49 protein-coding genes and 3 tRNA genes (2 of these 52 cut by a window edge) are annotated in these 57,671 nt (G+C 42.2%); 28 read left to right on the top strand and 24 right to left on the bottom strand.

Annotated elements, in window-relative coordinates:
- Together mtgA and EJL04_RS03195 are read left to right on the top strand one after the other, a co-directional pair.
- Positions 1 to 493, top strand: partial view of a monofunctional biosynthetic peptidoglycan transglycosylase gene (gene mtgA, locus EJL04_RS03190; RefSeq protein WP_021854135.1) — the 3' portion only. The gene continues 251 nt to the left of window position 1, outside the view; 493 of the gene's 744 nt are visible here — the last part of the coding sequence; its start codon lies off the left edge, out of view; its stop codon occupies positions 491 to 493.
- Positions 494 to 625: 132 nt separating this feature from the next.
- Positions 626 to 3,001 carry an ATP-dependent helicase gene (locus EJL04_RS03195; protein WP_125104037.1) on the top strand — a complete coding sequence of 792 codons (2,376 nt, stop codon included), beginning with the start codon at positions 626 to 628 and terminating at the stop codon, positions 2,999 to 3,001.
- 698 nt (positions 3,002 to 3,699) lie between these two features.
- Here EJL04_RS03195 and EJL04_RS16555 read toward each other — a convergent pair.
- Genes EJL04_RS16555 through EJL04_RS03210 form a run of 3 tightly spaced genes read right to left on the bottom strand, consistent with a single transcriptional unit; the run spans position 3,700 to position 6,126 of the window.
- Positions 3,700 to 3,819: a hypothetical protein gene (locus EJL04_RS16555; RefSeq protein ID WP_021854133.1), complete on the bottom strand. Its 120-nt coding sequence runs from the start codon at positions 3,817 to 3,819 to the stop codon at positions 3,700 to 3,702.
- A complete protein-coding gene (locus EJL04_RS03205; RefSeq protein ID WP_125104038.1) occupies positions 3,819 to 5,270 on the bottom strand; it encodes a DUF4270 domain-containing protein in 1,452 nt (483 codons plus the stop codon). The genes EJL04_RS16555 and EJL04_RS03205 overlap by 1 nt, the downstream gene beginning before the upstream one ends.
- A gap of 31 nt (positions 5,271 to 5,301) precedes the next feature.
- On the bottom strand, positions 5,302 to 6,126 hold the full coding sequence (locus EJL04_RS03210) for a glycogen/starch synthase (RefSeq protein ID WP_125104039.1): 825 nt from the start codon (positions 6,124 to 6,126) through the stop codon (positions 5,302 to 5,304).
- Between the two features lie 175 nt (positions 6,127 to 6,301).
- Here EJL04_RS03210 and panC point away from each other — a divergent pair, with 175 nt between their 5' ends.
- Both panC and panD read left to right on the top strand, forming a co-directional pair.
- The gene (gene panC, locus EJL04_RS03215; protein ID WP_053398483.1) at positions 6,302 to 7,162 is read left to right on the top strand and encodes a pantoate--beta-alanine ligase; all 861 of its coding nucleotides are present in this window, start codon (positions 6,302 to 6,304) and stop codon (positions 7,160 to 7,162) included.
- Positions 7,163 to 7,202: 40 nt separating this feature from the next.
- A complete protein-coding gene (gene panD / locus EJL04_RS03220; protein ID WP_053398445.1) occupies positions 7,203 to 7,550 on the top strand; it encodes an aspartate 1-decarboxylase in 348 nt (115 codons plus the stop codon).
- Positions 7,551 to 7,684: 134 nt separating this feature from the next.
- Here the strand turns inward: panD and EJL04_RS03225 are convergent, their stop codons facing one another.
- The 5 genes from EJL04_RS03225 to EJL04_RS03240 form a co-directional block, all read right to left on the bottom strand.
- Positions 7,685 to 8,116, bottom strand: coding sequence for a biotin/lipoyl-containing protein (locus EJL04_RS03225; RefSeq protein ID WP_021854128.1), 432 nt, complete (start codon positions 8,114 to 8,116; stop codon positions 7,685 to 7,687).
- A 12-nt stretch (positions 8,117 to 8,128) separates the two neighbouring features.
- Positions 8,129 to 8,281 carry a hypothetical protein gene (locus EJL04_RS16315; RefSeq protein WP_021854127.1) on the bottom strand — a complete coding sequence of 51 codons (153 nt, stop codon included), beginning with the start codon at positions 8,279 to 8,281 and terminating at the stop codon, positions 8,129 to 8,131.
- A gap of 28 nt (positions 8,282 to 8,309) precedes the next feature.
- Positions 8,310 to 9,863 (bottom strand): acyl-CoA carboxylase subunit beta, encoded by a 1,554-nt coding sequence (locus EJL04_RS03230; protein WP_021854126.1) that lies wholly within the window; start codon positions 9,861 to 9,863, stop codon positions 8,310 to 8,312.
- 164 nt (positions 9,864 to 10,027) lie between these two features.
- Entirely contained in the window at positions 10,028 to 10,432 is a 405-nt protein-coding gene (mce, locus tag EJL04_RS03235; protein WP_021854125.1) for a methylmalonyl-CoA epimerase, read from the bottom strand.
- 165 nt (positions 10,433 to 10,597) lie between these two features.
- On the bottom strand, positions 10,598 to 11,383 hold the full coding sequence (locus EJL04_RS03240) for a TrmH family RNA methyltransferase (RefSeq protein WP_125104040.1): 786 nt from the start codon (positions 11,381 to 11,383) through the stop codon (positions 10,598 to 10,600).
- A 184-nt stretch (positions 11,384 to 11,567) separates the two neighbouring features.
- On the opposite strand from EJL04_RS03240, the gene tamL reads away from it, so the two are divergent.
- The gene (gene tamL, locus EJL04_RS03245) at positions 11,568 to 13,802 is read left to right on the top strand and encodes a translocation and assembly module lipoprotein TamL (protein ID WP_125104041.1); all 2,235 of its coding nucleotides are present in this window, start codon (positions 11,568 to 11,570) and stop codon (positions 13,800 to 13,802) included.
- On the opposite strand, the gene EJL04_RS03250 is transcribed toward tamL, so the two are convergent.
- The gene (locus EJL04_RS03250; protein WP_125104042.1) at positions 13,756 to 14,211 is read right to left on the bottom strand and encodes a hypothetical protein; all 456 of its coding nucleotides are present in this window, start codon (positions 14,209 to 14,211) and stop codon (positions 13,756 to 13,758) included. The two genes, tamL and EJL04_RS03250, sit on opposite strands and share 47 nt — an antisense overlap.
- 83 nt (positions 14,212 to 14,294) lie before the next feature.
- Here EJL04_RS03250 and EJL04_RS03255 point away from each other — a divergent pair, with 83 nt between their 5' ends.
- The 7 genes from EJL04_RS03255 to EJL04_RS03285 all read left to right on the top strand — a co-directional run bounded on the left by EJL04_RS03255 (position 14,295) and on the right by EJL04_RS03285 (position 20,658).
- A complete protein-coding gene (locus EJL04_RS03255) occupies positions 14,295 to 15,098 on the top strand; it encodes an MBL fold metallo-hydrolase (RefSeq protein ID WP_125104043.1) in 804 nt (267 codons plus the stop codon).
- Positions 15,099 to 15,113: 15 nt separating this feature from the next.
- Positions 15,114 to 15,791, top strand: a complete 678-nt coding sequence (locus EJL04_RS03260) for a lipocalin-like domain-containing protein (protein WP_021854120.1) — start codon at positions 15,114 to 15,116, stop codon at positions 15,789 to 15,791.
- A gap of 161 nt (positions 15,792 to 15,952) precedes the next feature.
- Positions 15,953 to 16,489, top strand: a complete 537-nt coding sequence (locus EJL04_RS03265) for a 30S ribosomal protein S16 (RefSeq protein WP_021854119.1) — start codon at positions 15,953 to 15,955, stop codon at positions 16,487 to 16,489.
- 1,269 nt (positions 16,490 to 17,758) lie between these two features.
- Positions 17,759 to 18,517 carry a M15 family metallopeptidase gene (locus EJL04_RS03270; RefSeq protein ID WP_125104044.1) on the top strand — a complete coding sequence of 253 codons (759 nt, stop codon included), beginning with the start codon at positions 17,759 to 17,761 and terminating at the stop codon, positions 18,515 to 18,517.
- 362 nt (positions 18,518 to 18,879) lie between these two features.
- Positions 18,880 to 19,290 carry a hypothetical protein gene (locus tag EJL04_RS03275; RefSeq protein WP_241209932.1) on the top strand — a complete coding sequence of 137 codons (411 nt, stop codon included), beginning with the start codon at positions 18,880 to 18,882 and terminating at the stop codon, positions 19,288 to 19,290.
- 137 nt (positions 19,291 to 19,427) lie between these two features.
- Positions 19,428 to 20,003: a GNAT family N-acetyltransferase gene (locus tag EJL04_RS03280; protein WP_125104045.1), complete on the top strand. Its 576-nt coding sequence runs from the start codon at positions 19,428 to 19,430 to the stop codon at positions 20,001 to 20,003.
- On the top strand, positions 19,987 to 20,658 hold the full coding sequence (locus EJL04_RS03285; protein ID WP_125104046.1) for a nucleotidyltransferase domain-containing protein: 672 nt from the start codon (positions 19,987 to 19,989) through the stop codon (positions 20,656 to 20,658). Before EJL04_RS03280 ends, EJL04_RS03285 begins: the two co-directional genes overlap by 17 nt.
- A gap of 158 nt (positions 20,659 to 20,816) precedes the next feature.
- On the opposite strand, the gene EJL04_RS03290 is transcribed toward EJL04_RS03285, so the two are convergent.
- The 3 genes from EJL04_RS03290 to EJL04_RS03300 are packed head-to-tail and all read right to left on the bottom strand — an operon-like array spanning position 20,817 to position 26,250.
- Entirely contained in the window at positions 20,817 to 21,986 is a 1,170-nt protein-coding gene (locus EJL04_RS03290; RefSeq protein ID WP_125104047.1) for a TolC family protein, read from the bottom strand.
- Positions 21,983 to 25,099: an efflux RND transporter permease subunit gene (locus tag EJL04_RS03295; protein ID WP_125104048.1), complete on the bottom strand. Its 3,117-nt coding sequence runs from the start codon at positions 25,097 to 25,099 to the stop codon at positions 21,983 to 21,985. Before EJL04_RS03295 ends, EJL04_RS03290 begins: the two co-directional genes overlap by 4 nt.
- Before the next feature lie 14 nt (positions 25,100 to 25,113).
- Complete coding sequence (locus EJL04_RS03300) at positions 25,114 to 26,250, bottom strand: efflux RND transporter periplasmic adaptor subunit (RefSeq protein WP_125104049.1); 1,137 nt, start codon at positions 26,248 to 26,250, stop codon at positions 25,114 to 25,116.
- 485 nt (positions 26,251 to 26,735) lie between these two features.
- Here EJL04_RS03300 and EJL04_RS03305 point away from each other — a divergent pair, with 485 nt between their 5' ends.
- The 9 genes from EJL04_RS03305 to EJL04_RS03345 all read left to right on the top strand — a co-directional run bounded on the left by EJL04_RS03305 (position 26,736) and on the right by EJL04_RS03345 (position 38,251).
- Complete coding sequence (locus EJL04_RS03305) at positions 26,736 to 27,212, top strand: GNAT family N-acetyltransferase (RefSeq protein WP_125104050.1); 477 nt, start codon at positions 26,736 to 26,738, stop codon at positions 27,210 to 27,212.
- A 286-nt stretch (positions 27,213 to 27,498) separates the two neighbouring features.
- Positions 27,499 to 28,785, top strand: coding sequence for a site-specific integrase (locus tag EJL04_RS03310; RefSeq protein WP_125104051.1), 1,287 nt, complete (start codon positions 27,499 to 27,501; stop codon positions 28,783 to 28,785).
- A 68-nt stretch (positions 28,786 to 28,853) separates the two neighbouring features.
- Entirely contained in the window at positions 28,854 to 30,149 is a 1,296-nt protein-coding gene (locus EJL04_RS03315; RefSeq protein ID WP_125104052.1) for a PDDEXK nuclease domain-containing protein, read from the top strand.
- Positions 30,150 to 30,156: 7 nt separating this feature from the next.
- The gene (locus EJL04_RS03320; RefSeq protein ID WP_125104053.1) at positions 30,157 to 31,176 is read left to right on the top strand and encodes a hypothetical protein; all 1,020 of its coding nucleotides are present in this window, start codon (positions 30,157 to 30,159) and stop codon (positions 31,174 to 31,176) included.
- Positions 31,177 to 31,396: 220 nt separating this feature from the next.
- Positions 31,397 to 31,705, top strand: a complete 309-nt coding sequence (locus tag EJL04_RS03325) for a DUF3853 family protein (protein ID WP_118026614.1) — start codon at positions 31,397 to 31,399, stop codon at positions 31,703 to 31,705.
- A gap of 14 nt (positions 31,706 to 31,719) precedes the next feature.
- Positions 31,720 to 32,796: an AAA family ATPase gene (locus EJL04_RS03330; protein ID WP_125104054.1), complete on the top strand. Its 1,077-nt coding sequence runs from the start codon at positions 31,720 to 31,722 to the stop codon at positions 32,794 to 32,796.
- Positions 32,797 to 33,003: 207 nt separating this feature from the next.
- Positions 33,004 to 33,963: a toprim domain-containing protein gene (locus EJL04_RS03335; RefSeq protein WP_125104055.1), complete on the top strand. Its 960-nt coding sequence runs from the start codon at positions 33,004 to 33,006 to the stop codon at positions 33,961 to 33,963.
- A gap of 225 nt (positions 33,964 to 34,188) precedes the next feature.
- On the top strand, positions 34,189 to 35,592 hold the full coding sequence (locus EJL04_RS03340) for a mobilization protein (RefSeq protein WP_125104056.1): 1,404 nt from the start codon (positions 34,189 to 34,191) through the stop codon (positions 35,590 to 35,592).
- Positions 35,593 to 35,818: 226 nt separating this feature from the next.
- Complete coding sequence (locus EJL04_RS03345; RefSeq protein WP_125104057.1) at positions 35,819 to 38,251, top strand: leucine-rich repeat protein; 2,433 nt, start codon at positions 35,819 to 35,821, stop codon at positions 38,249 to 38,251.
- 98 nt (positions 38,252 to 38,349) lie between these two features.
- Here the strand turns inward: EJL04_RS03345 and EJL04_RS03350 are convergent.
- The 6 genes from EJL04_RS03350 to recR all read right to left on the bottom strand — a co-directional run bounded on the left by EJL04_RS03350 (position 38,350) and on the right by recR (position 41,406).
- A tRNA-Asp gene (locus tag EJL04_RS03350) sits at positions 38,350 to 38,423 on the bottom strand.
- 29 nt (positions 38,424 to 38,452) lie between these two features.
- Positions 38,453 to 38,526, bottom strand: a tRNA-Asp gene (locus EJL04_RS03355).
- Between the two features lie 74 nt (positions 38,527 to 38,600).
- A complete protein-coding gene (locus tag EJL04_RS03360) occupies positions 38,601 to 39,116 on the bottom strand; it encodes a GNAT family N-acetyltransferase (RefSeq protein ID WP_021855720.1) in 516 nt (171 codons plus the stop codon).
- Positions 39,116 to 40,312, bottom strand: coding sequence for a glycosyltransferase family 2 protein (locus tag EJL04_RS03365; RefSeq protein WP_125104058.1), 1,197 nt, complete (start codon positions 40,310 to 40,312; stop codon positions 39,116 to 39,118). Before EJL04_RS03365 ends, EJL04_RS03360 begins: the two co-directional genes overlap by 1 nt.
- Positions 40,309 to 40,734: a hypothetical protein gene (locus tag EJL04_RS03370; RefSeq protein WP_125104059.1), complete on the bottom strand. Its 426-nt coding sequence runs from the start codon at positions 40,732 to 40,734 to the stop codon at positions 40,309 to 40,311. The genes EJL04_RS03365 and EJL04_RS03370 overlap by 4 nt, the downstream gene beginning before the upstream one ends.
- A gap of 54 nt (positions 40,735 to 40,788) precedes the next feature.
- Positions 40,789 to 41,406, bottom strand: coding sequence for a recombination mediator RecR (gene recR / locus EJL04_RS03375; RefSeq protein WP_021855723.1), 618 nt, complete (start codon positions 41,404 to 41,406; stop codon positions 40,789 to 40,791).
- Positions 41,407 to 42,187: 781 nt separating this feature from the next.
- Here recR and yihA point away from each other — a divergent pair.
- The 4 genes from yihA (at position 42,188) to EJL04_RS03395 (ending at position 46,935) form a co-directional block, all read left to right on the top strand.
- Positions 42,188 to 42,790 carry a ribosome biogenesis GTP-binding protein YihA/YsxC gene (gene yihA / locus EJL04_RS03380; RefSeq protein WP_053399087.1) on the top strand — a complete coding sequence of 201 codons (603 nt, stop codon included), beginning with the start codon at positions 42,188 to 42,190 and terminating at the stop codon, positions 42,788 to 42,790.
- A gap of 26 nt (positions 42,791 to 42,816) precedes the next feature.
- The gene (gene abc-f / locus EJL04_RS03385; protein ID WP_125104060.1) at positions 42,817 to 44,595 is read left to right on the top strand and encodes a ribosomal protection-like ABC-F family protein; all 1,779 of its coding nucleotides are present in this window, start codon (positions 42,817 to 42,819) and stop codon (positions 44,593 to 44,595) included.
- A 156-nt stretch (positions 44,596 to 44,751) separates the two neighbouring features.
- On the top strand, positions 44,752 to 46,767 hold the full coding sequence (gene rho / locus EJL04_RS03390) for a transcription termination factor Rho (protein ID WP_125104061.1): 2,016 nt from the start codon (positions 44,752 to 44,754) through the stop codon (positions 46,765 to 46,767).
- Positions 46,768 to 46,860: 93 nt separating this feature from the next.
- Positions 46,861 to 46,935: transfer RNA gene (locus EJL04_RS03395), tRNA-Arg, on the top strand.
- Between the two features lie 269 nt (positions 46,936 to 47,204).
- Here EJL04_RS03395 and EJL04_RS03400 read toward each other — a convergent pair.
- The 6 genes from EJL04_RS03400 to EJL04_RS03425 all read right to left on the bottom strand — a co-directional run bounded on the left by EJL04_RS03400 (position 47,205) and on the right by EJL04_RS03425 (position 55,273).
- Complete coding sequence (locus EJL04_RS03400; RefSeq protein WP_053399098.1) at positions 47,205 to 47,570, bottom strand: helix-turn-helix domain-containing protein; 366 nt, start codon at positions 47,568 to 47,570, stop codon at positions 47,205 to 47,207.
- Positions 47,571 to 47,594: 24 nt separating this feature from the next.
- Complete coding sequence (locus EJL04_RS16560; protein ID WP_338142728.1) at positions 47,595 to 47,729, bottom strand: type II toxin-antitoxin system HigB family toxin; 135 nt, start codon at positions 47,727 to 47,729, stop codon at positions 47,595 to 47,597.
- 505 nt (positions 47,730 to 48,234) lie between these two features.
- Positions 48,235 to 51,054 carry a pectate lyase family protein gene (locus tag EJL04_RS03410; RefSeq protein ID WP_125104062.1) on the bottom strand — a complete coding sequence of 940 codons (2,820 nt, stop codon included), beginning with the start codon at positions 51,052 to 51,054 and terminating at the stop codon, positions 48,235 to 48,237.
- 7 nt (positions 51,055 to 51,061) lie between these two features.
- Positions 51,062 to 51,430: a subtilase gene (locus EJL04_RS03415; RefSeq protein ID WP_125104063.1), complete on the bottom strand. Its 369-nt coding sequence runs from the start codon at positions 51,428 to 51,430 to the stop codon at positions 51,062 to 51,064.
- A gap of 751 nt (positions 51,431 to 52,181) precedes the next feature.
- A complete protein-coding gene (gene lolA1 / locus EJL04_RS03420; protein ID WP_021854882.1) occupies positions 52,182 to 52,784 on the bottom strand; it encodes an outer membrane lipoprotein periplasmic chaperone LolA1 in 603 nt (200 codons plus the stop codon).
- A gap of 47 nt (positions 52,785 to 52,831) precedes the next feature.
- Positions 52,832 to 55,273: an FtsK/SpoIIIE family DNA translocase gene (locus EJL04_RS03425; RefSeq protein ID WP_125104064.1), complete on the bottom strand. Its 2,442-nt coding sequence runs from the start codon at positions 55,271 to 55,273 to the stop codon at positions 52,832 to 52,834.
- 103 nt (positions 55,274 to 55,376) lie between these two features.
- Between EJL04_RS03425 and EJL04_RS03430 the strand changes: the two genes are divergently transcribed.
- The 3 genes in view from EJL04_RS03430 to tilS are tightly spaced (each overlapping or abutting the next) and all read left to right on the top strand, a layout consistent with a single transcriptional unit that may run on beyond the window.
- Positions 55,377 to 56,015, top strand: a complete 639-nt coding sequence (locus EJL04_RS03430; protein WP_021854884.1) for a 3'-5' exonuclease — start codon at positions 55,377 to 55,379, stop codon at positions 56,013 to 56,015.
- Entirely contained in the window at positions 56,008 to 57,189 is a 1,182-nt protein-coding gene (locus EJL04_RS03435) for a class I SAM-dependent rRNA methyltransferase (RefSeq protein ID WP_125104065.1), read from the top strand. Before EJL04_RS03430 ends, EJL04_RS03435 begins: the two co-directional genes overlap by 8 nt.
- Positions 57,179 to 57,671, top strand: partial view of a tRNA lysidine(34) synthetase TilS gene (gene tilS / locus EJL04_RS03440; RefSeq protein ID WP_125104066.1) — the 5' end (the start) only. 860 nt of this gene lie beyond the right edge of the window; only the first 493 of its 1,353 coding nucleotides appear in the window; it begins with the start codon at positions 57,179 to 57,181; the stop codon falls past the right edge of the window. Before EJL04_RS03435 ends, tilS begins: the two co-directional genes overlap by 11 nt.

Here is a 57,671-nt window from a genome sequence, read left to right on the forward strand (position 1 = left end):
TCATCACGGATTTGATTATAAGGCGATAGAAAAAGCCGTGGAACATAATATGTCGAGCAAGAAAAAGCGTGGCGCAAGCACCATATCGCAGCAGACTGCAAAGAACGTGTTCCTGTGGCCGGGCCGTTCATGGATACGTAAAGGGTTCGAAGTTTATTTTACTACGCTGATAGAACTGATGTGGAGCAAGCAGCGGATAATGGAAGTTTATCTTAATTCGATAGAGATGGGCCCCGGCATTTATGGCGCCCAGGCTGTTGCTGAGGACAATTTTGGCAAGGATGCCGTTGACTTGTTTAGAGGCGAATGTGCTCTAATAGCTGCCACTTTGCCCAATCCGCTTAAATTCAGTTCAAAAGATCCTAGCGGATATATGCTTAAGCGTAAGCGCCAGATAGAGCAGCAAATGAAGTTTATACCATCTTTTCCAAAAGAAGGAGAAGATATCGACCCTTCGACATCTGCGGGCGGCGTGTATCGCAATATGAGATAATATACAGCAGCAACAATTGTATGATGACGGTTCTGACTAATAATTTAGCCTAATATTTATATTGCCGGCAGCGCATGCGTCTTGCGTTTTGATTTGTTTGTGCGGCATGAAAATTAAATGTAATTGCAAATAATGGATTGTACCTTTCTTGATGAGCTGAACGACAGCCAGCGTGCAGCGGTGGAGTTTTGTGACGGACCGTCGCTTGTTATTGCCGGAGCCGGTTCAGGTAAAACCCGTGTGCTGACATATAAAATAGCATATTTATTGAGCCTTGGCATGAAGCCATGGAATATTCTTGCACTTACTTTTACCAATAAGGCTGCAAACGAAATGAAGCAGCGAATAGGAGGGCTTGTTGGCGAAGAGGTGGCAAGGTATCTGTATATGGGAACCTTTCATAGCATATTTTCGCGTATTTTGCGTGTTGAGGCTGAAAGACTTGGCTACGCAGGCAACTTTACAATATATGACGAGAGTGATTCGAGGAGTCTGATTAAAGCCATTATCAAGGAGATGCAACTCGATGACAAGGTGTATAAGCCGGCGTCTGTTCATGCGCGAATAAGTATGGCTAAGAATAATCTTATGTTTCCTGATGAATATGCCAGGACCCGAAGCCTGATAGAACGTGATGCTGAACAGAAAGTGCCGGCTGTGTCGACTATATATTCGGCGTATTGCGAGCGCTGCAAGAAGGCGAATGCAATGGATTTTGACGACTTGCTAATAAATACATATCGTCTGCTTGTTTCTGACGCTGATATACGCAAGAAATATTCTGAACGCTTTAAGTATGTTCTGGTTGATGAGTATCAGGATACAAACTCTGTACAGCAGAAGATTGTATGGCTGTTGGCTGAAGAGCACATGCATGTTTGTGCCGTAGGCGACGATGCACAGAGTATTTATGCCTTCAGAGGTGCAAACATAGACAACATCCTTGATTTTCAGAAGCAGTTTGCAGGAACGCGTCTGTTCAAACTGGAGCGTAACTATCGCAGTACTAAACGTATTGTTCAGGCGGCAAACAGCCTGATACGTCACAATGAACGGCAGATACCGAAAGATATTTATAGCTGCAATGCCGATGGCGATAAACTTTCAGTTAAACCGGCATACAGCGACCGTGAAGAGGCTATTATCGTTTGCAATGAGATTAAGCGGATAAAGCGGGCTGACAGATGCGGATATAATGACTTTGCCGTGCTATATAGAACAAACTCACAGAGTAGAAGTTTTGAGGAAGCCATGCGAAAGGTGAGCATTCCTTATAAAATTTATGGCGGACTCAGCTTCTACCAGCGTAAGGAGATAAAAGATGTCATAGCGTATTTTCGCCTTGTTGTAAATCCTGACGACGAGGAGGCTTTTAAGAGAATTATAAATTATCCTAAGCGTGGAATAGGCGACAGCACTGTGGCAAAGATTGCCGCTGTGGCCTCCGCAAACGGAGTGAGCTTGTGGCGTGTGATATGTGAACCTGCTTTGTACGGATTTAATCCAAGCAAAGCCACGCTTACAAAGCTGGATGCCTTCAGGTGTCTGATAAGTAGTTTTATTGAGAAGTTTGTAACGGTTGATGCCTATGCTTTGGGTGTAGAAGTGGTCAAGGCCAGCGGTATTTCTGCAGATATATATCAGGATAAGACTCCCGAAAACATAGCCCGTCAGGAGAATGTCGAGGAATTGCTTGGCAGTATACAGGAGTTTGTTGAAGGCAGGAAAGAAGAAGGCCGTGCTGATGAGGTTCATCTTACAGACTTCTTGCAGGAAGTGTCATTGCAGACAGACCTGGAGAGCGACGACGGAGCTGACGGTGAACGTGTGTCGCTGATGACTGTGCATAGCGCCAAGGGACTTGAATTCCCTGTGGTATTTGTCGTTGGACTGGAGGAGAATATCTTTCCGAGTTCTCTGTCAATGGGCAGCAGGCGTGAACTGGAGGAGGAGAGACGACTGCTTTATGTGGCGATAACGCGTGCAGAACGCCATTGTATATTGACATACGCAAAGAACCGTTACAGATATGGAAAGGTTGAGATGGAGTCGCCGAGCCGTTTTCTGACAGACATCTCGCCTGAGTTTGTTGACGTTGAAGATGCCAAGGATATATTTATGAGGGCAACATCTTCTTATTCTTCCAGAGGGTCGTTGTTTTCTTCTGACAACAGGTGGCAGAACAGCCGGCCTGTGGCTAGTCAGTTTAAGGCTGATCCTAAGCCGCGTGAAGCTGTTCATCGTGACGTTCCTCCTGTGTCTGATACATTTTCGCCTCGTTTCAGGCGTCTTCAGGCTGCAGCGTCAAGCGCTGTTTCTGCTAAAAAGTCGATGGCAAATTCAAGCCAGGTGAAGGAGAACAGTGTGATTGAGCATGAGCGGTTTGGTATTGGAACTGTTATAAGACTTGAAGGTGTGGGTGAAAATACAAAAGCTACTGTGCAGTTTAAGAATGCCGGCGTAAAGCAACTGCTGCTAAAATTTGCACGTTTTAAAGTAATTGGATAAGCAATTTGTTTCATATAGAGGTATCTGACAATAGATTAACTTGTCTGATACCTCTTTTATTTTATATACTTTCCGGAGAATGCATTTCTGTGAATATGCGTTTTGACAGAATGTTCTGAAAATCGATATTTCTGTATCTTTCTGTGTTTTAATAGCAGACCATTTCTTGAGCGAATAATTTATTCCGGCTTTTGACAGGTATTTTTGAAATAAAATGCTGTGCATATGTAAGTCGTTGACTGCTAATATTTTGTATGAAGATGGACGAGAGTGTGCATTAATGACTGTAGTTCTATATTGCAAAACATGCCCTTTTACAGTCTAAAAGACGGCTTTTTGTGATTTAAAATGTACTTGTTTGCATGATGAAACTTACTTATTTGTGATGGATAACATACTGTATTTGGTCTGAATACTCACAGACTTGGCTGTTTGATGATCTTATTTTTACTTATTTCGGCAGAAATAAGGGCTCGTTTTATCAAGTTTTCAGCTTTCTGTTTCTAGTTTGGTGATTTTTATGGACATTGCTGATTTTACATTGTGTTATTATATATTTGAATTAAACAGCCAAAATGTCATCTGCTTTCTGCACGTAGTAATATTGTAATGTTATGTTTAAGGTTGCTTGTTTATTGTATGTCATATAAAACAATAACCGGACTGTTCTTTAATTAGAGCAGTCCGGTTATACTTATTTAATATGAATTGTTTACAGATGTTTTCTTTATCTTAGGCAGATGTTTCTTTTTTCTTAGCCATTCAGCTTTTCTCTTCTCATATTCAAGCTGATGCTTTTCCAGATAATTGTCGGCCATTACTCGTGATTAAATTTACTGTAAATAACATTTATCTTTATCGGCTCGTATGGGTTTTCACTACCGCCAACAAGTTTTGTGCTTGTCAGACTCATGTCATGCACAATCTTTACAATTTGGCTCGACGAGTTTGTCGTTACCGATACAGGTATTACCACAACTCTGTTCCAGTCAGGATGTTCGTTCAGCCAGTTTGAATTCTCAGCCAGTCCTTTTTTCTTTATGTCAGCCATATATGTTATCATGCCTGATATATTATTAAATGTATACTGGTTTGTCGACGAGCTGTATGTCGCAATGAATGATTTCTTATAATCAACATTATCGCCGTTCTCAAAGAACGTATACAGGCTGTCCTTCGGTATCATCAGCAGTGTGGAAGGCGCGCTGAGAGAATACTCGTCGTGAGTATTGTTGTTGATTCGTGTAAGCGATATCTTTGCCGTATTTATTGTGTCATTGCTGTGGTTTTCTGTTATTTCGTCCACAGGCAATGTGATTTCTGTGAATATTCCTGCCGGAGTTTTCAGATATGTACAAGTGTTGTCGTTTGCAAGGTCAGCAATGTTCTGCTTGTCATTTGATATATTTGTTGTCTGAAGAACCTCCTCGGTTGCAGAGAACGAAGTTGTACCTACGTATGTAGAGTCGTTGAGGTATCTGAAATAGATGTTCAGCTGACTGACTGTTATGTAAGCCATTGAGCCGATGCCGTCGTTGGTCTTGAAATAGAAGCCTGGGCATACCTCATGAATGAAGTTATATGAATTTTTAAACCTGTCGGGATCCTCATAATACATACGCATAATATATGTACCATAATTATTATAGGTTACACCATTCTTGTCTGTGTAAGGCTTGTTCAGGTTTATTTCTATATTAGGTGTATAGCTGCTTTCGTCAGCTCTGTCTTCGTCGCTTATGCTCAGGTCGGTCAGAGTGTACGTCTTGTTTACCTTCATGCCGTCATTGCGGATAAGTCCTTCTGCGATAGGGTCGAAGTTTGAATAATATTTCACACCCTCTTTCATCGGCTCGTTCATCTCATAAGCAGTAATATTCATTGTAGCCAATGAGTCGCCGTAATAGTCGGTATAGAAAAGTCTTATGCTACATGAATCGGCTATGACTTCTCCGTCCTGCAGACTTATAATGCTGTCTTTCTCTGGAAGCTTGTAGTTTTCCAGTGTGCTGAACTGTGCCATAAAGTCACCGGTGATATAATTTCCTGTCTCTATATCACGTATTTTACCTAGATATCCAGTTGTGCTTCGTGACAAGACTGAGTCTGCTACAATAGACCTTGTTGCAACGTTGAAAGTGTCAGTTGTTACTTTCAACATATCCATATTGTCTGTTAAAGAGTTGCCGATAGAATCGGTAGTGTCATCGCATGATGCAATCGTTATGCAGGACATTATTGCAATGACAGTATAGATAATAGTTTTCATTGAAAGTTTAATCTAATGAAACAATAGTATGTTATTCTGAAATGCTGTCGAATATTTTATCGTAAAATTCTTGATATGTCTGGCAGATGTCTTCCTCTTTTTCCGGATGGCTGATTACAGGCAGCCCCTTTTCAGTTGCATATTTTATTATTTCAGGATTTACGTCAGCACCGGCTTTGACTATTCCGTCAGAATAGTCAATCGCAAGTTTCTCTAAATCCATGAAACTGAAGTCTTTGTTGTAGTTATCCAGAATGTCTGACTTCACGTCGCGGAAGGCTATGCTGTCTTTGAATTTTTCGCCGAGTCCGCCTTTCAGCTCTTCTGAGAAAAGAGATGTTACAACTTTTGTGTTAGCAAACGACGGTTCCTCCCTGTATGCTGTTTTTACATAAAGCGGAATTGCTGAGCACATCCAGCCTTGACAATGTATTACGTCGGGTGTCCAGCGCAGCTTCTTTACGGTTTCAAGCACGCCACGTGCAAAGAATATTGCACGCTCGCCGTTGTCGTCGTATTCAACTCCGTTCTCGTCTTTAGCCATAAGCCTCTTTGTAAAGTAATCCTCGTTGTCGATAAAATAAACTTGGATTCTTGTTGCAGGTATTGAGGCAACCTTGATAATAAGCGGATGGTCTGTCTCGTCGATAATCAACATCATTCCTGACAGACGGATTACCTCGTGAAGCTGTCCTCTTCTTTCGTTGATATTTCCCCATTTAGGCATGAACGTCCGTATCTCATATCCTTTCTCTTGTATGATCTGAGGTATCTGACGGCCTAAATTTGACATTTCGCTTTCAGGAACATAAGGAGTAATCTCTTGATTTATAAATAATACCTTTTTTGCCTTCATGATGTTAATTTTTATCCTTGCAAAGGTACAAAAAAAACTTCGTATACGGGTAACTTTTTTTATAAACTTAGAGAAATGCCTGCTCTTATTGGCATATTTTTTTAATTATTCTTTTTTATTTAAGAAATTTGTTGTTATTTTGCACCTCAATTTCGAGGTGTTAAACATTTATACAATGATTGTATTTCATAAAATAGTAGAACTTCAAAACGCTTTGTTTGCCGACCGTAAAGCCGGGAAAACTGTGGGACTGGTGCCCACGATGGGCGCCCTGCATGAGGGACATGCGTCTTTGGTTAAGAAAAGTGTAGAGGATAATGATATTACGGTAGTTTCTGTTTTCGTTAATCCAACACAGTTTAATGACCCTAAAGATTTAAAATCATATCCTCGGACTGTTGAGGACGACTGTAAACTGTTGGAGAAGGTACATGCCGATTATGTGTTTGTGCCTTCTGTTGAGGAGATGTATCCTGTTCCTGATACACGTCACTTTGAGTATCCTCCGGTTTCTACCGTAATGGAGGGCGCACATCGCCCAGGACATTTTAATGGTGTATGTCAGGTTGTAAGCAGATTATTCTATATCGTAAATCCGGACAGAGCTTATTTCGGAGAGAAAGACTGGCAGCAGATAGCTGTAATTAAAGCTATGGTTAAGGCTTTGTCTTTGAAGGTGAACATTGTTGAATGTCCTATAGTCCGCGATGCAGACGGACTAGCTCGTTCTTCACGCAATGCGCTCCTTTCAAAAGATGAACGTGCAATTGCTCCTGTTATATTCAAGGCTCTGAGCGAAGGTGTTGAATATAGCGCAAACCATAGTGTAAAAGAAACTCACGATTTTGTTGTTGGCGCAATAAATGCTGTCGACGGACTTGACGTTGAGTATTTCGAGATTGTAGACGGTGATACTCTTTTGCCTGTAAACGAATGGTCTGACTCTGACTATGTCGTAGGTTGTATAACTGTTTACTGCGGCTCACGTCCTGTGCGTCTTATTGACCATATTAAATTTAAGGAGCCGAAGTTGTAGGATTCTTTCGTGCTTGAACATTATAACGATATATAAAATTATGATGATAGAAGTTTTAAAGAGCAAGTTGCATTGTGTTCAGGTTACTGAGGCCAACCTTAATTATATGGGCAGCATAACCATTGATGAGGATCTTATGGATGCAGCTAATCTTATTGCAGGTGAGAAGGTTCAGATTGTTAATAATAATAATGGTGAGCGCCTCGAGACATATATAATAAAAGGTGAACGTGGCAGCGGTTGTATCTGTCTAAATGGTGCGGCTGCAAGAAAATGCCAGGTAGGTGATACCGTTATAATCATTGCTTATGCATTGATGGATTTTGAAGAGGCTAAGCATTTTAAGCCAACGGTGGTCTTTCCTGAGAACAACAGACTGGTCAAGTAAGTGTGGTAAATCAGTAGACAGATTTTTTGTTTAAGACTAAGATACAATAAAAGCGGAAACATGAATTATCTTTTTCATTGTTTCCGCTTTAATTTTTCTACCAAAGCCCGAAGGCCTTGGTAGTTTAAGACTGATTATTCAATAACTACAAGCGGGGTGTCTTCCATAACACTTTCACCCTCTTTTACAAGGACAGCTGTAACCTTGCCGCTCTTTTCTGCGTCAAGATTGTTAGCCATCTTCATAGCTTCAAGAACAACAACGGTGTCTCCGGCTTTTACTTCGTCGCCAACTTTCACCTTTATTTCTGTTATTACACCTGGTAACGGTGACTTTACAGCATTGTTCAGGTCTACTTTGTTGGTTGATGTTGGAGCAGAAGCTGTTTCTGCCTCGGGCTGTGCTACAGGGCGAACAACAACTTTCTTCTTTACGGGTTCCGGTTCCTTCTCCATCTGAACCTCGTATTCTTCACCGTTGACAACAACGTTGGCAATATTGTCGTTTATACTGTTTATTGCAACTTCATATTTGTTGCCGTTGATTGTATATTTATATTCTTTCATATTGTTTTGTTCTTAAGGATGTTGCGTCATTGTGAGTATATGAGACTCCCATTCGGAGTGCTTGCTCTTTATTGTAATGACACCAGCTTCTTTGTCGTGCACGTTATTTCCGTTGTATTCGTGCAAGGCTAGTGCTATGGCGGCATATACTTCGTTATTCTTCATTGTCACTGACATTTAAGTTTTGAAACAATTACATAGGAATGTTTCCGTGCTTCTTAGCAGGAAGACCATCTCTCTTTGTAGCAAGCTGAGCAAGGGCGCGACAGATGCGGAAACGAGTGTTGCGCGGTTCTATAACATCATCAATGTAGCCATATTTAGCTGCCTGATATGGGTTAGCGAACATCTCTGTGTATTCCTCTTCTTTTTCTGCCAGGAATGCCTTCGGATCTTCGTGCTCTTTTGCTTCTTTAGCGCAAAGGACTGCAACGGCACCGCTTGCACCCATAACTGCGATTTCTGCAGAAGGCCATGCATAATTGATGTCTGTACGCAGCTGCTTGCAGCCCATAACGATGTGGCTTCCACCATAGCTCTTACGCAAAGTAACTGTTACCTTTGGAACAGTGGCTTCGCCGTAAGCATAAAGCAGCTGTGCTCCGTGGAGGATAACTGCATTGTACTCCTGACCTGTACCCGGGAGGAATCCAGGAACGTCAACAAGGCTTACGATAGGAATGTTGAATGCGTCGCAGAAACGAACGAAACGTGCACCTTTGCGGCTGGCGTTAACGTCGAGCACACCTGCGTAGCATGAAGGCTGGTTAGCAACGATACCTACGCTCTGACCATTGAAGCGAGCGAAACCAACGATGATGTTCTTTGCGAATTTAGGCTGAACCTCAAAGAATTCGTTGTCGTCGGTAATTGCTGAAATAACCTTATACATGTCGTATGCCATGTTCGGATCTTCGGGAATGATCTCATTCAGAGAATCTTCCATTCTGTTGATCGGATCATTGCATTCCTTGCGGGGAGCCTCTTCCATGTTGTTAGACGGAATATAGCTCAGCAATGTCTTGATCATTTCCATTGCCTCTTCCTCTGTAGAAGCTGTGAAGTGTGTAACACCGCTCTTTGTAGAGTGTACACTTGCGCCTCCGAGGTGCTCCTGGTCGATGTCTTCACCTGTTACAGTCTTAACAACTTTAGGACCTGTCAAGAACATGTATGATGTGTTTTCCATCATCAGAGTGAAGTCTGTCAATGCCGGTGAATAAACCGCACCTCCGGCACACGGTCCGAAGATACCGCTAATCTGAGGTATAACACCAGATGCAAGAATGTTTCTTTCAAATATTTCAGCGTAACCGGCAAGTGCGCAGATACCTTCCTGAATACGGGCACCGCCAGAGTCGTTAATACCAATTACAGGAGCGCCCATCTTCATTGCCATGTCCATAACTTTGCATATCTTCTGGGCCATGGTCTCAGAGAGTGAACCGCCGTTTACGGTGAAATCCTGTGCAAAAATATATACCAGTCTGCCGTCAATTGTTCCGCTTCCGGCAACAACGCCATCTCCAAGATACTGTTTCTTTTCCATGCCGAAGTTTGTGCAACGGTGAAGCTTGAACATGTCAACTTCTTCAAAACTGCCTTCATCAAGCAACATATCTATACGTTCGCGGGCTGTGTATTTTCCACGTGCATGCTGTTTCTCAATAGCTTTTTCGCCGCCACCGAGACGAGCCTGCTCGCGTTTAGCGATAAGCTCCTTGATTTTTTCTACTTGTTTACTCATGATTTCTGAATGTATTTTTTATGTTTTTAGCGTTTTTATTCATATTAAGATTTAAAGCGGTGCTATAATAGCACAAGGAATTAAAGGCAAAATTCAATATTAATTGAAATTCACATTGTCTTTAATTCCCTGTCGTCCCTCTTTAATTTTTAATAAAAGAATTATTATTTCTCACAGAGTTCTGTAAGTATTCCGCATGTTGATTTCGGATGCAGGAACGCGATGTTCAGTTTTTCTGCACCTGGTCTTGGAGCCTTGTCAATGAGACGTACGCCTTTGCTTTCGCATTCAGCCAAAGCATTGCTTACACCGTCTTCAATGCAGAATGCTACATGATGTACTCCGTGATTGCCTTTGTCGAGCCATTTCTGTATTGTACTGTCGGGTGATGTTGGCTCGAGAAGCTCGAGTTTAACTTCTCCGCATTTCAAGAAAGCTGTTTTAACCTTCTGGTCTGCAACTTCTTCGACTGCATAACATTTCAGTCCTAATACATTTTCAAAATAAGGTAAAGCCTCTTCAATGCTTTGTACGGCTATTCCTAAATGCTCTATACGTGAAATTTTCATATTTTATAGGTTTTATAAGATGTGCAAATATACATATAATTATTTAATGAAACAATAATTTATAGCTTTTTAATTTTTTGTATGATTTAATGTTATTGCTACATTTTGACATTGCCAATGTGTCGGAATTGCACTTTAATTTCTGAAATGATGACACTTTGCCGTCTATCCGGCTTTTTGCTGTTTATTGCTGTCGCTATTTCTTGTCTGTCTCTTGAATTCTGCACATGTGAGCGCTGTTGCCATTGCGACATTCAGGCTGTCTGCTTTCTTGTTCTTTTGGTAACAAGGTATGAATAGCGATTTGTCAACCTTTGATAATATCTGTTGGGATATTCCGTTGCCCTCATTTCCCATGATTATAATTCCTGTTGGAGTCAGCTCCTGTGCGTATATGTCGGTCCCGTTTAATGCTGTTCCGTATACCAATGCATTAGCCGGTTTATTTTCTATAATTTCGTTCAGGTCTGTATAGATTATGTTTACATGAGCGATACTTCCCATTGTTGCCTGTACTACTTTAGGATTATAAGCGTCGGCAGTATCGTTGCTGCAAAATATTGTTGAAATGCCAAACCAGTCGGCTATTCTTATGATAGTTCCGAGATTGCCCGGATCTTGCACTCTGTCAAGTGCAAGGCAGAGTTCGCGTTCACATATACTGATGTCCAGAGTATGGGTAGGTATCTTGAATATTCCCATCACTTGCTGTGGATGCTGTAAGAAGCTTATTTTCTTTAGCTCATCGTCTGTCACCGTCACGTCTTGTGGCCTTGCGCTTTTGTTGTTAGCTTTATACCATTCTTCTGTAGCAATAAGACGTTCCGGATTATATATCTCCGACAAGTCTCCTACAACTTTAGGGCCTTCTGCCACAAAGACACCTTCTTTCTGTCTGTTTTTCTTAAGTTCGAGTGAACGTATATATTTAATGAGATTTTTTGAAATCATGGTGTTGACGGATTTATTGTTATATGGTGTTTGTGTCTGACATTATATTAAATATAAATAATCTTTACGCAAATCTTTTCAGACCGGTTGGCCTAAACTTATTGCCGTTATACCAATTTCATTGTAATAACGTTGGCAAAAGTACTAAAATTTTATTATTTTTGCAACTTGAAATTTGCATTAAATGATAAAACAGGTATCTAAATATATTTCTTTATTTGTTTCGCTCTTGATTGTCGTGCTGATGCTGTCAGGGTGTTCTGCATCGAAGTTCATACCGGAAGGAAAGTTCCTTTTGGATGATGCTGAGATAAAGTCTGATGTTAAGGATGTCAATCCTGACAGACTTAAGGCATATATAAGGCAGAAAGGCAATTCAAAGTGGTTCTCCCTGTTTAAGATACCTCTCGGCACTTATGCGTTGTCCGGCAAGGATTCCACTAAATGGATAAACAAAAAACTTCGTGATTTAGGCGAAGACCCTGTTCTGTTTGACTCTCTTCAGACAGCCATGACATGCTCTGATTTAGAGAATGTGCTGCATGGTCTTGGATACCTTAGGGCTACCGTAGATTATAACCTCGACTTTAAAAAGAAAAAGAAAGTTGTTGTTGTGTATAACCTTCATCCGGGTCCTTTGTATCACATAAGTTCTGTCAGTTATGATATTCAAGATGATAAAATTGCGGAATTCTTGAATACGGGTGAAGAGGGAGGCTTTAAGCCTGGATTACGTGTAGGTATGCCTTTCTTGACAAACGAACTTGACAATGAGCGAAAGGCACTGACAAAATATTTAAATAACAACGGATATTATAAGTTTCATAAGGATTTTATTACATATTCAGCCGATTCGGTGCGGGGAAGCACCGATGTTGACCTTACGTTGCATTTGCATAAATATACCGCCAACAGCAAAAGTCCTGAAGAGGCACACACCCGTTATAAAATAAATGATGTTACATATTACAGCAATGACGAACGTAATTATGTGCCTCTGCGCCAGTCAGTGCTTGAAGAGAATACTCTTATAGAACCGGGAGAATATTTTAATTCGGAAGCACTTCAGAAAACATATAACAGATTCAGCCGTCTCCAGATTGTAAAATATACAAATATACGATTCAACGAACTTCCTGACAGTGATAAGCTTAACTGTGATATCGGTATCAGCACAAATAAGATAAACAGTGTAATCTTTCAGCCTGAAGGAACAAACACTGCCGGAGACTTTGGAGCTGCAGCATCGCTTACTTATGAGAATAAGAACCTTTTCAAAGGTGCTGAAACGTTTAGTGTAAAATTGCGCGGGGCTTTTGAGGCCATTACAGGTCTTGAGGGGTATCAGAATCAGGACTATGAAGAATATAGTCTGGAGACGAAACTTGTCTTTCCGCGTCTGTTGGTTCCGTTCCTTTCAAAGAATTTTAAGAGACAGTCGGCTGCCGTAACTGAGTTGACGGCCAGTTATAATATGCAGAACCGTCCAGAATTTCATCGCCGTGTTTTTTCTGCCGGTGTGAGATATCGTTGGGATGACGTTAAGCGCAGGCGTAGATATAATGTAGATCTTATAGACCTGAACTATATTTATATGCCATGGATTTCGAAAACATTTAAAGAAGAATATCTTGACGATGTGGACAGCAGAAATTCTATTTTGAGGTATAATTACGAAGACTTGTTCATAATGAAGCTAGGCTTTGGCATGTCGTACAATAATGGCGACGAAGCCTATAAGTTTAATATTGAGACAGCAGGAAATCTTCTTAACGGTGTTTCACGTCTGATTGGCAGCAGTGTAAACAGCGACAATCAATACACCTTATTTAATATTGCTTTTGCTCAGTATGTGAAAGGAGATTTCGACTATACCCGCATGTTCCGTTTTGATTCACGTAACAATCTTGCCTTTCATGTTGGTTTTGGTATTGCCTATCCTTATGGCAACAGCCGCGTCTTGCCTTTTGAAAAGAGATATTTCTCAGGCGGTGCCAACTCTGTGAGAGGATGGAGCGTTCGTGGACTTGGACCGGGAAAGTTTAAGGGGACAAACGGCTCTATCGACTTCATAAATCAGACGGGTGATATAAAGCTGGATATCAATCTTGAGTTCCGTTCTTTCCTGTTCTGGAAGATTTATGGAGCTGTTTTTGTTGATGCCGGTAATATATGGACATTGAGGTATTATGAGGAACAGCCCGGCGGACAGTTTGACATTAAAGATTTCTATAAGCAGATAGCCGTTGCTTACGGAGTGGGCTTAAGACTCAATTTCGATTTCTTTATTCTTCGTTTTGATATGGGTATGAAGGCCATAAATCCGGCTTATGATACACAGCAGGAACATTACGCCATCTTCCATCCTGATTTTAGTCGCGATTTTGCTTTTCACTTTGCAGTGGGCCTTCCATTTTAATCAGCCACTTGCCGTCTCTTTTTACCACGTTGATGTTATATACTTCGTGTTCTGATATCCTTCCGGGACGTCCTATAGTGTCTATTTTAAAGACATTGTATGCGTCGCATTTCACTGTTGCCAGTGTGTCGTTCACATAGTTCACCTCGTCGGTTTCATGCGTGGTGCTTTCAGTGTTATTGTTAATCACGTCTATATCTTCCTGAAATATATTGCTTGCCATGAACCTTATCCATTTTTCCGATTCCGGAGTGCATAAGGGTATGGCTTCTTTCAGTTTAAAGTTAAAATAATTTGAGGCAAACTGGTCAGTCACCGATATTATATTTTCCTCGTCTTCCGACTGATAATGTTTTGTACAGGAACCGAAAATTAATAGACAAATGATAGTCAGGAAAGATATTTTCATATTGATTAATTTTCTACAAAGATACCATTTTTTTTTTGTACCATGGTCAATTCTTTATAAATTTGCAGACAAAAAATATCAAGATGCTTAATTTTATATCTTTCGGTAGTGGAAGTTGTGGAAACTGTTATTATATATATACCGAGACATACGGCATACTTATTGATATCGGTATAGGAATAAGAAAGCTAAAAAAATATTTTCATGATTATGGTCTTAGCGTAAAAAACGTAAGGTATGTGCTGATAACTCATGACCATGCAGACCATGTTAAGTCTGTAGGCAGTTTCAGCAACAGTCTTGGTGTGCCTGTGTATGCCACGAAAGAAGTTCATGAGGGTATAAGAAGTAACTATTGTGTAAGGAAAAAGATAGATGCGGCAAACGTCCGTATAATAGAGAAAGGTAAGGACCTCGTTCTGGACGATTTCACGGTGTCGGCATTTCATGTGCCTCATGACAGTCGCGACAATATAGGCTTTAAAATTAAGTACGAGAATACCAATTTCTGCCTGATGACAGATGTCGGGCATGTTACCGACGAAATGACAAAGGCTATTAATGACGCCGACTATTTGGTCATTGAGGCTAATCATGACGAAGAGATGCTGCGGACTGGCCCATATCCCGAATACCTTAAGAAGAGAGTGGCCGGCGGCAACGGCCATCTGTCAAACAGACTGTGTGCGCAAAGTCTTGCTGCCAATGCCACGGGCAGGCTCAATCATGTGTGGCTGTGCCATTTAAGCGAGGAGAACAATCATCCGGAACTAGCTCGCAAGACCGTTGAAATGGGATTGGCAGGCTCAGGTAATCCTGATTTGGCACAGCTAAAGGTAGATGTGTTGAAAAGAAACAGCCCAAGTGGGGCATATATACTTAAATGATTAAATTGGATTGAAATGAAAAAGTTGTTTATTAAGGGTGCATTGTTGTGCACCGCATTGTTTTTCACGGTTCAGGCCGACGCTCAGATCAGTTTGGGTAATATCCTGAAAAATGTAGTGTCTGGTGGCTCATCAGAAAAGACAACCACTGAGACAACATCTTCAGACAATTCAGGCGTTGGCGGCTTGTTATCGTCGCTTACGAGTATTTTCTCATCAAACAAGGTGGCTACAGAGGATAAAATCATAGGCACATGGGTTTATGAAGAGCCGGCAGTTGTGCTGTCGAGCGATGACATGCTGAAGAACATAGGCGGAAAGGTGGCTTCTTCAGCTGTAGAAACTCAGCTGAAGAGCAAGCTGGAAGGCTATGGCTTCAAGAAAGGCAGCGTGACCATGACTTTTGACAAGTCAGGAAACTTCACCCAGACACTTATGGGAAAGAAAGTTACCGGTACATACACCATTGAGGATAAGAACATTGTGCTGAAGTACGGCGGCAAGATTTCACAGATAGTAGGAACAACACAGCTTGACGGCGACAATCTTCTTATCGTTATGAATGCGTCAAAGCTCCTTGAGTATGTAAACGTACTTGGTTCTGTGTCACAGAATTCAACACTTAAGACAGCTGCTTCGCTTATAGGCGGAATGGATGGTCTTGAGTGCGGACTGAAGCTGGTTAAGCAGTAAATTTCAGCTCTAAGAGGTGATGCCGGCATGGATATTGAATAAAAATAGTTAAATGTTTAGTTAATACGAGGCAAAATAACACTTATATCAGCTAAAAGCATTACCTTTGCGCCGCTATTACGAGTTGATAGCATAAATTCAAACCTAATTACAAATAAAAAATGGCAACAAAAATCAGATTACAGCGAGGTGGCCGTAAAGGTTATGCCTTCTACAGCATTGTCATCGCAGATGTAAGAGCACCACGTGATGGTAAGTTTACAGAGAAGATTGGTACATACAATCCTAACACCAATCCTGCTACGGTAGATTTGAATTTCGACCGTGCTCTCTATTGGGTTGAGACAGGCGCTCAGCCAACAGACACAGTACGCAATATCCTTAAAGGTGAGGGTGTTTATATGATGAAGCATCTTCGCGGTGGAGTAAAGAAAGGCGCTTTCGACGAGGCTGCAGCTCAGAGCAAGTTTGACGCTTGGAAAGCTAACAAGGTTAAGGGTCTTGACCAGATTCGTGAAAACGAGGCTAAGAGCAAGAAAGACGCTGCTGCTAAAGCTCTTGACGCTGAGAAGAAAGTAAATGAGGAGATAGCTAAGAAGGTAGCTGAGAAGAAGGCTGCTGCAGCTGCTGCTAAGGCTGAGGCCGAGGCTGCTGCAAATGCAGAGGCTTCTGCTGAAGAGGCGCCTGCTGAGGCTTAATTTTCTTAAAAAGAGATTTTAGAATAGGGCCGGCTCATCATTTGAGCCGGCTTTTTTGTTTTCTTTCTTCTGTTATATCTTAGGGTTGTTTTGCTTTTTTATTTTTGCTGTGCCTCCTTTTGGGGGTATGATGCTCTTGGCTTTTCTTTATCTTTGTTTTGATATAATGGTTCTTTCTGTTTAATTATGATGTCTGCTGTTTGAGTTGTTCCTGTTTTTTTATATTGTCTCGTCTATTGTCGTTCTTTTTGTATGGAAATTTCATTGTTATGTTGTCGCTGTTTTGTAAATATAATTCTCTGTTCAGACAGAAAACTTTTTATTTTTAACGCTCTCAGAGTGGCCATGCTCTCTGCAAAACAATGATTTTGAGCGAAAAATATCAAAAATAGTATATATTTGACAATATGCTGATATACAATGACTTACATTGTTTCTTGGTAAAAACAAGAAGAGTTAAAAAATATTACTATGCCGTTTGGCGGTCAGAAACGGCTCATTTAGCAAGGCAAACTCATGCTTTTATGTCTTGAATATGCATGAGTTTTAATTAAAAATGTGCCTTTTTATTGACTTTTGTGTATGCTAAATGCGAATATGTCTTAATATTTAACCTCTATGCAGATAGAAAATAAATGTCTATTAACATTATGATTTCTAGATTAAAGAAAACTCATGTCCTGATTTTTTACCGTTTTCTTCATTTTGTAAGTTGTTGCTTTCTATTGAGTTTTTCTCTCTTTATATGAAATATTATCAATGTTATAAAAGTAAAATTTTTTACTTTTTTCCGTCTTTATGTAATTCGCATTCTTAATGAGTTTAATATGTCTTTAATCTGTATTGAGGCATGTATAATTTGTATATTCATTTATTCTGTCTGTTTATTGTTTCCAGTAGACATCTTGCTGTATGTCTTTATGGGCATTGCCAGCAGAGTCTGTAAAAATATCTACAGCAATTTGCCAATATAAAAAACAGCAGTTTGTCATAATCCTTATAACTCCTTGAGGAATATACGGCGGCTTCTGTATTTTTGTCAAAATATGATGTTTCATGTTTATGCCGATGGCACGATTTTTGGTGATGAAATTATACGTGCGTTCTGGCCATAAAAAATATTGTTGGGCTTATTCGGCTTGTGCCAATATTCTGACATAATGCCGCGATGTGCTTTTAAGTGCTACAAAATATATTGGGCGGATTGTGCCGTATGGACATTCCGTCATGCTATGGCTAAGTAAATAATTACAGATTAATCAGTAGAATATGTTTAAGCAAAGTGTCAATAAAATATTGTTTTTTGTAGTATCGTTTCTGGCGTGTTTGTCATCAGTAAGTGCAGAGGCTGCATCATCAGATCCTTTGTGGCTGTCGTCATGGCGTGCAGGCACGGTCGTGTCTGATTCAGATGTCAAGTCGGTAGGCATATCCCGATGCTTTGTTAGCGAAGATATTAGTGACAAGGTGTTCAAACGCATGTGGCTCAAGTCGTGGAAACGCAACTGTACGATGAAGCGCAGCCAGCTTTGCTATTTGAAGATGCTGCACCGTAATGCCAAGGGGCAGACACAGCTTGGCGAGATGGTTGTAAACAGGGCTATAGCCGGTAAGGTGTTGAGAATTTTCAGAAAACTTTATGATTCAGGTTACCGCATTGAACGTATGGTGCTCATCGACGATTATGACGCAGACGATCAGGCCTCGATGCGTGCCAACAACACTTCGTGCTTTAATTTCAGGTTTATGACAGGCTCAAGGACACGGGTTTCTAAGCATGGTCTGGGACTGGCAATAGACATTAATGCGCTTTATAATCCTTATGTCCGCAAGAACAGCAACGGCACATGGACTATTGAGCCGAAAGAAGGGCGCCCTTATGCCTTCAACCGAGATAAGCGTAAGGATATTCCTTATAAGATAGACCGTAATGATCTGGTATACAAGCTGTTTATCGAGGCCGGATTTACGTGGGGTGGGGCATGGCGCCGTTCTAAAGATTATCAGCATTTCGAGATCAGCCTTTAGCGTTTTGGCATTTTTAGCAATTGCTGAAATTGCAGATGGTTTCAGCTTTTATGTCTTTTCTTATTTGCAGGCATTTTATAATGTTTGCATATATATGGCTTTTTGAATGAGTTTGTCAATGTAATTCTCAAAGAAAAATATTTTATCTTTTCATTGTGGGGTGTTCGTTTTCTTTGTATTTTTGCTGTCTGATGATAGAATGTCATTTGAATGACGCCCCGGTGATTTGTCGTATGTTTGCAAGTGAACAGGACGTTTTCTAAGTGGAGGCTTGTCCGTTTGTTTATGCATGGCAGTATTTGTTGCTGTTTGTTGAAACATTTAAAGTAGTTTTTTATTGAATATTTTGCGGATAGCGCGTGATGATTAATGTATTAAAATCGTTGTTTGTATGGCTGTGCTTTATTCCGGCAGCCATTCTCAATGGCGTGTTTCGTCAACACGTACTTGCTGAATATATGGGCAATGCTTGTGCAATGGCGTTAAGCGGTGTATTGCTGAGTCTGTTTATATTGCTCATATCATGTTTTCTGTTGCCGCGTGTGGTAAAATTAAGCAGAAAAGGATGTTTGATAATAGGTGGATTATGGATGATTCTGACTGTAGTATTTGAAGTTGTCTTCAGCATGTCTGCAGGTCTTTCGTTCAGCGATATGCTTGTTGCATACAATCCTATGACTGGCAATCTGTGGTTGTTGGTGGTTCTGACAACATTTTCTGCTCCGTTGTTTGTATATAAAATAAGACGTATCCAACAATATGGTGTTTATTAATAACTGAAGATACATTAAAATCTATTGATTGGAAGTATACAATATGTGCCTGGCTTGAAATACAGCATTGGAGATTTCTAGTCAATTGTGTTTGGTGAATAGAGTATTTACATTTTGCATAAATGATTTAGTATTAAATGATTGATAAGTTTTTTGAGACCGAACGTCTGATTCTCCGTCCTTGGAATGTGGATGATGCAGAGGCACTTTACAAATATGCGAGCAGTCCGCTGGTTGGGCCTGTTGCAGGGTGGCCGCCTCATACGTCTGTGGAAAACAGTTGTGATATTATACGCACTGTTCTTTCTGCTCCAGAAACGTATGCTGTTGTATTGAAAGCTACGGCGGAGCCAGTTGGAAGTGTCGGCATAATGTTTGGCAATGGAGTACATAGTGCGGATATGAATGAAGATGATGCCGAAATAGGCTATTGGATTGGTGTCCCATATTGGGGTCAAGGCCTGATACCTGAGGCTGTTAAACGTCTGCTTTGCCATAGTTTTGATGACTTAGGCGTAAAGCGGGTTTGGTGTGGATATTACGACGGAAATGTGAAGTCGCGTCGTGTTATGGAGAAGTGTGGGTTTACTTTTCATCATACAGAATGCGGAAAGATTTCACCATTGGGCGATATACGTACAGAACATTTTATGCTTATGACGTTAAGCGAGTGGAAAAATACAAGTAATAAAGAAAATGTCGCAGGATTTTGATATTAATGTATGGCTGGAGTGTTTCAGAGTTAAGCTTGTTTCACTCTTCGGCAGGCGTCTGCGCTTCTTCGGATTGCAGGGAAGTTATGGGCGTGGAGAGCAGACTGCCGGCAGTGATATAGATGTTGTTGTTGTCATTGACGGCATGAGCCGTCGTGACATATTTGCTTATCGTAATATGCTTGATACGATGGACCGCAGCAGCGTGATTTGTGGATTTGTTGCCGGTTCGGAGGAATTGCGTGGATGGGAGAAGTCTGATTTGCTTCAGCTCTTTCTTGACACGCAGCCTATCATTGGTTCGCTTGACAGCTTTGGTGTCTTTTTCACCAAAGAAGATATACGCCGTGCAGTAAAGATAGGGGCATGTAATATTTATCACGCTTGTCTGCACAATTTTCTTCATGCGCGGAACAAGGGCGTTCTTGCGGAACTTTTTAAGTCGGCCAGGTTTACAGTTCGCATGAAACATTATTATGATACAGGCGATTATGTCGCTTCATTCAGCAGGTTGAAAGATGTTGTTCCTGATGAAGACAGGCAGATTTTGCTCTGTGCTGCTTCTGTGGCTGACGGGTGCAACAGTGATTGCTTTGACGGGTATAGTCTGATGCTTGCAGACTGGGCCGGCGATATAATCCGGACAATGCATTAGATGTATAGAGTATTTAGATAAAAAGAAGCATTCGGAAAAAGGCGGTAGACATCATGGTATGGCATTAAGCATTTACCAGCGACTGATGTTGACACCTTTTCCCGAATGCTTCTTTTGTCGTTTTTTGGCCTATTTGTCAGGCTCTCTTCATCTTAGCTCTACAGTTCGTTTTTGTATATTTCAGTCAAGGCGTCCTGATATTGGCGCTCAATGTCCATATACGTAATCATGTTTTTGTAGATGTTGTCGGCTTCCACGTAATACTCTGTTACGGAAATTTCTCCGTTTTCAACCGCAGTGCGCAGCAATTTCAGCGTCTGTCGCATCAAAGGCACGTCGTATGCATCGGCCGAAGCTTTCAGCTGCTTCATCTGGGTTATCATAGTGCGTGCCGAGTTCTCGGCGTTAATACGTGCATTTGCATGTTGCATTACGGCTTCAGTCTGTCTTGCCTTTGCGATTTTTACCTTGTTCTTGCTTGAGAACAAAGGTATCGAACCTCCAATCAGGAAACCGTTGCTTGCATTGTCGCCCTCAGTATTTCGGCGGTAACCTATCTCAAACTTAGGAATCCAACTCTGTTTGTTCACCTTTACATCCTGTTCTGCGGCAAGCACAGAAGCCTGTGCTGTGCGGACAGTCCAGTCTGTGGCAACGGCTTTTTCATACATCGTAACTTCGTCGTCAGCCGGGGCTTGTGGATATTCTGTCATGTTTACCTCTATCGGCAGTCCTCCGTTAAGAGCCTGCAGCTGTTGCATTGCATTGGCATGTTTGGTGTCAGCCTGAACAAGTTCTGTCTCAAGGTTCATCCTGTCGAGCTTTATTTTGTTAAGTTCAAGTGATGTGGCGTCACCGTTCTTGAATTTAAGTTCGAACATGGCCAATAGTTCATCGGCATTCTTGCGCCTTTCCTGCAGCAGTTGTTTCTGTTTGTTGTAGTTGATGATGTCAAGGCAGAGCTTCTTTGCGTTGACAAGAATGTCGCGCCGTGCCGTCTGATATTGCATGTCTAGCACATTACGCTGCAGTTTTCCGGCTTTCTTGCGCGCTCCGTAAAGGGTAGGGAAGTTGAAACCCTGGGTAATGACTAGCTCTGAACTTGCGATACCGCTTGTTTCGCTCTGAAAGAATGGGCTGTATTCTATCGAGAGGTCCTCGAGTGTGTTTTGCGATTTGTTCTCTATGTCTGCAACCTCATTGCCTTTGAGCAGCGCTTTCAGTTCCATGTTGTTCTGCTCAACGCTTTTCAGTACGGCGTTTATGTCTTGAGCTTTTGCGCTGACAACTGCGGCAAAGGCCATGGCGGCCAATATTATTTTTTTCATTGTTCCTTATTTTGGTTGTCTGTTTTGATAATATTCTTTCGGTTCATCCACTCATATACAATAGGAATGATGAATGCGTTGAGGAAAGTAGACGTGAGAAGTCCGCCAAGTATGACTTTCGCCATAGGGCTTTGTATTTCATTACCGGGCAGGCTTCCGCGCAGAGCCAGTGGTATGAGGGCGAGAGCCGAGCATAATGCCGTCATAAGTATAGGATTAAGACGGTCGAGTGAGCCTCTCATTATGCATTCTCTCAGCGGAAGATGTTCCTCTTCGCGGAGGGTGTTGTATCGGTTGATGAGCAACATACCGTTGCGTGTGGCAATACCAAACAACGAGATAAAGCCGATTATGGCAGGAATGCTGACTTCTCCTGTGGTAAGTACCAGCGCGAATACGCCTCCGATAAGCGCAAGAGGAAGGTTGAGCAGGATTACTCCGCTCTCGAGGGCGTTTCTGAACTGCATGTAGAGCAGCAGGAATATTACGACGATGCTGAGCAATGATGCCAGCAGAAGTACACGGCTTGCGTTTTGCTCGCTCTCAAACTGACCTCCGTATTCAACATGATAGCCTTCCGGCAACTTTATCTCTGAGTTTATTCGTTTCTGGATGTCGTTCACCACGCTGCGCAAGTCGCGTCCGCTCGCGTTGGCAGAGATGACAATTTTACGTTTTACGTTCTCGCGGTTGATTGTGTTTGGACCCATGGCAGATTTTACTTCTGCAACATTCGCCAACGGAATCTTGCGGCCGTCAGGTGTGTCTATCATCAGGTCACGTATGCGTTCCATGTCGCAACGGTCGTGTTCGGCAGCACGTACCACAAGATTAAAGCTGCTGCCGTTGTCGTATACCTGTGATACTGTCTCGCCTGCCATGTTGACACGGACAAATGTGTTAAAGTCGGCGATTGAGATGCCGTAGAGTTTCAGCATGTCGCGTTTAGGCTTTATTTCGAGTTCCGGACGCTCAATCTGCTGTTCAACGTTGAGATCGGCAATGCCGTCTACTGTACCTATGGCATCTTTTATCTGGTTGCCAATTTCAAACATCTTGTTAAGGTCGTCACCGAACAGCTTGATGGCAATGCTGGCCTGTGTACCGCTGAGCATGGCGTCAATACGGTGGCTGATAGGCTGGCCAATCTCGATGTTGGCACCTGTTATTACGGAAAGTTTCTTTCTCACGTCGTTGAGCATCTCTTCGTGCGAGCGGTCTTTCAGCTCAAATGGTGCCTCGATTTCTGACACATTTACGCCAAGTGCATGCTCGTCAAGTTCTGCTCGTCCTGTTTTTCTTGCTACAGTCTGTATCTCAGGTATTGACAGCAGGATATTTTCGGCACGACGTCCTATTCTGTCAGACTCTTCGAGTGATATTCCTGGTAAAGAACTGATGTTTATTGTAAGCGAGCCTTCGTTGAACTTCGGAAGGAAGCTATGGCCGAGAGTAAAGAACAATCCAAGAGCAGCAACAAAAAGTATTGCCGTTGAGGCTACAACCGGACGCTTGTGGGCAAGTGCCCATGTGAGCCAGTGTTCATAGTGCTTCTTGAGCCATACTGTTACGAATGCTTCTTTTGGCATGCCCTCTTTGGTATCGCGGCCTAGCAGATAGCTGCACAGTACAGGCGTGAGCGTGAGTGCAACGATTGTTGATGCCACTAGTGCCACGATAAATGCCACGCCGAGAGGTATGAGCATGCGTCCTTCCATTCCGCTTAGATAGAACAGCGGGATAAAGCTTACGATGATTATTGCTGTTGAGTTGAGGATAGGCATTCGCACTTCGCGTGATGCGTTGTATACAACTTTCAGCACCGGAAGCCGTTGTTCCTTTGGCAATGCTCTGTTTTCGCGCAGATGTTTCCATACATTTTCAACGTCCACTATGGCATCATCGACAAGTGAACCTATGGCTATTGCGAGTCCGCCGAGACTCATCGTGTTGACGCTCATGTGGAAATAATGAAGAACAATGAGCGATATGAGCAACGATACCGGCAGGGTTATCAGTGAAATGACAGTGGTGCGGACGTTGGCAAGGAAGAGGAACAGAACTATGACAACAAATATAGCACCTTCGTAAAGTGACTGCTTAACATTGTTTATAGAGCTTTCGATGAAGCGTGACTGACGGAATATGTCGGTAGATACATGTACGTCAGCCGGCATATTCTTTTTAAGGTCTTTTAGTGCAGCCTCAAGTCTTTCCGTAAGTTCTATGGTGCCGGTGTCGGGCTGCTTGGTTACGGTGAGTAATACTGCTGGTTTTCCTTTCTCAGAAGCTGTTCCGAGTTTCGGAACCTGTGGCCCGGTCTGTACGTCTGCCACGTCAGCAAGGGTTATTGCATCGCCGTTGACTGTCTTTACGACGGTATTGCCCATTTCTTTTACGTCTTCTGTCGACACAACGCCACGAACGATATACTCGTTGCCATATTCATAAATCACGCCTCCATTGGTGTTGCGGTTCATCTGGTCAGTTGCGGCCATAACTTCAGCCAGTGTCACTCCGTAATGGTTCATTCTGCCGGGATGAAGTAAAATCTGATATTCCTTTATGTCGCCTCCTAATACAGCTACTTGCGACACACCTCCCGTAGACATCAGTCGGGGGCGCACCGTCCAGTCGGCCAATGTGCGCAAGTCGGTCATTGATGTGCTGTCTGCTGTAAGGCCAACGATGAGAACCTCTCCTAAAATAGACGACTGCGGACCTAAGGTTGGCTGCCCTACGTTGTCGGGTAGAGTCTCGTTTACGGCAGCAAGTTTCTCTGAAACAATCTGGCGTGCCAGATAAATATCAGTACTCCAGTCGAACTCAACCCATACAACAGAGAATCCCGTCGTTGAAGAAGACCTCACACGTCGTACATGCGTGGCTCCGTTCACAGCTGTTTCGATAGGGAATGTTACAAGTTGCTCCACCTCTTCTGCCGCCATGCCGTTGGCTTCGGTCATGACAACCACAGTAGGGGCGTTAAGGTCGGGGAATACATCTACCTCAGTTTGCCCTGTTGTGTAGATGCCTCCAATAATCAACAGTACCGCTGCAACAAGTATAAGCAGGCGGTTTTGCAGTGAGAATTTTATTATTTTGTTCAGCATTGCTTATCCTTGGTTTAGTGTTGATGCGAATGTGCGGGCAGACTAGTGCTGGCTGATGCCAGTCTTACTTGAGTGGCGCCCTTGGTAACTACTTTCTCGCCGCCTTTCAGGCCGCTTTTTATTTCAACTCTCTCACCGTCGGTTTCGCCTATTTCCACCTCACGGCGCTCATAGCAAGTAGCGTCTGTCTGTATATAAACAAAGTTTACTCCGTTCTCGTCGGTAAGTGCAGACACAGGAACACTTATTACTCCGGGGCGTTCTGACGTCAAAAGATAAGTCTCAACGAATGCTCCCGGCATGACGTCGGCCTGATTGTTGAACTCGAATGTTACGGGAATATAGGGTGACCCGTCGCCTGTTGACTTGCCGGTGGCAACAAGACGGCCGTTCATTGCTCCTATGTTGTATATTCTGTCGCTGTATGCTGTCTTAAACTTAGCCGACTTGACTGTACCAAGTATTGAGTAATATCGCTCTGGAACGTTGGCTTTTAGATATAGCTTGCGTGTCTGAGTGACGTTCATCATAGGCTGTCCGACGCTTACATAGTCGCCCTCTTTTACAAGACATGTCTTTACATATCCGCTTATTGGCGATGTTACGGCCACTCCGCTTCCGCCTTTGCTTCCAGAGAATGCCTCGTAGGCAATCTTTGCAGATTCGTAGTTGGCTCTTATGCTGTTGAATTCTTTCTGTGTTACGATATTGTCTTTCACTAACTTTGCTGCGCGTTCATACTCCTTCTTTGCTGTCTGATATGCGATTGCAGCCTGCTTTGCCGGATTGTCCTGAAGCTTGTCTGCTGAGATGGTGAACACCGTTCCTCCTTTGCTTACGGCTGTTCCTTCTGTTATGCCACGTTGAAATCTTACTATACCTGGCACGGTTGCCACTATTGTGGCTTCATTGCCGGATGCTGCAAGAATTTTGCCTCCGGCCGGGATAACTCCGCTGAAGTTGCCCGGCTTGATAATCTCGGCAACTATGTCTGCCTGGTGAGCCTGCTCCGGACTGATAACAATTTCGGTTGAATGGCCTTTTTCTTCACCTTCGTGTGCGTCTGCCTCTTCGCTGTGTGTGTGTTTGTGCTGACATGAAACCATGACCAGCATGCTTAGTACAGATGTAATTAAGATGTTTTTCTTCATGTTTATTTTATGTAGCTTTATTAATAATGTTTTGTCATATTTATTATTTATGCAAAAATAACGTAAAATGGATGCAACTTAGTTGCAATTGCGCATTTTGGAATATGTATGTTGCAATATGTCCTAAATTTATTGTCTTTATTCTGATGTCAGAGCCATTGAAGTTATGAATGATATGGAGAAAACGTTTGACGGAATAGACGATGTAACAGTTTACAGATGTTATGAAAACTAATGGAATACCAATTTGTCTGTATGGGATGTCTGTCGGTGAATACATTTGTCCGTAAACAACAATTTTCTTTTGATTCTTGTTATGTCGTTAAAAAATATGCTATAACTAAATAAAATATATTTGTTGATTTTGTCCTTTAATGCCGGAATAACGAATAAGTTTTATACCTTTGTTTTTAGATGTATTTCTGTGATAAAAACAGAAACATCTGTTTGTGTTAAGTTGTGTAATGAAAAATAATGATAATGCAATGAAAATAGAATGTAAATTTCGTACAGCTACGATGAAAGACATACAGGAGCTTAAAAAACTTTTTTGTAATACTGTGATGACTGTTAATCGTCGTGACTATACGGCAGAAGAAGTGGCAGACTGGGCGTCGTGCTGTGAAAGCGACGGATGTTGGGAACAGTTGCTTTCTACTTTGTATTTTATTGTTGCTACTGATGTTGAAGGCCAGATGCTTGGTTTTACAGCCCTTAGAGGGGATGGCTATCTTCATTCAATGTTTGTGCATAAAGATTACCAGCGTCAGGGTATCGCAACGGCTCTGTTGCAGAAAATAGAAGCTTATGCATCGGAGCATGGAATAAAAGAAATGACATCAGAGGTGAGTATTACTGCCCGTCCGTTTTTTGAACACCATGGTTATAAGGTTGAGCGTGAGCAGCGTGTTCTGGCCAATCGTATGATTATGACAAATTTTATGATGCGGAAGACACTGTAAGTCTATATTGCATACGTGTACATGAAGGACGCCTTGCCCAATTTAATATGAATATAATGAGTGATAATAAATAAAAAAGTCCGCAATCTTAGATTGCGGACTTATATGTTTTCTGGCGGTGCGTACGGGACTTTAACTTACACAATCAAGAAATCTCACAAAATTGCAATATACTGATAATAATCAAGTTATTACAAATAAACTATATTACTAAATATCATTAAATACCTTTTGCTATTTCAATTATTGGGTGTATATTTGGGTGTTGATTTTAATACACCCAGCTATGAACATCAAGAGAAATATCATCTTTTCATTAGAAAGCCGCAAGAAGGACGGAGTGCCAATCGTGGAAAATGTTCCTATCCGTATGCGTGTAGTTTTCGACAGCCACCGTATCGAGTTCACAACGGGTTACCGCATTGATGTCGCCAAATGGGACGCCGACAAGCAGCGTGTGAAGAACGGATGTACCAATAAACTGAAGCAAAGCGCATCGGAAATCAATGCGGACTTGCTGAAATACTACACCGAAATCCAGAATATATTCAAGGAGTTTGAGGTGCAGGGATTCATGCCGACCACCGAGCAGGTGAAGGACGCGTTCAACAGATTGCACAATGAAAAAAAGGAAGATGGGGAACAGGCTCCGGCGGTATTTCTGCCTTTGGAGGTATTTGACGAATTCATCAAGGAGTGCGGCACGCAAAACGGCTGGTCTGATGCTACCTATGAGAAATTTGCCGCAGTCAGGAAACATCTTGAGAAGTTTGACAAGGGACTGACTTTTGAATCGTTGGATGAACCCAAGCTAACAAAGTATGTGAATTTCCTGAAAGACACCGAAGACATGCGGAACACATCCATCATGAAACAGGTCGCTTATCTGAAATGGTTCCTGCGCTGGTGTACCAAGAAAGGGTATTGCATGAACAATGCCTACGAAGATTTCAACCCCAAATTGCGGAGTACCCCGAAAAAGGTGATATTCCTTACGTGGGAAGAACTGAACAAACTCAAAAACTATCAGATACCTGAAACCAAGCAATATCTTGAACGGGTGAGGGATGTCTTTCTGTTCTGTTGCTTTACCGGACTCCGGTATTCGGATGTACATAATCTGAAGAAAAGCGACATCAGGGACGGATATATAGAAATCACCACCGTAAAGACCGCCGAAAGGCTCATCATCGAACTTAACAACCACAGCAAGGCGATACTTGACAAATACAAGGATGTGGAATTTGAGGGGCACAAGGCTCTCCCTGTCATAAGCAACCAAAAGATGAATGACTATTTGAAGGAACTGGGCGGACTTGCCGAAATCAACGAGCCTGTCAGTGAAACCTACTACAAAGGAAGCAGCCGTATAGATACCATTACACCCAAATACGCATTGCTGGGCACCCATGCTGGGAGAAGGACTTTCATCTGTAACGCTTTGGCTCTCGGTATTCCGGCTCAGGTGGTCATGAAATGGACAGGACATAGCGACTACAAGGCTATGAAACCCTACATTGACATTGCCGATGATGTGAAAGCCAGTGCGATGAATAAATTCAACCAACTATAAAAAAATCAGCAAGTTTCACGGGATGCCTGTTATTGGGCTTATCTTTGTAACTTTCAATACATACAACAATGAGCAACAACGATAACAATATAGAGAAAAGAAGTTTCGAGGCTTTTGTCAATGCCATCGGTTCAGAGATAGAGCAGGCGCAAGTCCGGCTCATCAGTGCAGCCAATGCGCAGATGCTGTTCCACTATTGGAAGATGGGCAATTACATCCTGTACCACCAGAACCGACAAGGCTGGGGAGGCAAGGTCATCAAGAAACTGGCGCAGGCAATACGGTTCAGTTATCCCGAAAAGAAAGGATATTCGGTCAGAAACTTGGCTTATATGTGCCAGTTCGCACGCTCTTATCCATTGGGCGCATTACGGAGTTTTATAGAAACCGATGCGAAATTACTTACTCCAAGTGTGCAGAAAATCACGGATGAACTTCAAAGCCTGAACAATATGACATTTACGCAAGAGCCTCTTGCGCAAATTCAATCCTCAGACAATAAGGTAATTGCAATTGTGCAAGAACCTCTTGCACAAATTCAGGATGTAGTCCAAACAGTAGCCGCCGTTTATCAAGTACCGATTGAGGACATGGAAAAACTGTTCCTGGCATCACCTGTTGCAAGAATCAATTGGGCGAGCCATGTGATTCTGTTGAACAGTTCGCTTCCATTGGGCGTGCAATACTGGTATATGAAGCAATCCGTGGAAATGGGCTGGAGTAGCAATGTCCTTAAAATGCAGATTGAAAATAAATTGTACGAAAGGCAAATTAACAGCCGCAAGGTCAACAATTTTACCGCTACGCTTCCTGCACCTCAAAGCGACCTTGCCAACTACCTATTGAAAGACCCGTATATCTTTGACTTGGCAGGAGCCAAAGAACGCGCGGACGAAAGGGACATAGAGGAACAACTGGTGAAGCACGTCACCCGTTATCTGTTAGAGATGGGCAACGGATTTGCCTTTGTCGCAAGGCAGAAGCATTTCCAGATTGGTGACAGCGATTTCTATGCTGACTTAATCCTGTATAACATAAAGCTCCATGCCTATGTGGTCGTGGAACTGAAAGCGACCCCGTTCAAACCGGAATACGCCGGACAGTTGAACTTCTACATCAATGTGGTGGATGACAAACTGAGGGGAGAGAATGACAACAAGACCATCGGGCTGCTGTTGTGCAAGGGCAAGGATGAGATTGTCGCGCAATATGCACTGACAGGCTATGACCAGCCTATCGGCATCAGCGATTACCAGCTCAGCAAGGCTGTGCCGGAGAACCTGAAATCGGCATTGCCGAGCATAGAACAGGTGGAAGAAGAACTGACCATGCTTCTTGACAATGAAAAGAACAAACAAAAGTAGAACGCCTATGGCAGACAAGATACAGACGATGATTCCCCAATACGGGGAACTCAACAGAATATACAGGGACTATATAGACAATCGCGTTTTCTCTTTTGACAGGCAGAAATTCATTTCCGATTTCTGTCAGGAATACAATGACATGAAGTCTTTTGAGGCTGCTATCCTTGAACTGGTGCTTGACAGGCAAAAAGAACAATACACCTTGATACTCAACAGCCTGAAAACCGAAATAGAAAAGAGCATACAGGCTTATGAGGTGTGCCCGTTGAGTGATAGTGCCGTAGAGCGTGCTTGCTATCAACACATGGAAAGGTATTCCCTTGAAATTGAAGCCCAACTGGATGTAACAAGGAGCCTAAGCAAACCGCTGAATGAAGCCAACAATAGGTATGATTCCATAGGCTACAGGGAGCATACTGCCGAAGAGGAAAAACAGGCTGAAAAAGAATATGAACGCTGCAAGGCTGAATATGACAAGGAAAGAGCCAAACTGAATGAACTCTATGACCAGCAAAAGGCAGCAAGGAAAGAGGCATTCCAATATATGAAGAACCGTTGTGCGGACATGTACCGCCAAAGCTGTCTTTTTCTGGATATATTGAAGAAATACATTCCTGACGGGAACCGACAGGACGAGCCGGACAAGCCAATCAGTCAGCAGGAAACGGCGGATGAACAACAAGAGTATTTCAGCATGAAATTGCTTTCGCTCATTCATGAGGTATGTGTTGGAGAACAGTTCGAGGAAATTTCCGCACCGGATTTCTATGCCAATATGAACCTGCACCCCTGTAACTGCAAGCTGAAAATCAAACCGAGAGAGAAAATACGTGTATGCTATCTGATATTTCTGATGGGCGAGAAACTCTCCAAACTAGGCAGGGAAAAATGGAAAGCCGGGATACTGAAACTGCTGGATATTGATGACAGCTACTACAAGTCCAAGTACAAGGAGCCTGTTTCTGATTTTCCGAGTGACAGCAACCAGAAATTCGCCAAAGAAATGGAGCATATATTCAGATAATCGGTGACATATCCTGATTCTTTACGAAAGTTCCACTTTTACCACTCAAATTAATTTTTGAGTGGTATTTTTATTTACTGATATTCAATAAGATACAACAATATTCGGCTTACACCGTCCCCATCCTTACCACCCATAACCATACCTAATTTTGCATCGTTCGAGAACAGAAATAACAGCCAGTGCGCAGGGCTGATTGTTAAATCAAAAAAGTAGAACCATGCAAAATCTACAAGAGTTACTATCCAAACCCGTCTGGCAGATGACAGGCGAAGAGTTCATAATGTTAAGCAGGCACGCATCCGGTCAGACGGAAGCGCAGCCGCAGCCCGTAACGGACACAAGCAGGAAATATGTGTACGGAATACCCGGCATAGCCAGGCTGTTCGGATGTAGCCTGCCTACCGCCAACCGCATAAAGAAAAGCGGAAAGATAGACAAGGCAATCACCCAGATAGGGCGCAAGATTATCGTGGATGCGGAGCTTGCCCTTGAACTGGCAGGAAAGAAAACTGGTGGACGCAAGTAACAGGAGGAATCGCTATGGACTATATGAAAGACATCCGGGAAATATCGGACGAACAGGCGGTAATCCTCTGGCAAGCCTCACGGCTGAGCCTGTCGGGAAAATACGAGAAAGCGCCCGAAATCCTCAACGTGAAAGGTTCCGTAATCGGTACGTTGGGAAATTTCAGTGCATCCATCGGCAAAGCCAAAAGCAAGAAGACATTCAATGTGTCGGCTATCGTGGCTGCGGCATTGAAGAACGGTACGGTGCTCAGGTATGCGGCTGAACTTCCCGAAGCCAAGCGGAAAGTGCTGTATGTCGATACGGAGCAAAGCCCCCACCACTGCCTGAATGTGATGGAACGTATTATGCGCATGGCAGGGCTGCCCGATGACAGGGACAACGAAAACCTTGAGTTCCTTGCCCTGCGGAAATACACGCCGGAGCAGCGCATAAGGATTGTCGAACAGGCAATCTACCATACGCCGAACCTTGGTCTGGTGGTGATAGACGGTATCCGTGACATGGTGTATGACATCAACAGTCCCAGCGAATCGACACGCATCATATCGAAACTGATGCAGTGGACGGACGACAGGCAGATACATATCCACACGATACTCCACCAGAACAAGGGCGATGAGAACGCAAGGGGGCACATCGGCACGGAACTGAACAACAAGGCTGAGACCGTCCTCCTTGTGGAAAAGGACAAGAGCGACGGGGACATCAGCAAGGTTTCCGCCATGCACATCCGTGCAATGGACTTCGAGCCGTTTGCCTTCCGCATCAATGACAGGGCATTGCCCGAACTGATGGAGGACTACCAGACAGAAACCAAAACACCCGGCAGACCCCAAGGCGAGAAGTTTAATGCCTACAAGGACATTTCCGAGCGACAGCACCGGATAGCTCTGGAAGCCGCATTCTCGTTGCAGGACGAGTACGGGTATAAGGAACTCGGCAAAGCATTGAAAGAATCGTATGCCTTGGTGGGCGTTCCGTTGAGCGACAACAAGCTGGTCAAACTCATCACTGTGTTGAAGAGCAAGCGGATGATAGTGCAGGAAAACGGCAGGAAGTACAGGTACGAACCGGATTTCCACTATTAGCCTAATCCTCGCAATCACTTCACTTTATTCTCAGGGTCTATATATTAGAATAAAGCGAAGTGGTTGCAGGGACACACCAAACCGCTTCACTTTAAGCCGTATCCTATATATACGACAATAAAGTGAAGTGGTTATACAGCCAGTAACCTATATGAACAGGTACTGGCGAAAAGAAAAACAAACGATAACCGATAAAGACAATCATTTATGGATATACAGACAGCAAAACAAATCAGGCTGGAGGAATATCTTCACAGCTTGGGATATAGCCCGGTGAAGCGGCAGGGCATCAATCTTTGGTACAAATCGCCGTTCAGGGAAGAAACCGAAGCATCGTTCAAGGTGAACACCGAGCGGAATCAATGGTATGATTTTGCACTGGGCAAGGGCGGCAACATCATCGCGTTGGCTTCGCACCTCTATGCAACGGACAGTGTGCCGTACCTTTTGAAACGCATAGAGGAACAGGCACCGCACGTGCACCCCGTTTCTTTCTCTTTTCGCAAGCAGTCCTTTACGGAGCCGAGTTTCCAACAGTTGGAAATCGTGCCGCTTTCTTCCCCTGCCTTGCTCGCCTATTTGCAGGAAAGGGGTATCAATCCGGTACTGGCGAAAAGAGAATGCAGGGAGGCACGGTTTACGCACAACGGCAAGCGGTACTTCGCCATTGCGTTTCCGAACATATCGGGCGGCTATGAAATCCGCAACCGATATTTCAAGGGCTGTATCGCGCCGAAAGACATCACTCACATACGGCAGCAAGGAGAACCGAAGAATGCATGTTACGTTTTCGAGGGATTTATGGACTACCTTTCCTTTCTGACCCTGCGGCTCGAAAGCTGTCCGCGATGCCCCGATTTCGACAGGCAGGATTACATGGTGCTGAACTCCGTAGCCAATGTTTCCAAGGCACTCTACCCGTTGGGAAGTTATGAGCGCATCCACTGCTTTTTTGACAATGACCGTGCAGGAATGGAAGCCCTGCAGCAAATCCGAAAGGAATACGACAGCACCCGGCATATACGGGACGCTTCACAAATCTACTGCGGATGCAAAGACCTGAACGAGTATTTGCAGAAGCGCATGGCTGATGGAAAAGAACAAATGCAATCCGTCAGAAAGAGGAATGACACGCTATCCAAGAAACCGAAAGGCTTCCGGTTATAGCCCACTATAACTACACGCTTCGCTTGCGTAGTTGTGGGCTCTCCCGAGGGGCTTAGGACGCTGCCCTAAGAACCCGGCAAGGGCTTTCTGCCCTATGCAACCCGACCCAAGAGTGACCCTCTCTTTGGAAACTCCGCTTATGGGTTTCACCCCTAAGAACCCCTTGCGGTTATGAGTGGAAGCAACGAACAAAATTACAAAATAACACAAATTGAATTTAAGAAAATGGCAACAAAATCAAGCATACATGTTAAGCCTTGCAACGTGGCATCAAGCGAGGCTCATAACCGGAGGACTGCCGAATATATGCGCAACATCGGCAAGTCCAAAATCTACATCGTGCCCGAACTTACGGCTGATAACGAACAATGGATAAATCCGGATTTCGGCAGTCCCGAATTGCAGGCGCACTATGAGAACATCAAACGCATGGTCAAGGAAAAGACAGGCCGTGCCATGCAGGAAAAGGAGCGTGAGCGCAAAGGGAAGAACGGCAAGATTATCAAAGTGGCAGGATGTTCACCCATACGTGAGGGTGTACTGCTCATCAGACCGGACACCACACTGGCAGATGTGCATAAATTTGGCGAGGAGTGCCAAAAACGCTGGGGCATCACACCACTCCAAATCTTCCTGCACAAAGACGAAGGGCATTGGCTGAACGGACAGCCTGCCCCGGAGGACAGGGAGAGTTTCAAGGTTGGCGGAAGGTGGTTCAAACCGAATTACCATGCGCATATCGTATTCGATTGGATGAACCACGATACAGGCAAGAGCCGCAAACTCAATGACGATGACATGATGCAGATGCAGACCTTGGCATCCGACATCCTTCTGATGGATCGTGGAAAGTCAAAAGCCGTAACAGGTAAAGAACATCTGGAACGGAACGACTTCATCATTGAAAAACAGAAAGCCGAACTGCAACGCATAGAAGCCGTAAAGCGGCATAAGAAGCAACAGGTGAATCTTGCCGAGCAGGAACTCAGACAGGTGAAATCGGAGATACGCACGGACAAGCTCAAAAGTGCAGCCACCGATGCCGCTACGGTCATAGCAAGCGGAGTGGGTTCTCTTTTCGGCAGCGGGAAAATGAAGAAACTGGAACAATCCAATGAAGAATTGCGTCAGGAAATTGCCAAACGGGACAAGGGCATTGATGACTTGAAAGCCCAAATGCAACGTATGCAGGAACAGCACGGCAAGCAGATACGCAACCTACAAGGAATACACAATCAGGAGCTTGAAGCCAAAGACAAGGAAATATCACGTTTGAATACTTTGCTTGAAAAGGCTTTCAAGTGGTTTCCGATGCTCAGGGAGATGTTGAGAATGGAAAAGTTGTGCGCTGCCATCGGCTTCACCAAAGAAATGATAGAGAGCCTTCTGACAAAGAAAGAGGCTATCAGATGCAACGGCAGGATTTATTCTGAAGAACACAGGAGGAAGTTTGACATCAGGAATGATATTTTCAAGATAGAAAAGAATCCGAGCGATGACGGAAAACTGATACTGACCATTAACAGACAGCCGATAAGTGAATGGTTCAAAGAACAGTTTGACAAATTGCGGTGTGGATTCCAAAAAACACTTGATGAGCCAGGAAAGAGAAGAGGGCTCAAAATGTAATAGCTAAAATCCTACAGAAGAGAGCAACCAATGCATTTTGAGTTACTCTCTTTTCAATTATTCAAATTGGAGAAATGGCTGCTGAATAATTTGTTAAGTTAAACAATCAAAACGGCTAACCCAATATGATATGCTGCATTCTTACAACGTTAAAATTGATGTTAAATCATAGAATATCAAATACTTTTTATACTTTTGGGCTCAAAAGCATAAATTGACTTTGTGTATGATAACATATTCTGATGATAACGAAATTCTTTTGTCCTGTACTAAAGATATGGTAGGTAAAATTATCATTCCAAATGGAGTAAAAAAGATTGCCTCCCATGCTTTTAAAGATTGTTATGAAATTTCGGAGATTATATTGCCTGACACAATATCACAAATACAATCCCAAGCATTTTCTAATTGCACATCGCTAGAAGAGATAAATATCCCAAAAGAAGTTAAAGAAATACCTTATGAATGCTTTAGTGGATGTATAAATCTTCATACTATTTCTCTTCCATCTCAATTACTTGAAATTGCTTCTAGAGCATTCAGTAATTGCCAATCATTAACGACTATACTTCTTCCAGATTCTATTCGTAACTTGGGATATGAAGCTTTTAAAAATTGTTGTAATCTTTGCAAAATTCTAATACCCAATGGTATATCTTCCATATCATCTGAAACATTTTCAGGCTGCGAATCTTTATCAGAAATAAAGATTCCACAAAATATTCGGTCAATAAATCCCAATGCTTTTGAAAATTGCAATGAACTTAGATGTGTAATTATCGAGTCTAAAGACATAGATATTGATCCAACAGCTTTTATCGGATGTGAGCATCTAACAAGAATTTATCTTGGGAATTTCACTCCCATTAGAGTTCTTTCTGCATTTCCAGATTGTGCCAACATTAAATATATTGCTCCCTTAGAGGATTTTTCAAAAGGATTATCAAAGGAAGCCGTATCCTTGAATTTTATTCAAGACAAATTGTCAAATGAGCTGAAATACATGAGTTTATACTATCGGTTGTTCAACATGAATATAACTCAAATGAAATGGTCTGAGTGTCCTAAGAGGAATAATAAATCATTTAAGGAACCAATAGACACAGACTGGGAAACCTATAAGATAATACCACAATCATTAGATTACATATTAAAACTTAATTGGGAGAAATCAGCAGGAATAGGTTTAGTGCTTGGATATAATCAATATCGGGCATTAGATGTAGATATTTCTAGTCTTTGGGTTAGTGAGATTATGTATCCTGATGAAGGCTTAAATGGTTTTATTAATGAAATTCTCACATTGTTACACTTACCCATAGATTATCCATGGGTTGTACGCAGCGGCAATGGGTGTGGATTCCATATTATTTTTAAAAGTGAAGATAATACAGCTACACAAAATATAGATTCTTTATCATTTGAGCCTAAGGATGAATATTGCGATTCAGATTGCAAACTTTTTTATAGAATGGAACTGAGGTGGTGCGACCATTTGGTGTTACCTTCTTCCTTACATGCTAGCGGCTTGCAATATAGATTCAGAAATGGAACTCTTCCAACAATTATTCCTTCAAAAGTTACTTTGACAGAACTTGACTCAATGATAGATAAATACTGTGGCGAAAGAATCTATTTTACAGCTAATTATAAGGATATCACAATAGAATTGACTGAAATCAATAAGATTAAAAGTCGCCATGATAGTTATCTTTCACCTCACGAACATCAAATAAATACAATTGCATGGCTTATAGAAACTTCTAGTCCGGAAAGTAAAAATTCACTTGCATTACGTTATCTTTTTGGCAAAGAAATTGCAAGTAATTCTGATTTAGCAATAAAATATCTGACAGACTCTGATTCTCAATCTGCAAAGTTTAATTTATTGCAGTTATATGCGTGTGGATTCATTAAATATAATGCTGAAATTTACAATAAACTGCAAAAAACTTTAGATGAAAACCTTTTTAATGAACACTTGGATATTCTACAAAGTAATGCTGATAAATATCTGCCCGTAATAGACCGATATCTCTTTTTTGACACAGAAACGACAGGTTTACCCCAAAATTATAATGCCCCATCTTCCGATATAAAGAATTGGCCTCGGCTTATCCAATTGAGTTGGATAATTACAGACCAATTCCAAAATATATTAGCAAAGCATAATCATATAATAAAGCCAAATGGGTTTGTTATTCCCAATGAATCCATGTCCGTACATGGTATATCTACCGAATATGCAAAAATTAACGGAGAAAATTTGGATGAAGTTTTAGACTTGTTCGAATCTGATATAAAATCAGCAAAATACATTATAGGACATAATATAGATTTTGATAAAAAAATTATAGAAGCAGAATTTTATCGTGAGAATAAAGTTTTATCATGGAAAGGAACAATAAGTTTGTGTACCATGAAAAGTGCTATAGATTTTTGTAAATTGAGGAATTTTTATGGATACCGTTATCCTAAACTACAAGAACTATATAATAAACTATTTGGCGCTGACTTCGAAAATGCACATAATGCGTTTTCTGATATATCAGCTACAGTTAAATGTTTCTGGGAAATGGTAAAACGAGGGATTATAACAATTCCACAAACAAAAGCAGAAACAGCAACCAACACAGATGAGGATGATTTGCCTTTTTAGGGTATCATTTCCCAGTAATATAAAAACACCCGACTTTACATTCTTGGGTGTAAAATCGGGTGTTTATTTTGTAAAACATTGATTTTCAATGTTTATTGCGGTGCGTACGGGACTCGAACCCGTGACCTCCTGCGTGACAGGCAGGCATTCTAACCAGCTGAACTAACGCACCCTGAGATGAGAATACCACTCTTTTGAGAGCGGTGCGTACGGGACTCGAACCCGTGACCTCCTGCGTGACAGGCAGGCATTCTAACCAGCTGAACTAACGCACCATTAGGTATCTGTCTCAATTGCGGTTGCAAAGGTATGAATATTTTTTTTATCTACCAAACTTTTTGGCGATTTTTTACAAAAAAAGTTGCATTAGCAGTGCATTATGGTATTTTTTGCCATCGAAGAGCCAGTCTTTCAACTCATTTGACTTTATGAATCCACTCTTCTCAAACAGGGCTAACGACCTCTCGTTATCCTTGTTTATGCACGCATAAAGCTGATGCAGGTGTAGGATGTTTGCGGCGTAAGCTTTTATTCTTGTTATAGTGGCCAGGGCATAGCCTTTGTTTCTGTAGTCTTGTTTTATTACTATGCCTACCTCTGCTCTCATGTTCTTAGGGTCGAAGTTTATTATGTCAACTATTCCCACAACGTTATGATGTTCGTCTTCTATCATCATCCTTACCTGCTTATCGGCGTAAATGTCGTTTTTTGCATTTGCGACGTAGTCATATAGCACGTATCTTGAGTATGGCACGTTCGTTGTGCTAACGTTCCAAACCTTAGTGTCGTTCTCGATGGTATACAACACGTCGAGGTCTTCCGGCTCTATCGCCCTGAGATGTATTGTCGGTAGAATGTCTGTCATCAGGCTATTATCTCGTTGTCTGTTATTATTATGTTGAATCTCGGACTGTATGTGCCGATTTTTACATTGGGCTTGCTGTTTTTAGAGAATAGATTAAGAATGTCTTCATATCTGCATAAGCCTGTGTCATAAACAAGATATACGGGCGTCTTGCAGCTGATGTTTTTTACGGCTTCGGCATGTGCATCCGGGTCTGCCGGTGCCTGTGTTACTATATATTGTGCGTCCAGGCCGTTACGGTCGGCGAGGCTTCGGCATCTTGATATTGATTCTTTTGTAGAAATAAATATGTAGAGTGGCGACTTGCGTCTTCTGTCGGGCATGAATCCCAGTGTCTTCTGTATATGCTCTGACGTAGTCTTTATAAGAGCCGTTGTGGCTTTAAGATATATTGCAGCCTTTATTGGCATGTTCAGCCAGATGCTGAGATGGCCATAGTGCTTTTTGAAGAAGATGAGCATGGCCTCGTAGAACACGTGTACATATTTGAACGATGACTTCTGCGTGCTTTCTCCTTTGTAATGCAGTATCTTTGTTGGCAGATACCAGTTGTCGAAGCCGCTCTTCAGCAGCCTGTATGACAGGTCGATATCTTCACCGTACATAAAGAAGTCTTCGTCGAGCAGTCCTGCCTTGTCAAGTGCAGTGCGCCTCATCATCATGAAGGCTCCGCTTATTATCTCGATCTTGGCCGGTTCGTCCCACGGAAGATATCCCATGTAGTATTTTCCCAGTTTCTTATGTGTGGGATATTTGGCACACAGTCCGCACATCTTGTAGAAAGCGGTCATCGGTGTCGGCAGTCCGCGCCGGCTCTCCATGGCATCGCTGCCGTTGCATTTCAGCATTCTTACGCCCAGTCCGCCCGCATTCTCATGTTCGTCCATGAATCTGATGCACTCTTTCAGGGTGTTTTCTCCAACAATAGTGTCGGGGTTCAGCAGCAGCACGTATTCGCTTTTTGTGCGCCTTATGCCCATGTTGTTGGCTTTTGCAAAGCCATGATTGTGATTGCAGGCAATAAACTTCACACCGCGGTTCTTGCCTTTAAGCTTCTTCACGGTGTTGTCTTTTGAATGATTGTCGATTACGTATATTTCTGCTTCGATGCCCTCAACGGCTCTGTATAAGCTGTCGAGACATTGCTGAAGATAGTGTCTTACGTTGTAGCTGACGATTATTATTGCAAGTTTCATTTCTTGTCGCTTGTTTCAGATATGCATCTTGCCATTGTAGGGTTGACGAAAATCAGACAGATAAGTCCGATAATTGCCATATAGCCGAATGCCACGTTCATGAACAGGTAATAGAGCAGGGTGTTGGCCACCATCGGGACGCAAAGCATCATCATGCGTATGCTTCCCCAGCGGAGCAGCTCTTTTTCTGGCTCAGCCTGTAGCTTCATGCTGATCTTCTTGACCTTGAACAGCCTCAGTGACGCAGGAATGAGGCATATCGTAATGACTTCCATTAGCGACACGGTAAGAAATTCGGCGTTCTTGCTTGCTGTCAGGTCTCCCGGCAGCAGCGTCTCGGTTTCAAATATTGCGGTTATGGCCAGCAGCAAAGCTATGCTGACGTACATGATTACCGAGAGTATGTTTTTTGTTCTTTTCATTTTCTTGGTTAATATTTTCGCTTTAAGCAGTTTTCCGGCAGGTTGCGTCATCTGCTATTGTCTGCCGTCGAACGGCTGCCGGTTAATGATAGATCGTCCGAGCGTAACCTCGTCGGTGTATTCCAGCTCGCCGCCCACAGATATTCCGCGTGCAATCACGCTCAGGCGTATGTCGAATTTTGCCAGTTTGCGGTAGATGTAGAAGTTGGTGGTGTCGCCTTCCATTGTGGAGCTAAGCGCCAGAATCACCTCTTTTATCTTTCCGCTCTCAACTCTTTCTGCCAGCGAGCTTATCTCTATGTCGTTAGGACCTATGCCGTCCATGGGCGATATTACGCCTCCGAGTACATGATAAAGCCCGTTGTACTGCTGAGTGTTTTCGATGGCCATGACGTCTTGCACGTTTTCAACCACGCACACTGTGGTGTCGTCGCGCCTTGCGTCGGAGCAGATAGGGCAGACGTCCGTGTCGCTTATGTTGTGGCACACGGTGCAGTGCTTTATCTTATGCCTCATTTCGCTTATGGTCTGGGCAAACCTTTCCACCTTGTCCTTGTCCTGTCTCAGCAGAAACAGCACCAGCCTTAGGGCTGTTTTCTGTCCTATGCCGGGCAGGCTTGAAAATTCTGCCACTGCCTTTTCGAGCAATGCCGACGGATATTGTTGGGTCATACTTTGCTAAAATGTTTTTGTCGGCAAAGTTACTTCAATAGTAGTAAAATTCAAAACAAATTTATTTTTATTTTCCTTTGAATGTCTTTTGCGGGTTTCGTGGCTGCTGTTTTGTGCGCTGTGGCTGCCTGTTTTTCGCATTATTAATGTCTTCTGCATATCGACTATTGATGTCCGGCATGAAGAGTGTATCGTATATGAGGAATGCACACTTTCTTATTTCTTTACAAAATGTAGATTTTTAAGCCTCTCAGGCAGCCTCCGTATTAGCAGCTTGCCTGTTTGCTGTGTTTTAATCGAAAAATAGTGACTTTTGTGTAATTAATTGTAAGCCAGCGTGTTATGTGCTATAGTAGTCACGCATGCCACTTTCTGACTGCTGATATGTGCCCTTTTAGGTCGTAAAAGCATGTCTTTTGACTCGTAATTCAGTGTGTTTCGCATCGCATTTCAGTGTGTTTCAGCGGCGATATTGGCTGTTTTATGACAGCAAGTTGGCTTTTCTTGTGTAAAAATATCCCCTGTTTTGTCATCTCCATATGCCATTTTTGCATTTGTGGTTGTCTGTTTCTGAAAAATAATTTGTCATGAATTTTTATTGCACACATGCCGGTCCGGCTGCGTTTTCGCGTATGCGCCGTCGTCATTGTGCCTGGGTGCATGCAGGGCATTGTCTGCAGATTTTATCCGTTGCTTATATATAACATTGTGCCGGCGGTTGTATTTTTCTGATATTTTTATTACCTTTGCAAAGGTTTTTCATAAATTTATCGACGACTAAATGATAATAACAAAATCAGAATTTTCAGTGAGCAGTCCTAACATACAGCTTTGTCCTAAAGACACAAAGCCTGAGTATGCGTTTATCGGACGAAGCAATGTTGGCAAATCAAGCCTTATCAACATGCTCTGCAACCACAAAAATCTTGCAAAGACATCGGCCACTCCGGGCAAGACTCTGCTTATCAACCACTTTATTATAAATAATGAGTGGTATCTGGTAGACCTTCCCGGCTATGGATTTGCCAAGCGCTCAAAGACGGTTCAGCAGAAGCTGGAGCAGATGATAACGTCTTACATCCTGCAGCGCGAGCAGCTCGTAAACGTGTTTGTGCTGATAGACATCAGACACGAGCCGCAGGCTATCGACATAGACTTTATCAACTGGCTCGGGCAGAGCAGCATACCGTTCTCGATAGTGTTCACAAAGGCCGATAAGCTTAGCTCGTCTAAGGTGGCGCCTACGGCAGCCGCATATATGGACAAGCTGAAGGAAACTTGGGATGAGCTTCCTCCTTACTTCATATCGAGCAGCGAGACAAAGCGCGGACGCGACGAAATTCTTGATTATATCGAAAATATAAATAAAACGCTTAAACAGTAAGGCGTAAATAATAAATAAAGACAGAAATGGCCGGTCAGTTACCTTATCTTGACATACAGAATCTTACTAAATCGTTTGGAGCCCATGTCCTGTTTCAGGACATATCGTTCAGTGTTGCCGAAGGACAGAAAATAGGTCTTGTTGCTAAGAACGGTACGGGCAAGTCGACGCTGCTCTCCATATTGACTGGGCGCGAAGGCTACGATTCGGGCAATATTATCTTCAGACGCGAGCTTAAGATTGGCTATCTGGAACAGTCGCCCAAGTTTGATCCCGACGACACTGTGCTGGATGCATGCTTTAATCATAAAGGAGATGAGGCGAAGATTCTGCGTGCGAAGCAGATACTTACACAGCTTAAGATAGATGACCTTGACAAGAAGATGGGCACTCTGAGCGGAGGACAGCAGCGCCGTGTGGCACTGGCAAACGTATTGCTGACCGACCCGGACATGTTTATCCTGGATGAGCCAACCAACCATCTTGACCTCGACATGATAGAATGGCTGGAAGGCTTCTTTGCCCGTGGCAACAAAACCTTGCTCATGGTTACCCACGACAGGTTTTTCCTCGACAAGGTATGCTCGGTGATATTGGAACTTGACGACAAGAAAATATACACCTATCGCGGCAACTACAGCTATTATCTCGAGAAACGTCAGGAGCGCATAGACAACACGCGCGCCGAAATAGCACGTGCAAACAACCTGTATAGAAAGGAACTCGACTGGATGCGCAGAATGCCCCAGGCACGAGGCCATAAGGCAAGATACCGAGAGGACGCATTCTATGAACTTGAGAAAGTGGCCAAGCAGAGGATTGAGGACCGTCAGGTAAGGCTTAAAGTCAGAAACGTTTATATCGGAAGCAAGATATTTGAGTGCCAGTATATCTCCAAGAGCTGGTCGCCGGATAAGGTTATTCTCAAAGACTTTTACTATAATTTTGCCCGTTTTGAGAAAATGGGTATTGTTGGCAACAACGGCACAGGCAAGACAACATTCCTGAAGTTGCTGTTGGGACAGGAGAAGCTTGACAGCGGACGCTTTGACATCGGATCGACAGTACGTTTCGGATATTTCTCTCAGGAAGGCATGGTCTTTGATGAACAAAAGAAAGTGCTAGACGTGATAACAGACATTGCCGACTATATCGACATGGGAGGCGGAAAGCATCTGTCGGCATCACAGTTTCTGCAGCATTTCTTGTTTACTCCCGAACAGCAGCACAATTATGTGTATAAGTTGAGCGGAGGCGAGAAGCGCAAGCTGTATCTGTGTACAGTGCTGATGAAAAATCCGAACTTCCTGGTGCTTGATGAGCCGACAAATGACCTTGACATACAGACTCTGCAGATATTTGAAGAGTATCTGGCCGACTTCCCCGGCTGTGTCATAATCGTAAGTCACGACCGCTACTTCATGGATAAAGTGGTAGACCATCTGCTTGTGTTCAAAGGCAATGGCGTAGTAAACGATTTCCCCGGAAACTACACACAGTATCGCGAATGGTGTTCGCTTAAGAGCCGTGACGAAGAAACGGCGGCTAAAAAAGACAGTCGTCCAAGAGAAAAACGGCATCAGGAGCGCCGCAAGATGTCGTATAAAGAAAAGATGGAGTTTGCTCAGCTTGAGAAAGAAATAGCCGAACTGGAAAAAGAGCAGAAGGAAATAGAAGAGCAGCTTTGCAGCGGTAAGCTGCCGGTAGACGAACTGACTGAAAAAAGTAAGCGTCTGCCGTTGATAAAGGAAGAACTCGACCTTAAGGAATTGCGGTGGCTGGAGCTTTCAGAAATAGAATCTTAAATATTAAAATTAAGTTAAAATGAATAAGTCTTCAGAGCCGTTACTTCTTTTAATCAATATAAATTATTACTTTTGCATTAAATTTAAAAAATCATAATTTGTTTCCACTCGTGAAACGAATACAATCAATAAATTTCTTATATACGTAAACCTAATATGTATAGCAAAGACGAATTATTATCTAAAGATATTTCCGAGCTTGAAGAGATAGCAGAGAAAGTGGGTGCTAAAATCAAGTCTGGCGAAACTCAGGAAGAAATAATATATTCGATCCTTGATAAGCAGGCAGAAATTGAAGGAAACAAGAACCCGCTTGGCACGAAGCGTCGCAGAGTTCGTATTGTAAAGAAGGACACCGACCGTGTTTATTCTGTAAACGGAAAGGAAGGCGAAAACTTCGATTTGAAAAAGAATAAAGTTCAGGCTGAGACTCCCTCTTTGTTTAATGATGCACCGGTTACTCCGCCCGCCAAGACACGTTCTCGGGCTAAGAGCAAGGCTGTTGCCGAACCGGTGGCTGAGGTTGAGCAGCCGCAGGCTGTTCCTGTTGTGGAAGAGGTTGTGCCTGTTGAACCGGAAAAACAGCCTGAGCCATTGCAGCCTGTTGTTGATAATATAGTTGAGGCTGCGCCTGAAGTTCCGGAAGCAATATCAGAGGATGTTGTTGAAGGTGTCAGCGAAATTCCTGAAGCAATAAGTGATGACATGCCGGAAGAAACAGATTTGGCCATTGTTCCTGAAGCTGAATTTGCAACTGCAGAAGCTCCTGATACTCAGAATGACAATTCAACAGATCTTATAGCACAGTTGCAGGCCAAGGTGAATGCACACAACGAAGTGGCTGACGAGAAACGTGAGATTATTGCATCAGGTGTATGGGAAGGCGATCCTGGAGATGGAACAGACTTTATTCCTATTGTAGACTTGCCGATTGAAGATCAGATGGCTGTGCCGCGATTTGATATGTTCGACAATCCGACAAGTCCTATGGACTTAAATAATGTTATGTATGCTCCTCAGATGGAGCCGGAAAGTGTACCGCAATTTGATTTTGAGGATATTATCACTGCTAACGGCGTACTTGAGATAATGCCTGATGGCTATGGATTCCTGCGTTCGAGCGACTATAATTATCTTTCTTCTCCTGATGACATTTATGTTTCTATAGCCCAGATTAAGCGTTATGGACTTAAGACTGGCGATGTGGTAAATTGCCATGTGCGTCCACCGCATGACGGAGAGAAGTATTTCCCGTTGACAAGCATTGATAAGATTAACGGCCGTGATCCTGCTGAAGTGCGCGACCGTATCCCGTTTGACCATCTTACTCCTTTATTCCCGGATGAAAAGTTTACTTTGTGCGGTGAGCGTTCAACTACAAACCTCAGCACTCGTATTGTTGACTTGTTCTCGCCGATTGGTAAAGGACAGAGAGCGCTTATCGTTGCGCAGCCAAAGACAGGTAAGACAATCCTTATGAAGGACATAGCCAATGCAATTGCGGCAAATCATCCGGAAGCATATCTTATGATGTTGCTTATTGATGAGCGTCCAGAGGAAGTTACCGACATGGCGCGTACGGTTAATGCAGAAGTTATTGCCTCTACGTTTGATGAACCGGCAGAACGTCATGTAAAGATTGCCGGTATTGTATTGGAAAAGGCGAAGCGTATGGTTGAGTGTGGTCATGATGTGGTGATCTTCCTTGATTCTATCACACGTCTTGCACGTGCATATAATACGGTTTCACCAGCTAGTGGTAAGGTTCTTACCGGTGGTGTTGACGCTAATGCTCTGCAGAAGCCGAAACGTTTCTTTGGTGCGGCACGTAATATAGAGGGTGGAGGTTCGCTCACTATTGTCGCAACAGCATTGATTGACACAGGCAGTAAGATGGATGAGGTTATTTTCGAAGAGTTCAAAGGTACGGGTAACATGGAACTCCAGTTGGATAGAAGTCTCAGTAACAAGAGAATATTCCCGTCTGTTAATCTTGTTGCTTCAAGTACACGACGTGATGATCTGTTGCAGGACAAGACAACTCTCGACCGCATGTGGATATTACGCAAGTATATTTCTGACATGACGCCAATTGAGGCTATGAATACAATTCATGACCGTATGGCTCGTACTTATGATAACGATGAGTTCCTTGCAACGATGAATTCATAAATATTTTAGAGGTACTTGTATTCTTATTTAAAAGTTTTTCCTAAAAAATTTTGTTATAAGAATTATTTTGAGTACCTTTGCACTCGATTTAGGGGTTCCGTAGCTCAGTTGGATTAGAGCAACGCCCTTCTAAGGCGTGGGTCTTGGGTTCGAATCCCAACGGAATCACAGAAAAGGAGCATCATGTGATGCTCCTTTTTCTTTTTATCATAGATGTTTTTATTTGCTTTTATATTGATTGATGATACAACTTACAGACTGCATCATTTCTTTCTTATAAGTCTTGGCATTATTTTTTGCCATGAAAATGTATACATTAGATGTTTTGTTGAACTTTCCATATACCCTCGACATAAATATGTTTTGTCACCTCAAGTTTTATGTAAGCACTTAGGTCGTTTCATGCATGTTCAACAATGACTTCAACAGTTCTCATATCAAACACCTAAAACAATATTAACATCAACATTCAGTTTCCGGCTAATTTCACGGGCTACCTTCAATGTGGGCTTGCATTTACCGGAAATATAATCATTCAAAAGGGGAGGGGTAACACCTATCAATTTAGCCAATGTTTTTGGGGTAAGCCCCATTTCATGCATATGGAATTTGAGAACATCAGCAAGTGAGGGTGCTCTCAATGCAAAATGTTTTTCCGAATACTCTGCAACAAGATTAGAAAGTAGTTCCAATTCTATACTGTTCGGGTCATCGAGAGGTGTTTTGTCTGTTATCAGTGGAAGTAACTCTTCAACTCTTTGTACAGCCCTGTCATATTGATCTTTTGTTTCTATCTTTGTCATATCTTTAAATTTTAGAGCAATCAACTATTTTATCATATTCTGCATGAGTGCCAATAAAGTGATTATAAACAGATTTTTAGTAAATATTATTGCTACAATCGGTCTGAAATTATTACCTTTAATATTGAAAACATAATGTTGTTTGTATACATAATCAATACTATTGCATGATCTTTTTTACATATGCAAAGCAAGTCTACTCGCTTCCCTTGTGACTATTGTAGTACATTCTTTTAAAGCAACCTTTTTATTAGGATACGTTTCTGTGTATTATTTTATAGCCTATTATTTAAATATTTTCACGTAACTCACAATATTACCATATTGCAAAGGTAATAACAAAATTCTATTTTTTCAATATTTTATTCTAAATAATCGGATATGAATGGCAATACCAAGAAAGATATTTTTGTAAAATAAATGTTTTTGATTTTTATAAGTTGGTTATATTATTTCACGTGATATACCTATAATATAATTGTCTGTTTCCGTCTTTGTAGCTATTATTTTTTGAGATAGAATTTAAATTAAGTTATTACGTAAAGATTAATAGACCTATGAGGCATATAAAATAAAAGCGGACCTGATTTATGTCAGGTCCGCTTCAGATAGAATTTAATTGTCAATCAGATTTCACGTTATAATTAAAAATCAAGTTTAGGCTTTATTCAGCAATAGGCGTTAATTTTATTAGGGCTATAGTGCAGCTGTCGGCCTTTGTTATTTTGTGGCTTCCTTGCTCTATTGTGGTCATCAGGCTCTTAGAAGAGCTGTCGCCTTCAATTTTAACATCGTCAACTTTTATGTTGTATTTAGTGCTGCTCGAGCCAAAGTATATTGTCAGGATCATCTTTTCAGTTGTAGAGAATGATATCTCTGTGCCTGACTCCATCTTAAGGCTGTTTGTATATGTAACACCATCTATTATAGTATCTTCTTTTCTGTAGTTTTCTTTTGTTCCGGTCATTGTAATGGCGCTGTTAGACGGAGTGCCGTTTGTAAAGTCACAGATTATTTCACCCTCAACAGGTGTTTCTGTATCACCCGGTTCTCCACCTGTTTCACCTCCGCCAGTTTCGCCGCTTGAAGCATTTTCGTCTTCAAAGATGCCGATAAGTGATGACTTGTAGTTTGTAACAGCTTCTTTCAGTTCTTTATTGACGTTATAGTCTGTATCGTCGATGCTGTTATTGAAGGTCCACTTGAAATCTCCGTGATTCATTCTTCCTGCACCATACCAACCTGTGACTTCTGACGGTACGTTTGCTGCTTCTACCGGTTCATAGTCATACATCAATGATGCATCGGTATCGAAGTTGTTATAAGAAGTTGCACCCTGCAAGGTCTTTATGTCTTGCGGTACTTGCTCGTCTCTTGTTTTGGCTTCGTATGCATCAAATTGTACATTGTCTTCCTGGTATGTCACATATTTATAATATTGTGTCTTTTCTGTCATGATGTTACCGAATGACTTTATCATACCACCATCTTCGCCAGAGAATGTGCCTTTAGGGTCAGATGAAATGTCTGATCCTTGTTTGGATATGAGCATCGGACATTTTGTTGCCCTGAAATAGTTGCTTTCTACAAATACATTTGAGCCGGATGTTGCACCTACGCCATATTTGGAAATACCGTCGAAGTAGTTGTTCCATACATGTACAGACATTGTGCGGATACGCGGCATACGTGAGTCGCAGTGGTCAAACCAGTTGTTGTTGTAGCTTATGTAGTTGGGTCCGCTCTCGCTTGTCATTCCGCATAATGACGATTTTCCGCTGTCGAAGAAATGGTTGCTTGATACGGTTATATACTGAGAATCGCCTTTGATGTCGATAGTGCCGTCGCCTTTAGCCTGGTCTGAATCTCCTCCGGCCTGACCATAGAATAAGTCCAGATTGTGTATCCAGCAGTATTTGTTGTCCGTATCCAACGAAACACCATCATCCATGAAGTTTAATATGCCGAAGTTGCGCAGCTCTACGTTTACGGCATTGCGCAGAAGAAATCCGAAGCCGTTTATTGTTGCGTCTTCACCTATGCCTTCTATTGTTATATTCATTTCAACAGAATTGTTCTTGCCTTTTATTTGAAGTCCTTCGTTGCTTAACAATGCATCCATATCGGTGTCTTTGATCATCCCGATGATTCTTACGCACAGCGGACGTGTCTCTTTTCCTTTTTGGTATGCGTTGAGTATTGCCTGCAGTCCCGTATAAGTCTGTTCCTTATCACCAATAACAGGACATGTTACAGTCTTTGCTGTATTTGCCGTAACGTATATTACGCGTGCGTTGGCTTTTAGCGTACCGTCTGCATTATATGCTCCAGGCGTATTGCCATTAAGGAAACAGAAACCTTCACGTTTATAGTTTATTACCTTTATTCCGGTAACTTCGTTAGCTGCATCATCTTGTTCTTTTTCTTCAATTACCGGAACAATCTTAAATGAATAATTTTCTGCTGCAATTAAGCCTGTAGCATCTGCCCGTCCGTATGTTCCATAGTTGCGTACCAGCTGGTCGTCCAGTTTTGTATATTCTTCGTATTGTCCGCCTTTTACGTACACTATGTAAGACGATGCATCTGCAAACGGCTCCCATTTTACGAAGGCTGATTCGTGCCATCCTTTTGACTCAAGTATCTTTACCTTTCCTTCCGGATTGTCAATGTCGCCTTCGCTGCCGCTGTCTTCTGCTTTTGCAAAGCTGATATTTTTTACAGTCTTTGTGTATGCGTCTGTCCATGTCCCGTTTACAGGGCTGACGTTTACTATGCCGTTGGCTCTGTCTATACTGACTTTTACTTCATCTGTATTATAATATTTAATGTCGTTGCTGGTCAGTGTCAGTCGCATTTGATTATTTTGGCTGTTGAGGCTTACGGAGTGGTCTGTTGTCGGTTCAGGCGTTGTTCCTTCGCCTTCTTTTTCAACAGATATCATATATATGTAAAGTCCTCCTGTGTTTGTCAGCGTTATGCTTCCGTCTTCGGTAACAGTGCCTATGTTTACCTGATCGTCAAGACTTGTGCTGTTAAAAAATCCTGACTCAGGAGTAATGTTTGTCACATTGAGTCCTCTCTTTTCTGTTTTTGAACTTGTCTTGCATTTAACAGTTATCTTTGAGCCTTTTTCAAGGTTGTCTATCGTTATTGTTGACACTTTGTTCAATGTAAGGCATTGTTTCTTTATATCCACTCGAATGGCATCTGATGTTTCAGCCGTGAATATGATATTCTGTGTAAATATCAGTTCTGTGCCGTTAGCTTTTAATGTTTCAGAGTTTAATGCCTTATTGTTCGAATATCTGTCATTTATGGCATCATATGTCCAGTTTTCAGTATCGGCGGACAGATTTGTCCTGTCTGTACTGCTTACACCTTCCTCTTGAAAGTCCCATGTCTGAGCAACTGCATCAGTAGTAAAAAATGGCATAAGGCATATGAGGAATGCCGTAATTATTGTTGAGTATATGTTTTTCATGATAAAATTATTTTATGACTGTCTTTTTTCCATTAATAATATACACGCCTTTGTTAAGGGCATTGGCATCTTTGCCCATGTATTGTCCGTTAAGGTTGTAGACTTTTGACTTTCCGGAATTGTCCATAGATGTAATATTTGTTATTCCGGTTGTGTTTTCATAGCTTAAGGAGATGCTGACCTTCGACATGTCTTCTGTCTGTGAAGTGTTGTCGTCAAATTGAAGTGTTACGTTGTTCCCATTGAAAGTCAGATTGCTTACGAATTTGTCGATTTCAGTTCCGTTTATTATAACGGTTTGTTCTGTTTCTGCATACATTGTTCCTCCTGACAATAATGCCATCAGGAACATACATAAAAATGTTTTCCTTTTCATTATTTAAGTTTTTAAATAGTTTGTAGATTATTCCTCGACAAATATAAATATTAAATCCTTTAAATATAGACCATATAACTTAAAAATATGATTTTTTATTATTAATTTACGTATTTTATGCATACTCATTTTCTTTAGGTCTTTATGCCCAAATCAGGCATCAGGCTTGTGTATTAATTCTGTTAGTAAATAGATTCTTCTATCCGTCATTTGTTATCCTATGTCGTCTTGCCTCTGTTTCTCTTAAATATAGTCAGCTATGCCAGCTAAAATGCAGGTGATAATATTATAATGAAAAAGTCAATGATTTACGCATAAAAAAGCAGTGACTTTTGATGCAAAAGTGGCTGAGTTACGAGGCGTAACTCAGCCATTAACAGTTTGAAAGAAAATAGCCGTTGTTTGCTTAATGTAATTGCTGATAGGGTGCGGCAGATGTTTAATGTGTAATAAAATGGGGCAGATTTGTTACGGATTTTATGGGCTTTGTATTCTCTGAGTCAGAAAGTTACCTGAATGCATGTAAAGAAGACAATATCGTACTTAAAAACATCTAGTTAGAACGCTGTGTGTGGATTAATCTTGTATACGAGTTTTATTAAGGATTGTATGTTGATAATGCAAAATGAAATCCGGCAGTGTTTTATCAACTCCAATAAAAACACTGCCGGATTATGATTATTCTTAAATTCTTTTTAAGCTGATATCTTTCAGAACTTTGATTTATTTCTGTTATGGTAAATAACTTTTCCTATCTTAGGTCTATTATTTCAGCGTTAGGAAAATCTTTTGAATTGAAACGGAATGTGGCGTCACTGATATTTTTTGCTTTAAAGTTTGAAACTTTTATTGTCGTCCATCCGTTGCTCTGACGCATCTTTATTGTTTGCGGATAATAATTCTTGTTTATCGTTATATACATTTCTTTTATTGTCCGTTTTTGGTTTTGTGCGTAAAGATGTATTTGCCATCCGCCTGCAACGTTTTTCATGCCGAGATTGAATCCGTTTTTATAGATATTGATGAATTTATATGGATTCATTGATTGCTGCTGTGCTTCAGTAGGCGTGCTTATATTTACCTCCTGATTCTTTTTCATGTATGTCCATTGTGTCTTTCCGTCATACCATACAATAGCCTGAGAAGTACGTGCATTAAATTTGTTTCCCTTTATCGCAATAGTGCCGGACGTATTTCCGTATTTTCCGCTTATGGTGAAGTTGGCACTTGCTCCGCTTTTGCGTCCTACTACGGCTGCAGTCTTGTCGAGTATCTTTCGTGCTTGCGCTGCATTTTGTGCATGCATGCCAACTGCCAATGTAAACAAAAGTATTAGCAAACAAAACTTTTTCATAATTGTGCTTCCTGTTTGAATTGTTATTCTAAATTAATGTTCAAATACTATTTTCGTAATGCAGACAGAAGATTTTCAAGACTGTTCTCGTCCTGTATCAATACTTCACGTGGTTTGCTGCCTTGTGCCGCACCAACGATTCCGGCTTTTTCCATCTGGTCCATCAGTCTGCCCGCACGGTTATATCCGATTGAGAAACGGCGCTGAATCATGCTGGTTGAGCCTTGCTGGCTTAACACTATTGTACGTGCTGCTTCTTCAAACAGAGGGTCAAGACTGTGCATCTCAAGCGATCCGCCTTTGCCTGAGTCTGAACCTTCGTCTGTGGTTGGCTCTGGCAGTTCCATCGGCTCTATCGGACCTGGCTGCTGTTTGATGTATTCATTTATTCTTTCTATTTCAGGTGTATCTACAAATGCGCACTGCACTCTGACAGGCTCGTTTCCGTTGAGGAACAACAAGTCGCCTCGTCCAATGAGCTGATTGGCTCCAGGACGGTCAAGTATTGTACGCGAGTCAATCATCGAACTTACTCTGAAAGCCATTCTGCCAGGGAAGTTAGCCTTGATGTTTCCTGTAATGATAGATGTTGTCGGGCGTTGTGTTGCAATCACCATGTGTATGCCGACCGCACGTGCAAGCTGTGCAATACGTGCAATAGGCATTTCTATTTCTTTGCCGGCAGTCATGATTAGGTCTCCGAACTCGTCGATAATAACAACGATATATGGCATGTATTCATGACCGTCTGTAAGTCGCAGCTGGTGGTTGACATATTTTTTGTTATATTCTTTAATGTTCTTTGCACCGGCTAGTTTAAGCATGTCATACCTGTAGTCCATGAGCTTGCACAGGCTGTTCAGTGTGCGTATAACCTTGGTGACGTCAGTTATTATTGCATCTTCATTGTCATCAGGAATTTTTGCCATGAAATGGTCTGCAATAGGCATGTACATGCTGAACTCAACCTTTTTAGGGTCTATCAGCACAAACTTCAATTCGTTCGGATGTTTTTTATATAGCAATGAAGTAATTATGGCGTTTAGTCCAACTGATTTACCCTGTCCGGTAGCACCGGCAACCAGCAAGTGGGGCAGTTTTGTAAGGTCTGCCATAAATACCTCGTTGGTTATGGTCTTTCCTATGGCAATAGGCAAGTCCATGGTTGTCTCCTGAAAGCGTTTTGAATTTAATATGCTTTCCATTGAGACAATGTTCTTCTGTGCGTTAGGCACCTCTATTCCGACTGTGCCTTTGCCTGGTATAGGCGCTATGATACGTATGCCGAGCGCGGCAAGGCTCAAGGCGATGTCGTCTTCAAGGTTTCTTATCTTTGATATCTTTACGCCTTCGGCAGGGGTTATCTCATACAATGTGATTGTAGGACCAACCGTAGCCGTGATGGTCTTTATCTGTACTCCGAAATTGTTCAGCACCTCAACAATACGGTTTTTATTAGCCGTCTGTTCCTTCATGTCGATGTACGGCTTGCCGTCATTCTCATATTTCTTCAGCAAATCGAGCGTCGGATATTTATACTTCGTCCAAGGCTCTTTCGGATTGATGGGCGTATTGATATTGCTGCTGCCAGATACGTCTTTCGAGTCTGCCAGGTTCTCTTTCTCGGGTATAATTATCTTGAGGTCGTTGGTGCTTGGAGCTTGCTTTATTTCTTTAGCTGTCTCAACCTTGGTTTCTTCTGCTTGCTCCTCTTGTTTTATTACAGCTTCTCCGTTGTCACCAAATTCAACCCTTTGTGTCTGTGGATCGTCAAATACAGTAGGGTCTTCAAGGGTTTCAATAGGTTTAGGCTTATTGGCTTTTCCCTGATTGTTGGTGATGTCGAATTTCACTTTGTTTGATATGCTGTTCACGGGATTCAGAATCTTTCGTACAACCGTGATGGTTTCTTTACTTAGGTAAGTAAGGAATATGATAGCCGTTAAAAGGAGGATGGCTGTCAGTCCTGGCGCTCCTACAAGATTCTCTATCCATTGACTGCAGAACTGGCCGTGGTCGCCTCCGGGATTAAACACCTGGCTTCCCATGATAGGTGTCAATATTTCTGCAAATGTTATAGAAAGCCAAAGCATAGATATGCCAAGGCAAAAGAAACATTTAATCAGGTTGAAGTTATATGCCCGTACAAGTTTCAGTCCTGCCATGCCCATGAATACCGGAACAATAAAGGCAGAAAGGCCAAAGCATCTTGAAATAAAGAAATATGAAACGAAAGCTCCGAACGGGCCGCAGCTGTTCTGAAATGCCCTGTTTGAATTAAATATCTCTCCTGGCCTTAAATCCAATACCAAGCTTTGGTCGTTTTGGCCTGTAGAAAAGAAGGATATAAATGCTATGATTATGTAAATGGATAAAAATATCAGAATGATTCCTACCGTAAAATTAATAAAGTCATTTTGAAAAATATTTTTAAATCCTACTACCTCACTTAATGATTTGTTCGTGTTCGTATTTTTTTTCTTAGCCATCAGTGTATTTAGAATATTTTATTTGCAAAAGTAATTGAAAATTGCCAAATCAAGCTATAAAATCACCTTTTTTTTATATTTTTGCAAACTGTAATTTTTGCAAATGAGAAAAATCATATACAATAAGTTTGATAAGCATGACATAACAGCTCTGCCGAAAGTGCTGTTCTCCGGACGTATCATTGTGATAAATACTGCTGCGGAGGCAGAGAAGGCTGTTGACTATCTGATGTCTCAGAAAATATTGGGGATAGATACGGAGACAAGGCCTTCGTTTAAAAAGGGGCAGACGCATAATGTAGCATTGCTTCAGGTGTCAACTCATGACACGTGTTTTCTTTTCAGATTGAATCTTACAGGTATAACTCCGGCTATAATCCGTCTGCTTGAAGATCCTTCAATTCCGAAGATTGGCTTGTCGTTGCGCGACGATATAAATTCATTGCATAAGCGTGCCGATTTTCATCCGGGGAATTTCATTGATTTGCAGAAGCATGTCTGCGAACTTGGAGTGGAGGATTTGAGCTTGCAAAAGCTATATGCAAATTTCTTTCATCAGAAGATCAGTAAGTCGGTAAGGCTGAGTAACTGGGAGTCGGATGTGCTTAGCGACAGACAGAAATTATATGCCGCCACCGATGCGTGGGCATGTATAAATATCTATGAAGAGTTGTGCCGGCTGGAAAAGACCGGAGATTATGAGTTGGTAAAAATAGAAGAAAATAAGGAGACAGATGTATAAGAACATATATTTAAAGAAAGGTAAGGAAGACAGTCTTAAGCGTTTTCATCCTTGGGTGTTTTCCGGTGCGATAGCGCATATGGACGATGGAATAGAGGAGGGTGACATTGTAAGAGTCATCACTCAGTCGGGCGCTTTCATTGCTTTGGGGCATTATCAGATTGGAAGCATTGCTGTGCGTGTGCTTTCATTTCAGGATATAGCTATTGATGATGACTTCTGGAAACAGCGCCTGGCGGCTGCGTTGCTCATGCGTCAGTGTGCCGGTATTGCAGACAATCCTGAAAACAATACGTTCAGGCTTGTACATGGTGAAGGCGACAACCTTCCGGGGTTGGTTATTGACTGCTATGGCAAGACTGCAGTCATGCAGGCTCATAGTGTTGGTATGCATGTGTGCCGTAATGTCATAGCCCGCCAGCTGGTTGAGGTTATGGGCAACCGCATAGAGAATGTCTTTTATAAGAGTGAGACAACATTGCCGTTTAAGGCTGACCTCGGACAGGAAAACGGGTTTATATATGGGGGAAGTGATGACAATGTTGCTGTTGAAAATGGCCTTAAGTTTCATGTTGACTGGCTAAAAGGTCAGAAGACAGGATTCTTTGTTGACCAGCGTGAAAACAGAAAATTGCTTGAGCATTACGCAAAAGGCAAAACTGTCTTGAATATGTTCTGTTATACAGGCGGTTTCTCTTTCTATGCTATGCGAGGCAATGCTAAGGCCGTTCATTCAGTAGACAGCAGTGCCAAGGCGATAGAACTGACTAATGCCAATGTGGAACTGAACTTTCCCGGCGACAAGCGTCATCAGGCTTTTTGTGAGGATGCATTCAAGTTTCTTGATGCCGCAAAAGACAAATATGACCTGATAATACTCGATCCTCCTGCTTTTGCCAAGCATAGGGCTGCATTGCATAATGCGCTTAAAGGATATACAAGGCTTAATGTGAAGGCATTTGAGAAGATAAAGAGTGGTGGTATCCTGTTTACGTTCAGCTGTAGTCAGGTCGTGACAAAGGATAATTTCAGAAATGCCGTGTTTACAGCGGCTGCATTGGCAGGTCGTAATGTCAGGATATTGCACCAGTTGCATCAGCCGGCCGACCATCCAATAAACATATATCATCCTGAAGGCGAATATCTAAAGGGACTGGTTCTTTATGTTGAGTAATGGTTTCCTAAAAAGAATATCAGATTTTATTAAAGACCGTCAGTTACTGAGTAAGGACGGAAAATATATAGTTGCGCTGTCGGGAGGTGCCGACAGCGTTACTTTGGCTTTGGCTCTTTGCGAATTGGGCTACAAGGTTGAGGCTGCTCATTGCAATTTTCATCTGCGTGGTGAAGAATCAGACCGTGATGAAAATTTCTGTGTTGAGTTTTGCCGGCAGAATGGCATAGAGCTTCATAGAGCTCATTTTGATACAGTGTCTTATTCAAAGTTGCGTAAAGTAAGCATAGAGATGGCAGCCCGAGATCTCAGGTATTCTTACTTTTCACAGCTTAAGCGTGACATCTGCGCCGACGCTATATGTGTTGCGCATCATCAGGACGATTCTGTTGAGACCGTATTGATGAATCTTATCCGTGGTACAGGTATTGACGGACTTACGGGTATCTCTCCGAAAAACGGTGACATAGTGCGTCCGCTAT

It is taken from the genome of Prevotella marseillensis, assembly GCF_900625065.1.
GTDB lineage: Bacteria > Bacteroidota > Bacteroidia > Bacteroidales > Bacteroidaceae > Prevotella > Prevotella rara.

Bases quoted from the DNA above. Each gene is read 5' to 3' on its own strand.
- EJL04_RS03195 (WP_125104037.1), top strand. From the start codon at position 626: ATGGATTGTACCTTTCTTGATGAGCTGAACGACAGCCAGCGTGCAGCG.
- EJL04_RS16555 (WP_021854133.1), bottom strand. From the start codon at position 3,819: ATGGCCGACAATTATCTGGAAAAGCATCAGCTTGAATATGAGAAGAGA.
- EJL04_RS03205 (WP_125104038.1), bottom strand. From the start codon at position 5,270: ATGAAAACTATTATCTATACTGTCATTGCAATAATGTCCTGCATAACG.
- EJL04_RS03210 (WP_125104039.1), bottom strand. From the start codon at position 6,126: ATGAAGGCAAAAAAGGTATTATTTATAAATCAAGAGATTACTCCTTAT.
- panC (WP_053398483.1), top strand. From the start codon at position 6,302: ATGATTGTATTTCATAAAATAGTAGAACTTCAAAACGCTTTGTTTGCC.
- panD (WP_053398445.1), top strand. From the start codon at position 7,203: ATGATGATAGAAGTTTTAAAGAGCAAGTTGCATTGTGTTCAGGTTACT.
- EJL04_RS03225 (WP_021854128.1), bottom strand. From the start codon at position 8,116: ATGAAAGAATATAAATATACAATCAACGGCAACAAATATGAAGTTGCA.
- EJL04_RS16315 (WP_021854127.1), bottom strand. From the start codon at position 8,281: ATGAAGAATAACGAAGTATATGCCGCCATAGCACTAGCCTTGCACGAA.
- EJL04_RS03230 (WP_021854126.1), bottom strand. From the start codon at position 9,863: ATGAGTAAACAAGTAGAAAAAATCAAGGAGCTTATCGCTAAACGCGAG.
- mce (WP_021854125.1), bottom strand. From the start codon at position 10,432: ATGAAAATTTCACGTATAGAGCATTTAGGAATAGCCGTACAAAGCATT.
- EJL04_RS03240 (WP_125104040.1), bottom strand. From the start codon at position 11,383: ATGATTTCAAAAAATCTCATTAAATATATACGTTCACTCGAACTTAAG.
- tamL (WP_125104041.1), top strand. From the start codon at position 11,568: ATGATAAAACAGGTATCTAAATATATTTCTTTATTTGTTTCGCTCTTG.
- EJL04_RS03250 (WP_125104042.1), bottom strand. From the start codon at position 14,211: ATGAAAATATCTTTCCTGACTATCATTTGTCTATTAATTTTCGGTTCC.
- EJL04_RS03255 (WP_125104043.1), top strand. From the start codon at position 14,295: ATGCTTAATTTTATATCTTTCGGTAGTGGAAGTTGTGGAAACTGTTAT.
- EJL04_RS03260 (WP_021854120.1), top strand. From the start codon at position 15,114: ATGAAAAAGTTGTTTATTAAGGGTGCATTGTTGTGCACCGCATTGTTT.
- EJL04_RS03265 (WP_021854119.1), top strand. From the start codon at position 15,953: ATGGCAACAAAAATCAGATTACAGCGAGGTGGCCGTAAAGGTTATGCC.
- EJL04_RS03270 (WP_125104044.1), top strand. From the start codon at position 17,759: ATGTTTAAGCAAAGTGTCAATAAAATATTGTTTTTTGTAGTATCGTTT.
- EJL04_RS03275 (WP_241209932.1), top strand. From the start codon at position 18,880: ATGATTAATGTATTAAAATCGTTGTTTGTATGGCTGTGCTTTATTCCG.
- EJL04_RS03280 (WP_125104045.1), top strand. From the start codon at position 19,428: ATGATTGATAAGTTTTTTGAGACCGAACGTCTGATTCTCCGTCCTTGG.
- EJL04_RS03285 (WP_125104046.1), top strand. From the start codon at position 19,987: ATGTCGCAGGATTTTGATATTAATGTATGGCTGGAGTGTTTCAGAGTT.
- EJL04_RS03290 (WP_125104047.1), bottom strand. From the start codon at position 21,986: ATGAAAAAAATAATATTGGCCGCCATGGCCTTTGCCGCAGTTGTCAGC.
- EJL04_RS03295 (WP_125104048.1), bottom strand. From the start codon at position 25,099: ATGCTGAACAAAATAATAAAATTCTCACTGCAAAACCGCCTGCTTATA.
- EJL04_RS03300 (WP_125104049.1), bottom strand. From the start codon at position 26,250: ATGAAGAAAAACATCTTAATTACATCTGTACTAAGCATGCTGGTCATG.
- EJL04_RS03305 (WP_125104050.1), top strand. From the start codon at position 26,736: ATGAAAATAGAATGTAAATTTCGTACAGCTACGATGAAAGACATACAG.
- EJL04_RS03310 (WP_125104051.1), top strand. From the start codon at position 27,499: ATGAACATCAAGAGAAATATCATCTTTTCATTAGAAAGCCGCAAGAAG.
- EJL04_RS03315 (WP_125104052.1), top strand. From the start codon at position 28,854: ATGAGCAACAACGATAACAATATAGAGAAAAGAAGTTTCGAGGCTTTT.
- EJL04_RS03320 (WP_125104053.1), top strand. From the start codon at position 30,157: ATGGCAGACAAGATACAGACGATGATTCCCCAATACGGGGAACTCAAC.
- EJL04_RS03325 (WP_118026614.1), top strand. From the start codon at position 31,397: ATGCAAAATCTACAAGAGTTACTATCCAAACCCGTCTGGCAGATGACA.
- EJL04_RS03330 (WP_125104054.1), top strand. From the start codon at position 31,720: ATGGACTATATGAAAGACATCCGGGAAATATCGGACGAACAGGCGGTA.
- EJL04_RS03335 (WP_125104055.1), top strand. From the start codon at position 33,004: ATGGATATACAGACAGCAAAACAAATCAGGCTGGAGGAATATCTTCAC.
- EJL04_RS03340 (WP_125104056.1), top strand. From the start codon at position 34,189: ATGGCAACAAAATCAAGCATACATGTTAAGCCTTGCAACGTGGCATCA.
- EJL04_RS03345 (WP_125104057.1), top strand. From the start codon at position 35,819: ATGATAACATATTCTGATGATAACGAAATTCTTTTGTCCTGTACTAAA.
- EJL04_RS03360 (WP_021855720.1), bottom strand. From the start codon at position 39,116: ATGACAGACATTCTACCGACAATACATCTCAGGGCGATAGAGCCGGAA.
- EJL04_RS03365 (WP_125104058.1), bottom strand. From the start codon at position 40,312: ATGAAACTTGCAATAATAATCGTCAGCTACAACGTAAGACACTATCTT.
- EJL04_RS03370 (WP_125104059.1), bottom strand. From the start codon at position 40,734: ATGAAAAGAACAAAAAACATACTCTCGGTAATCATGTACGTCAGCATA.
- recR (WP_021855723.1), bottom strand. From the start codon at position 41,406: ATGACCCAACAATATCCGTCGGCATTGCTCGAAAAGGCAGTGGCAGAA.
- yihA (WP_053399087.1), top strand. From the start codon at position 42,188: ATGATAATAACAAAATCAGAATTTTCAGTGAGCAGTCCTAACATACAG.
- abc-f (WP_125104060.1), top strand. From the start codon at position 42,817: ATGGCCGGTCAGTTACCTTATCTTGACATACAGAATCTTACTAAATCG.
- rho (WP_125104061.1), top strand. From the start codon at position 44,752: ATGTATAGCAAAGACGAATTATTATCTAAAGATATTTCCGAGCTTGAA.
- EJL04_RS03400 (WP_053399098.1), bottom strand. From the start codon at position 47,570: ATGACAAAGATAGAAACAAAAGATCAATATGACAGGGCTGTACAAAGA.
- EJL04_RS03410 (WP_125104062.1), bottom strand. From the start codon at position 51,054: ATGAAAAACATATACTCAACAATAATTACGGCATTCCTCATATGCCTT.
- EJL04_RS03415 (WP_125104063.1), bottom strand. From the start codon at position 51,430: ATGAAAAGGAAAACATTTTTATGTATGTTCCTGATGGCATTATTGTCA.
- lolA1 (WP_021854882.1), bottom strand. From the start codon at position 52,784: ATGAAAAAGTTTTGTTTGCTAATACTTTTGTTTACATTGGCAGTTGGC.
- EJL04_RS03425 (WP_125104064.1), bottom strand. From the start codon at position 55,273: ATGGCTAAGAAAAAAAATACGAACACGAACAAATCATTAAGTGAGGTA.
- EJL04_RS03430 (WP_021854884.1), top strand. From the start codon at position 55,377: ATGAGAAAAATCATATACAATAAGTTTGATAAGCATGACATAACAGCT.
- EJL04_RS03435 (WP_125104065.1), top strand. From the start codon at position 56,008: ATGTATAAGAACATATATTTAAAGAAAGGTAAGGAAGACAGTCTTAAG.